The following is a 56417-nucleotide window of genomic DNA, read 5'->3' as shown; positions in this document are numbered from 1 at the left end:
CGATCACCAGGTCTCGCGTGCCGACCAGGACGCCTTCGCCCTGCGCAGCCAGCAGAAGGCCGCCGCCGCCCAGGCAGCAGGTTTTTTCGCCGAAGAGATCGTGCCGGTGCGCATTGTCCACAAGAAGGGCGAAACCCTGGTCGAGCAGGATGAACACCTGCGCCCGGACACCACCCTGGAAGCGCTGGCCAGGCTCAAGCCGGTCAATGGCGCGGACAAGACCGTCACCGCTGGCAATGCGTCGGGGGTGAACGATGGCGCGGCGGCGCTGATCCTGGCCTCGGCCGATGCCGTGAAGAAACACGGCCTGACCCCACGTGCCCGTGTCCTGGGCATGGCCAGTGCCGGCGTGGCGCCGCGGGTGATGGGCATTGGCCCGGTGCCCGCGGTGCGCAAGCTGACCGAGCGCCTGGGTATCGCCGTGGCTGATTTCGATGTGATCGAACTCAACGAAGCCTTTGCCAGCCAGGGTCTGGCGGTTCTGCGCGAGCTGGGCGTGGCGGACGATGCACCGCAGGTGAACCCGAACGGCGGGGCAATTGCCCTGGGGCATCCGTTGGGCATGAGCGGCGCGCGGCTGGTGCTGACCGCGCTGCACCAGCTGGAGAAGAGCGGCGGGCGCAAGGGCCTGGCGACCATGTGTGTCGGCGTGGGGCAGGGGTTGGCGCTGGCCATCGAACGGGTTTGACCTGTGCCGGCCTCTTCGCGGGCAAGCCCGCTCACGCCATCCTGTGGGAGCGGGCTTGCCCGCGAAGAGGCCGAACCTGCAAGACAAAAGGCTAATGGCCAGACCCCAAGCGGAACGAGAGTGTTACCGGGTATGTCTAGAATTCACGGTAACCTTCGAGGAGTAAGCACGCCATGACCGCAATCCATTACACGGGCGAGGAGCGCAAAAGCCGTATCTTTGCCATCGTCGGGGCTTCTTCCGGCAACCTGGTGGAGTGGTTCGACTTTTATGTCTATGCCTTCTGCGCCATCTATTTCGCCCCGGCGTTCTTTCCCTCCGACGACCCTACCGTGCAACTGCTCAACACGGCTGGTGTGTTCGCCGCAGGCTTTCTGATGCGCCCCATCGGCGGCTGGATTTTCGGCCGCCTGGCCGACCGTCACGGTCGCAAGAATTCGTTGATGATCTCGGTATTGATGATGTGCGCAGGCTCGTTGCTGATTGCCTGCCTGCCGACCTATTCGAGCATCGGCACCTGGGCGCCGGCACTGCTGCTGTTTGCGCGGCTGGTCCAGGGCTTGTCGGTCGGCGGTGAGTACGGCACCACTGCGACCTACATGAGCGAGGTGGCCCTGCGTGGCCAGCGTGGATTCTTCGCCTCGTTCCAGTACGTCACCCTGATCGGCGGCCAGTTGCTGGCGGTGCTGGTGGTGGTGATCCTGCAGCAACTGCTCACCGAAGAAGAACTGCGCGCCTGGGGCTGGCGCATTCCGTTCGTGGTCGGTGCCGTCGCCGCGCTGATCTCGTTGATGCTGCGTCGGTCGCTGAAAGAGACCAGCAGTGCCGAGACTCGCCAGGACAAGGAAGCCGGCAGCATCAGTGGCCTGTTCCGCAACCACGCCGCTGCCTTCATCACGGTGCTGGGCTACACCGCTGGCGGTTCGTTGATCTTCTACACCTTCACCACCTACATGCAGAAATACCTGGTCAACACGGCCGGCATGAATGCCAAGAGCGCCAGCTTCGTGATGACTGGCGCGCTGTTCCTGTTCATGATCCTGCAGCCGCTGTTCGGCATGTTGTCCGACCGTATCGGCCGACGTAACTCGATGCTGTTGTTCGGCGCGCTGGGCACCTTGTTCACCGTACCGTTGCTGATGGCGCTCAAGACCGTGACCAGCCCGTTCATGGCCTTCGTGCTGGTGACCCTGGCGCTGTGTATCGTCAGTTTCTATACCTCCATCAGCGGCCTGGTGAAGGCCGAGATGTTCCCACCCCAGGTCCGTGCCTTGGGTGTGGGCCTGGCCTATGCCGTGGCCAACGCGGTCTTCGGCGGTTCGGCCGAATACGTCGCCCTGGGCTTGAAGACCCTGGGGATGGAGAACACTTTCTACTGGTACGTGACCGCCATGATGGCGGTGGCCTTCCTGTTCAGCCTGCGCCTGCCCAAGCAGGCGGCGTACCTGCACCATGACCACTAAGGACGTTGCATGAGCAACCAACTGTTCGACGCCTACTTCACCGCCCCGGCCATGCGCGAGGTGTTCAGCGACCGCGGCCGCCTGCAGGGCATGCTCGACTTCGAGGCGGCCCTGGCGCACGCCGAGGCCGACGCGGGGCTGGTGCCGCACAGTGCGGTGGCGGCCATCGAGGCGGCGTGCAAGGCCGAGCGCTATGACGTGCAAGCGCTGGCGCAGGCCATTGCAGTGGCTGGCAACTCGGCGATCCCGCTGGTCAAGGCATTGGGCAAGGTGGTCGCCAGTGGCGTGCCTGAGGCCGAGCGTTATGTGCACCTGGGCGCTACCAGCCAGGATGCGATGGACACTGGCCTGGTTCTGCAACTGCGTGATGCACTGGCGTTGATCGAGGCCGACCTTGGAAAGCTCGCCGACAGCCTGGCGCGCCAGGCTCTGCTGCATGCCGACACGCCGCTGGTGGGGCGCACCTGGCTGCAGCATGCCACGCCTGTGACCCTCGGCATGAAGTTGGCCGGCCTACTCGGTGCCGTGACCCGTCACCGCCAGCGCTTGCAGGAGCTGCGTCCGCGTTTACTGTGCCTGCAGTTCGGTGGTGCGTCGGGCAGCCTTGCGGCGCTGGGCAGCAAGGCGCTGCCGGTGGCCGAGGCGCTGGCGGCGCAACTTGGCCTCGCCTTGCCTGAGCAGCCCTGGCACACCCAGCGTGACCGCCTGGTGGAGTTCGCCTCGGTGCTGGGCCTGATCGCCGGCAGCCTGGGCAAATTCGGTCGCGATATCAGCCTGCTGATGCAGACCGAGGCAGGCGAGGTGTTCGAGCCTGCTGCGCCGGGGAAGGGCGGCTCGTCGACCATGCCGCACAAGCGCAATCCGGTGGGGGCGGCGGTGCTGATCGGCGCCGCGACCCGCGTGCCGGGGCTGCTCTCGACGTTGTTCGCCGCCATGCCCCAGGAGCACGAGCGTAGCCTGGGTCTGTGGCATGCCGAATGGGAGACCTTGCCAGACATCTGTTGCCTGGTTTCCGGCGCCCTGCGCCAGGCACAACTGATCGCCGAGGGCATGGAGGTGGACGCCGAGCGCATGCGCCGCAACCTCGAGCTCACCCAAGGCCTGGTACTGGCCGAAGCGGTGAGCATCGTATTGGCGCAGCGTCTGGGGCGCGACAAGGCCCATCACCTGCTTGAGCAATGCTGTCAGCGCGCGGTCGCCGAACAGCGCCACCTGCGTGCCGTGCTCGGTGACGAGCCGCAGGTCACCGAACAGCTGTCTGGCGAAGCGCTCGACCAGTTGCTCGACCCTGCCCATTATCTCGGCCAGGCCCGCGTCTGGGTGGCGCGTGCTGTGGCCGAACATCAACGCTTCACTGCCTGAAGGAGACCGCTGTGGCGCATTTGCAACTGGCCGATGGCGTATTGAACTACCAACTCGAAGGCCCCGAGCACGCCCCGGTGCTGGTGCTGTCCAACTCGCTGGGCACCAACCTGCACATGTGGGATACCCAGATGCCGCTGTGGACCGAACACTTTCGAGTACTGCGCTACGACACGCGTGGCCATGGCGATTCGCTGGTGACCGAAGGGCCGTACAGCATCGAACAACTGGGGCGTGATGTGCTGGCGCTGCTGGATGCCCTGCAGATCGAGCGCGCGCATTTCTGCGGGCTGTCGATGGGCGGCCTGATCGGCCAGTGGCTGGGCATCAATGCTGGCGAGCGCTTGCAGCGTCTGGTGGTATGCAACACGGCGGCGAAGATCGGCTCGCCTGAAACCTGGAATCCGCGTATCGAAATGGTCTTGCGCGACGGTGCCGAGGCCATGCGTGGGTTGCGCGATGCGTCCATCGAGCGCTGGTTCACCCCAGCGTGGTCGAGCGTGCACGCGGATCAGGTCCAGCGTATCACCGACATGCTCGCGACCACCTCGCCACAGGGCTACGCCGCCAATTGCGGCGCGGTGCGCGATGCCGATTTCCGCGATCAGCTGGGTGCGATCACTGCGCCGCTGCTGGTGATTTCCGGGGAGGCCGACGCGGTGACGCCGCCCTCGGGTGGCCTGTACATTCAGGAGCATGTGGCAGGCGCCGAGTACCAAGGCTTCCAGGCTGCGCACTTGTCCAACGTCGAGGTCGGCGAGCCGTTCAGCCGTCGCGTGCTCGATTTCCTGATGGCTCTCTGAGGACTACGCCATGGATGAGAAACAACGTTACGACGCTGGCATGCAGGTGCGTCGCGCGGTGCTGGGCGATGCCCATGTGGACCGCAGCCTGGAGAAACTCAACGACTTCAATGGCGAGTTCCAGGAGATGATCACCCGCCACGCCTGGGGCGATATCTGGACCCGCCCGGGGTTGCCACGCCACACCCGCAGCCTGATCACCATTGCCATGCTGATCGGCATGAACCGCAACGAGGAACTCAAGTTGCACCTGCGCGCGGCGGCCAACAATGGCGTGACCCGCGACGAGATCAAGGAAGTGATCATGCAGAGCGCGATCTACTGCGGGATCCCGGCGGCCAATGCGACCTTCCACCTGGCCGAGTCGGTGTGGGATGAGCTTGGGGTCGAGTCGCGTGCCTAGGTCATAGATCGGCGCTGAATGTTTCGCGGGCAAGTCGCAGCGGCGAAACATTCAGCACTGTTCCAGCGTCTACACAGCCGCCTTCTTCCCGCGCACCGCCACAGGTCCGGCATTGGCCTCCACGGCCTGCCTCAGCCCGGCACACAGCCCAAGCATGAACGCCAGTTCTGCAACCACGAACAGTGGCCCGATGATCAAGCCGCTGACATCGTCGACGAAGGCGGGCTTGCGGCCCTCGTAGGCATGCCCGACGAACTGGATGATCCAGCCCAGCACGAAGGCCCCGAGCCCGGCACTCAGCCACAGCCCTGTGCTTTGCAGCGCCAGCCATTCGCCTGCCCACAGGCACAGCCCCAGCAATATGCCCATGACCAGCCCGAAGCGCAGGTCCAGGCGCAGGTAGAACCATACCGACGCCGCCGCCACCAGCAGCGCTGGCGACAGCCAGATGCCGGCAACAGGCCAGCCGGGTCGTGACAGCAGGATGCTTACCGCCAGCACGATCAGTGGAATGCCGACGAAGTGCGTGGCGATGTTGCGCGGGTCGCGATGATAGGCCGCGTATTGACTCAGGTGTTCGACGAGGTTTTTCATTGTTGTTCCTCCATCAGGGGTAGCGACAGCTTGCCCCGTTCATCCGCCGTCGTCTGTCGCCTGGCCGACAGAGTCCGTTCAGAAGAGGTGTCATGGACAACCCCCAAGCCTGGCGTGCGCAGTTGAGCCACGGCCAGTGGTTTCGGCAGTTGCCCGCTCAGGTTCAGGATAGCCTGCTGGCACTGGCGCGTTCGCGTGAGCTGGCGGCCGGACAGTGCCTGTTCCAGCGTGGTGACCCGCCCTGCGGTCTGTATGCGGTGCTGGAGGGCGCCATGCGCGTCGGCGCGGTCAGCCGTGACGGCAAGGAAGCGCTGCTGACGCTGGTCGAGCCGCCTTACTGGTTCGGCGAGATCAGCCTGTTCGACGGCCAGCCGCGTACCCACGATGCCTTTGCCGAAGGTGTCACGCAGCTGTTGTGGATACCTCAGGCAGCGCTGCTCGACTGGTTGGCGCAGCATCCGCAGCACTGGCGCGACCTGGCCTTGCTGATGAGCCACAAGCTGCGCTGGGTGTTCGTTGCGCTTGAGCAGCAGCACCTGCTGGCCGCGGGGCCGCGTGTGGCCCATCGGCTGTTGCAGATCGCCGAAGGCTATGGCGAGCGCGATGTTGCCCAATGGCGGCTGCAGTTGTCGCAGGAGCAACTGGCGCTGATGCTGTCGCTGTCGCGCCAGACCATCAACCAGATCCTCAAGGCGCTGGAGCAGGCGGGGGTGGTGCAACTGGGCTATGGCGAAGTACTGATCCTCGATGCGCCGAGGCTGCGGGAGATGGCTGCGCATCCAGGCTGACCAGGGTATCGATCATCGCCCGTGCTGCCGGTGACAGGCGATAGCCGCTGCGGCTGATCACCCCGCAACGCACGCTCAGCACTTCCAGCCCCGGCGGCAGGTTGCGCCAGTGCAGGCGTACCAGGCGCCCGGCGGCCAGGTCCTCGGCCACGGCTTCCTCGCTGGCGCTGCCGAGGGTATCGCTGGCCAGCACCACGCTGCGCAGCACGGCCAGGTGTTCGGTCTGCAGGTGCGGGATGAAGTCGCTGCGTCCGCTGAGGTTGGCCAGGCGCTTGCGTACACCGGGGGTGAGCAGGGCGCTGGCCAGGGGGTAGGCGAACAGGTCGTTGGTCGACAGGCTGTCCTTGGCCAACAGCGGATGGCCGGGGCGGCAGAAGAACAGGCCGGGGCGCGGGTTGAGCGGCTCAGTATGGAAGTTGGGGTCGGCCTCGAAGGGGCGTATATCGTCGACGAAGAACTCGATCTGTTCGCGGCGCAGGGCCTGGCCCAGGCGTTCGGCGTTGTCCACCTGCAGCTCGGTGCGGATCCCCGGATGCCGGGTGATGAACTGCTGCAGGGCGTCGGGCACCAGCCTTGCGGCCAGGGCCGGGCCGCTGCCGAAATGCAGCTCGCCGGCGTCGAGCTTGGTCATCTGCAGCACGTCGTTCCTCAGTTGTGCGGCCCCTTGAACCAGGCGTCGTGCATGTTGCAGCACCACCTGGCCCTCGGGTGTCGGTTGCAGCGTCTTGTTGCCGCGATCGACCAGGGCGCAGCCGAACTCCTGCTCCAGCCCCTGGATGGCGCGGCTGAACGCGGGCTGGGTAATGCCCATGGCTTCGGCAGCGTGGACGAAGCTGCGGTACTCGGTGAGGGCGATGAAATAGCGCAGTTGGCGAAGGTCCATATCGAGATTCTGCGGAGTAAAGAGGGCTCGTTTTAGACCTTGTTACTTATTCCGTCAACGATGGTTTTGTTAGTTATTTAGCTGTTTTTGTTATTTGAAAAGGGGCGGACAAGCCCGCCCCCAAGCGCGCCGGGACTTTCACAACAGGCTGAACGGATAACTCACGATCAGCCTGTTCTCGTCGAAGGCGTTGGTGCTGAAGTCCCTGCGCATGGTGGAGTTGCGCCATTTCACCGACAGGTCCTTGAACGTACCGGACTGGATCACGTACGCCAGTTCGCTCTCGCGCGCCCATTCCTTGCCGTCGGTGATGCTGCCGACATGCACGTTGTCGCCCTTGATGTAGCGGTTCATCAGGGTCAGCCCGGGTATGCCGACGGTGGCGAAGTTGAAATCGTGGCGCAGTTGCCAGGAGCGTTCCTTGGCATTCTCGAAGCTGGCGTTGTAGCTGTCGTTGGCCAAGGTGCCGCCGCTGGTGCCGTTGACTCGCATCCACTCGTCATCGCCGCTGACCTTCTGCAGGCCGACATAGAACGTATGCCCCTGATAGCGCGCCGAAAGCATGGCCGAGGCGGTGCGGTTGTCCAGCTTGCCGGCCCGCTCGGCACCGTCTTCCTTGCCGATGAAGTAACCCAGGTTCGCCCCCAGGGTCCAGTCGCCCAAGGGCTGGCTGTGCACCAGGTTGAAGTACTGCTGGCGGTAGATATCCTTGAGCTGGGCATCCCACACCCCGACCTGGGTGCGCTTGTCGTTGAAGCTGTACTCGCCGCCGGCAAAGTTGAAGCGGTCGGAGGTGAAGCCCGGGCGGCTGGACAGCGCCATATCCTCCATGCTCGCGTCGTTGCGTGGGCTGTTGCCACGGAACTGGCCGGCGTACAGGGTCAGCCCGGTGATCTCCCTGGAGGTGATCTGGCCGCCGCGGAAGGTCTGCGGCAGCGAGCGACCATCGTCAGAGCGCAGGATCGGCAGCACCGGCATCCATTCGCCGACCTTGACTTCGGTCTGCGAAATCCTGGTCTTGAGTGCAACACCCAGGCGACCGAAGTCGTCGGCGGGACGGCCATCGTCGTGCACCGGCAACAGTTGCGTGCCGGCTGTCCCCTTGCCGCCATCGAGCTTGACCGAATACAGCCCCAGCACATCGACGCCAAAGCCGACGGTGCCCTGGGTGAACCCGGAGCGGGCGTCGAGGATGAAGCTTTGCGTCCATTCCTCGGCCTTGCCCTGGGCCTTGGCCGGGTCGACGAAGTTGCGGTTGATGTAGAAGTTGCGCAGGTTGAGGGTGGCCTTGGCGTCTTCCATGAAGCCGCCGTCGGCAGCGAGGACGGGCAGGGCGCAGGACATGGCCAGCAGGCCCGGCAGCAGCGGGCGGGTGGGTTGCAGAATGCTCATCTGTCGTGGATCTCTTGTTTTTATGGGCGAGTCGGAGCGCTGCAGGGTACGAGCCTGCAGGTCGACGCTTTTTTTTGGGATGAACTGTGCAACGTTGCGCAAGCGATGGTGCGCGGAAGGGCGGTGGAGTGGCAATTCGTTGCAAACGGTTGCGGGCGATAATCGAACGCAATGTTCCGGGTGGTTAATTGGGTGCCGGTGTTGGCCCTATCGTCGGGCAATCATCGGCACCGCCAAACAAAAAGCCCACCGCGAAGGGTGGGCTCGATGCTGCTGCCAGGCCAATCAGCCTTTCGGTGTGGCCACCGACGCCTGCTGGTTGGTCTGCTCGTACCAGCCACCGCCAAGCGCCTTGTACAGGTTGACCTCGCTGGTCAGCTGCGACAGGCGATCACTGATCAGCGCCTGCTGGGCACTGAACAGGTTGCGCTGGGCGTCGAGGAAGGTCAGGTTGCTGTCGATACCGATGCGGTAGCGACGCTCGGCCAGACGGTAGTAATCCTGGTTGGCGGCAACCAGGTCACGCTGGGCCTGCAACTGCTCCTCGAAGGTCTTGCGCGCGGCCAGGCCATCGGAGACTTCCTGGAAGGCGGTCTGGATGGTCTTTTCGTACTTGGCGACGTTGATGTCCTTCTGGATCTTCGAGTAGTCCAGGCTCGCCCGCAGGCTGCCGGCGTTGAAGATCGGCAGGTTGATCTGCGGCTGGAACAGCCAGGTCCCCGAACCACCCTTGAACAGCCCGCCCATGTCCGGGCTCAGGGTACCGGCGTTGGCGGTCAGGCTGATGCTCGGGAAGAACGCGGCGCGGGCCGCGCCGATGTTGGCGTTGGCAGCCTTGAGCAGGTGCTCGGCTTCCTGGATGTCCGGACGCCGCTGCAGCAGGTCGGACGGCAGGCCCGCCGGCACGTCGGCCAGCTGGTCGGCGTCGAGCTTCAGCGGCGCCGGCAGGTCGGCCGGTACACCGGTTCCCAGCAGCACGGTGAGGCTGTTCAGGTCCTGCGCCACCAGGCGCTGGTACTGCGACAGCTTGACCCGCGCGCCTTCGACGGCGGTGCGCGCCTGGCTCAGGTCGAGCGCGGAAGCCACACCGACCTCGTTGCTGCGGCGGGTCAGGTTGTAGCTTTCCTCGTAGGTCTTGAGCGTTTCTTCGGTCAGCTTCAGCAGCGCCTGGTCGGCCTGCCAGGTGTAGTAGGCGTTGGCCACGCTGGCCACCAGGCTGATCTGCGTGGAGCGACGCGCCTGCTCGCTGGAGAGGTAGGTCTCCAGGGCCTGCTCGCTCAGGCTGCGCACGCGGCCGAACAGGTCCAGCTCGTACGCGCTGACACCCAGCGTTGCCGAGTACTGGCTGGTGATGTTCGCCTCACCGGTCTGCGACAGGTTGGCCGGAACCCGCTGGCGGCTGCCGCTGCCGGTGGCCGAGACCGCCGGGAACAGGTCGGCGCGCTGGATGCGGTACTGCGCGCGGTAGGCGTCGATGTTCAACGCGGCGACACGCAGGTCGCGGTTGTTGACCAGCGAGGTCTGGATCAGTTTCTGCAGTGCCGGGTCGTGGAAGAACTGGCGCCAGCCCTGTTCGGCGGCGGCCACGTCGGCCGACTGGGTCGGCGAGTACGCAGGGCCTTGCGGCCACTGCGCGGCCACCGGTGCTTCCGGGGTCTGGTAGTCGGGAATCAGCGAGCAGCCGCCGAGAATGAAAGCGGTTACCGCCAGGGACAACAAAGACTTGGTCATTGCCCAGCCTCATTACGTGGAGTTTCAGGGGTGGCGTCTGCTTTCGGTTCTTTGCTGCCGAACAGCGACGACACTGCGACGAAGAATAGCGGTACCCAGAAAATTGCCAGCACGGTCGCACTGATCATGCCGCCGATCACGCCGGTGCCGATGGCATGCTGGCTGCCGGCGCCCGCGCCGCTGGCGATGGTCAACGGTACCACGCCGAGGATGAAGGCCAGCGAGGTCATGATGATCGGGCGCAGACGCATGCGGCACGCTTCGATCGCCGAGTCGTACAGGCTGCGGCCCTGCTCGTGCAGTTCCTTGGCGAACTCTACGATCAGGATCGCGTTCTTCGCTGCCAGGCCGATGGTGGTCAACAGGCCGACCAGGAAGTACACATCGTTGGACAACCCACGCAGGCTGGTGGCGATCAGTGCACCGATGATCCCCAAAGGCACTACCAGCACGACCGCGATCGGGATCGACCAGCTTTCGTACAGGGCTGCCAGGCAGAGGAACACGAACAGTACCGAGAGGGCGAACAGCGCCGGCATCTGCGAACCGGAGAGTTTTTCCTCGTAGGACATGCCGGTCCAGGAGTAGCCGATGCCTGTCGGCAGCTCGCCGGCGATACGCTCGACTTCGGCCATGGCCTCACCCGTACTGTAGCCCGGTGCTGGCGTACCGAGGATCTCGACCGCCTCGACACCGTTGTAGCGCGACAGTTTCGGCGAGCCGTAGGTCCATTCGCCCTTGGCGAAGGAGGAGAACGGCACCATCTCGCCTGCGCCGTTGCGCACGTACCACTTCTGCAGGTCTTCCGGGCTCATCCGGGCACTCGACTCGCCCTGGATGTACACCTTCTTGACTCGGCCACGGTCGATGAAGTCGTTGACGTAGCTGCCGCCCAGGGCGATGGACAAGGTGTTGTTGATGTCCGAGATGGTCACGCCCAGGGCACTGGCACGTTCGTCATCGATGGACAGCTGGTACTGCGGCTCGTCGTTCAGGCCGTTCGGGCGCACCGCACTGAGAATCTTGCTTTGCGCGGCCTTGGCCAGGAACTGGTTGCGCGCCTCCATCAGTTTTTCGTGGCCCACGCCTGCACGGTCCTGGAGGAACACGTCGAAGCCGGTGGCGTTACCCAGTTCCAGCACCGCCGGTGGGGCGAAGGCGAATACCATCGCATCACGGAAGCCAAAGAAGTGCATCTGGGCGCGTTGGGCGAGGGCGAACACGCTGTTCTCCTTCGAACGCTCACCCCAAGGCTTGAGCATGATGAACGCCATGCCCGAACTCTGGCCGCGACCGGCGAAGTTGAAACCGTTGACGGTGAACACCGAAGACACGGTATCGGCTTCGTCCTTGAGCAGGTATTCGCGCATCTGGTCGACCACCGCCTGGGTGCGCTCGGCACTGGAGCCGGCCGGGGTCTGCACCTGGGCGAACAGCACGCCCTGATCTTCCTCGGGGAGGAAGGCGGTCGGGATGCGGGTGAACAGCCAGATCATGCCGACCACGATCAGCGCGTAGGCCAGCAGGAACGGCACCTTGTTGCGCAGGATGGTGCCGACGCTGCGCTCGTAGCCTTGTACGCTGCGGTCGAAGTTGCGGTTGAACCAGCCGAAGAAGCCGCGCTTGGCCACATGGTGCTCGCCCTTCTTCAAGGGCTTGAGCATGGTCGCGCACAGGGCCGGGGTGAAGATCAGCGCTACCAGTACCGACAGGCCCATGGCCGATACGATGGTGATCGAGAACTGCCGGTAGATCACGCCGGTGGAGCCGCCGAAGAAGGCCATTGGCAGCAGTACCGCCGACAGCACCAGGGCGATACCGACCAGCGCGCCCTGAATCTGCTCCATCGAGCGCTTGGTGGCTTCCTTGGGCGGTAGTCCTTCCTCGGACATGACCCGCTCGACGTTCTCCACCACGACGATGGCGTCGTCCACCAACAGGCCGATGGCCAGGACCATGGCGAACATGGTCAGGGTGTTGATGCTGAAGCCTGCGGCCGCAAGGATGCCGAAGGTGCCCAGCAACACCACCGGAACGGTCATGGTGGTGATGATGGTGGCGCGGAAGTTCTGCAGGAACAGGTACATCACCAGGAACACCAGGACCACGGCCTCGATCAGGGTGTGGATCACTCCGCTGATCGATTCGGTGACGACCGGCGTGGTGTCATACGGGAACACCGCTTTCACGCCCGGCGGGAAGAACGGTTCCAGGTCGCTGATGGTCTTGCGCAGCGCCTTGGCGGTATCCAGGGCGTTGGCACCGGTCGCCAGCTTGACCGCCAGGCCCGATGCCGGCTTGCCGTTGAACTGCGCGCTGACCGCGTAGTTCTCGCCGCCCAGGCCGACCTTGGCGACGTCGCGCAGGCGTACCTGCGAGCCATCGTTGTTGACCTTGAGCAGGATCTTCTCGAATTGCTCGGCGGTCTGCAGGCGGGTCTTGCCGATGATGGTGGCGTTGAGTTGGGTACCCGGCATGGCGGGCAGGCCACCGAGCTGGCCGGAGGAGACCTGCACGTTCTGCGCGGTGACTGCGGTACGCACATCGACCGGGGTCAACTGGTACTTGTTGAGCTTGGCCGGGTCGAGCCAGATACGCATGGCGTACTGGGCACCGAACACCTGGAAGTCACCGACACCTGCGGTACGCGAGATCGGGTCCTGCATGTTGGAGACGATGTAGTTGGCCAGGTCGTCCTTGGTCATGCTGCCATCTTCGGAGACCAGGCCGATCACCAGCAGGAAGTTCTTCACGGCTTTGGTGACGCGAATACCTTGCTGCTGTACTTCCTGTGGAAGCAGCGGGGTGGCCAGGTTGAGCTTGTTCTGCACCTGGACCTGCGCCGTGTCGGCGTTGGTGCCCTGCTCGAAGGTCGCAGTGATGGTCATGCTGCCGTCGGAGTTGCTTTCCGACGATACATAACGCAGGTTGTCGATACCATTGAGCTGCTGCTCGATGACCTGCACCACGGTGTCCTGCACGGTCTGCGCGGAGGCACCCGGGTAGGTGACGGCAATGGCGATGGCCGGCGGCGCAATGCTTGGGTACTGGTTGATCGGCAGCTTCAGGATCGACAAGGCCCCGACCAGCATGATCACCAAGGCGATCACCCAGGCGAAGATCGGGCGATCGATAAAGAACTTCGACATGGTTTACTCCGCTTTGGCGTCTGCTTTCGCTGCGCTGGCCTGTTCAGGGCTGGCCGGCTTCTTGACGTTGGTGGCTTCGCTGACCTTTACCTCGGCACCCGGGCGCACATATTGCAGCCCCTCGGTGATCAGGCGGTCGCCCGCATTGAGGCCTTCCTCGATCAGCCACTCGTTGCCCAGCGTGCGGCTGGCCTTGAGCTGACGCAGTTCCACCTTGTTATCCTTGTTCACCACCAGTGCTGTGGGCGCGCCCTTGAGGTCGCGGGTCACACCTTGTTGCGGGGCGAGGATGGCGTTGGCATTGACCCCTGCCTGCAGGCGGGCATGCACGAACATGCCGGGCAACAGGGTGTGGTCGGGATTGGGGAAGACGGCGCGCAGGGTCACGGAACCGGTGGTCTCGTCGACCGAGACTTCGGAAAACTCCAGGCGACCTTCGCCGGCGAACTTGCTGCCGTCTTCGAGGACCAGCTGGACCTTGGCGGCGTTGTCGCCGGCCTTCTGCAACTTGCCGCTTTCCAGGTCACGGCGCAGCTTGAGCAGCTCGGCGGTGGACTGGGTCACGTCGACGTAGATCGGGTCGAGCTGCTGGATGGTTGCCATGGCATTGGTCTGGCCGTTGCTCACCAGCGCGCCTTCGGTGACCGAGGAGCGACCGATACGACCGCTGATCGGTGCCAGCACCTTGGTGTAGCGCAGGTCGATCTGCGCGCTCTTGAGCGACGCCTCGGCCTGCAATCGTTTGGCATTGGCGTCGTCGTATTCCTGCTTGGAGACGGCTTGCTCGTCGATCAGTTGCTTGTAGCGCTCGGCCAGCGATCGGGTGGCCTGCAGGTTGGCCTGGGCGTTGGCCAGGTTGGCCTCGTAGACGGCAGGGTCGATCTGGTAGAGCTGCTGCCCTTCCTTGACGTCGCTGCCTTCCTTGAACAGGCGCTTGAGAATGATGCCGTTGACCTGTGGCCGGACTTCGGCGATGCGGTAGGCGCTGGTGCGCCCCGGCAGTTCCGAGGTCAGTGTGAAGGCCTGCGGCTGCAGGGTGACGACGCCGACCAGAGGAGCCTGCGCTGCGGGCGCGGCTTCTTCTTTCTTGCAGCCACTGAGCAGGGTTGCCAGGGCGACGGCGGAAACCAGGGCGGTAACGGCTGGCTTGAATTGCATGAGGATCCTCGGGTCGCAGGAGCAGGGGGAGCTCAAGAATAGTGGAAGAGTCTTTTAAGAAAAATCGCTATCCGGTGGATTAGTAGCTTACTAACGAATATACTTACATTCATGGTTGTTTGTAAATACCGCGTGGTGGTACCAGGCTACTACCGCAAAACGTGATTAATGCCCCCGGGAGCCGCCCTGCAGAGGTGAACCCGGATTAAAGCCCGTGCGATCTTGTGCCGGGCTCAGATGAGGTTGAGCTGCCATGGTCCGTCGAACCAAAGAGGAAGCCCAGGAAACCCGCGCCCAGATCATCGAGGCGGCGGAAAAGGCTTTCTACAAGCGCGGAGTTGCGCGAACCACCTTGGCCGATATCGCCGAGATCGCGGGGGTCACCCGTGGTGCGATCTACTGGCATTTTAGTAACAAGGCCGAGTTGGTCCAGGCGCTGCTCGACAGTTTGCACGAGACCCATGACCACCTCGCGCGTGCCAGCGAAAGCGAGGACGAACTCGACCCGCTCGGCTGCATGCGCAAGCTGCTGTTGCAAGTGCTCAATGAGCTGGTACTGGACGCCAGGACCCGGCGTATCAATGAAATCCTGCATCACAAGTGCGAGTTCACCGATGAGATGTGTGAGATCCGCCAGCAGCGACAAGGCGCCATCGTCGAATGCCACGAGGGCATTTCCCGTGCCCTGGCCAATGCAGTACGCCGTGGCCAGTTGCCCGCCGACTTGGATGTCGAGCGTGCGGCCATCGCCATGTTCGCCTATGTCGACGGCCTGATCGGGCGCTGGCTGCTGCTGCCGGACAGCTTCGACCTGCTGCGCGATGCGGAAAAATGGGTCGACACAGGGTTGGATATGCTGCGCTTGAGCCCGGCCCTGCGCAAATGACACTTTGTTAAGGATTGTGAGGAAGTCTTTCCCGGCCGGATTAAGTCGGGGTTAAAAAGGGGCCGCGTTGCGGCCCTGGTCTTTTCAATGCCCGCGTAATTGCCGGTCCGGCAACGCCAGTGCTGCCAGCAGCCCCAGCAGTGCTGCGCCGGCACTGGCCAGCAGCAGGTATCGGAACGTCACCAGCAGGTGTGCCTGGGTCGCCGGGTCCGTCTCGCCGCCCTTCAGGCTGCCCAGCAGCGGGTTGCCCAGCACCTCCAGCCCTCCGACATGCAGCAGCGCCAGCAGCAGGCTGGACATGCAGGCCACACCCATCGCCCCGCCCAGGGAGCGAAACAGGTTGGTGGTGCTGGTGGCTACGCCGATATCCTTCATGTCCACTGCGCTCTGTGTCCCCACCAGCGAAGTCGGGAACTGCAGCCCGCAGGCGATGCCGGTCAGCAGCATGAACAGCCCGCCCAGCCAGGCTGATTGCGGCGGAGTTAGGGCCATGCCGAGGATCGCCAGCGGCATCAGCAGCGCGCCCGCCAGGATCTGTGGTTTGTAGCGCCCGGTGAAGGTGGTCAGGCGGCCTGCGCTGAAGGCGCCCAGCGGCAACCCCATCGCCAACGGTAGCAGGTGCAGCGCGGCGCTGTCGGCGCCGGCACCGGTGATGCTCTGGAAGCGCAGCGGCATGAGCATGGTCAGCGAGATCGACTGGAAGCTGGCGAAGAAGATCACGCACCAGCACAGCACGGCGACCCGGTTGCCGAACAGCTTCAGTGGCAACAGCGGTTCCTGGCAGCGGCGTTCGTGGGCGACGAACAGCGCCAGGCCCAGCACCGCGCAGGCAATCAGGGCTAGCACCGGCGGCGCGGTCCAGGCATGGCCCTGGCCGACCAGGGTGATGCCCAGCAACAAACTGCCCAGGCCCAGGATCAGCAGCAATGCACCGATATAGTCGACCTGCGCTTCCCGGCGTTGGACCGGCATGCCCATCAGCGCGCGGCGGATCACCCACCAGGCGCAAAGCCCCAGCGGCAGGTTGATCCAGAACACCCAGCGCCACGACAGGTACTCGGTCAGCCACCCGCCGAGCACCGGGCCAGCCACGCTGGCCAGCGCGTACATGCTGCTGAAATATCCCTGGTAGCGTCCACGCTCGCGAGGCGGGACGAAGTCGCCGATGATTGCCTGGCTGACCGAGACCATGCCACCCGCGCCGATACCTTGCAGCACCCGCGCCAGCACCAGTTGTTCCATGTTCTGGGCCAGGGCGCAGAAGATCGAGGCCAGGGTGAACAGTGCGGTGCCGGTGAGGATCATGCGCCGACGGCCATAAAGGTCGCCCAGCTTGCCGTAGATCGGCACGGCCACGGTCATGGCCACCATATAGCCGGAGATGACCCAGGCCAGCAGGCCGACATCGTTGAACTGGGCGGAAATCGCTGGCATGGAGACGGCGACAATGGTCTGGTCGAGGGCACCAAGAAGAATCGCCAGCATCAGCGCGCTGAGCACGCTGCGCAAGACGGCGGGAGGCAGGGCGGCGGTCACGGGGTCACACCTTGTGGTCGGAGGTCGTGAAATTGTGCTGTTCGTCGGCGGCCCGTGGCGAGTGAAATGGCTGCAAACGCGATGAGGATTGTAACCTGAGTTAGGTAGCTTCCTATGTACTGTCTGCATCGCCTATGCGCGATCGGCATAAGCGCTTTCACACGAACGCGCATGGCTGCGTGATATCGTGCAAGTTCATAGCAGCCGAAATACACTGGTTTGCACCCATTTGGTGCATTGTGACCCAGGTTTCCGCATCGCTGTAATCCCCCACTTCTCTTCCACTCTCTGCATGTCATGTCTATGACAGGCGGAGGGTCCCGGTTCAGGGGCGGTAGTCAGCCAGTTCGATTTTTCACGTTTATGCGGAGTGATCATGCCCAAGGCTTCCCACCAAGATCTGCGTTTTGCCTTCCGCGAACTGCTCGCGTCGGGTTCGTGCTATCACACAGCTTCAGTCTTCGACCCGATGTCGGCGCGCATCGCCGCAGACCTGGGCTTTGAAGTCGGTATCCTCGGCGGCTCGGTCGCGTCCCTGCAGGTGCTCGCCGCCCCGGACTTCGCCCTGATCACCCTGAGCGAATTCGTCGAGCAGGCCACACGCATTGGCCGCGTCGCCCAGTTGCCGTTCATTGCCGATGCCGACCATGGCTATGGCAATGCGCTGAACGTCATGCGTACGGTGATCGAGCTGGAGCGCGCCGGCGTGGCGGCGCTGACCATCGAAGACACCCTGCTGCCGGCCCAGTTCGGTCGCAAGTCCACCGACCTGATCTCGGTGGAAGAGGGCGTCGGCAAGATCCGTGCAGCGCTGGAGGCACGTGTCGACTCGTCGCTGTCGATCATTGCCCGCACCAACGCCGGCGTACTGACCACCGAGGAAATCATCGTCCGCACCCAGAGCTACCAGAAGGCCGGTGCCGACGGTATATGCATGGTGGGGGTGAAGGATTTCGAGCAACTGGAGCAGATCACCGAGCACCTGAACGTGCCGCTGATGCTGGTCAGCTACGGCAATCCGAACCTGCGTGACGACGAACGCCTGGCGCGCCTGGGCGTGCGCATCGTGGTCGATGGCCATGCAGCGTACTTCGCCGCGATCAAGGCCACCTACGACTGCCTGCGTCTGCAGCGCGGGCAGCAGAACAAGTCCGAGAACCTCAGCGCCACCGAGCTTTCGCACACCTACACCCAGCCTGAGGATTACATCCGCTGGGCCAAGGAGTACATGAGCGTCGAGGAGTGACCGACAGGCGTTGTCGGGCTACCTGAGAGCGCTCAGCGTTGCAGTGTGCGGGACGCAGTGCTCGTGTGCGCAACTGGCCGCGGTACTGGGCTGGCTGCGCAGCAGCTCGACGCGCCAGCAGGCCGAACCGTAGAGCCCGGCCACGGCGACCAGGGCCAGGACGATCGCGCAGCGTCTGGATTTGATGCCCATGTTGCCTACCTCCTGCTGTGACCACAGGTGATGCCTGTAAGCATAGGTCAGGGCGCAGCAATTGCCTGGAGCGAGCATCGAGATCGGTGTGATTTCCGTAGCAGCGGCGCGCTAATCCATCTGCCGATCCCACAGCGGTTCTTCACTGAACCGCTGGGCAAGAAAGTCCAGCATGCTGCGCAAGGTTGCCGGCATGTGTTTGCGTGAGGTGTAGACCGCATTGAGGTTCAGCTCCCGTGGTCGGGCCATGGGCAGTAACTTCACCAGCTCGCCGCGACGCACTGCGCAAGCGGCCTGGTAGGTCGGCAGCATGGCGATTCCGGCACCGGCCAGGGCAGCCTTCTGCAAGGTCAGGGCCTCGTTGGCGCTGATGTTGCCCTGCACGGGCACCGCGACCTGTTCACCGGCCACCTCGAAATGCCACAGGCTGTGGCCGAAGTAGGCGTGGGTCAGGCAGTTGTGCTGGGTCAAGTCCTCGACTCGCTGCGGCGTGCCGTACTCGTGCAAGTAGGCGGGGCTGGCGCAGACCACCGAACGGCAGACGCTCAGGCGCCGGGCAATCAGGTTCGGGTCCAGGTCGTTGCTGGTGCGGATCGCCAGGTCGATGCGCTCGTCAACCAGGTTGACCGTGCGATCGAGCATCTGCAACTCCACCTTCACTCCCGGATAGCGCTTCACGTACTCCGCCACCGCATCCACCAACTGCGCCTGACCGAACGAGGTGCTCACGCTGATGCGCAGCTCGCCGCGCGGTGCGTCTTCAGGCGCACGCACCGCTGTCTGCAGGTCGCAGGCCAGTTCCAGCATCTGTCGGCAGCGTGGCAGGGTGTCCAGGCCCGCGGCCGTCAGGCTCAGCTTGCGCGTGGTGCGCTGCATCAAGCGTGCGCCGACCCACTCTTCAAGCTCGGCGAGGTAGCGCGATACCACAGGCCTGGAAAGCTCCAGGTGATCTGCCGCGGCCGACTGGCTGCCCAGGTCGACGACGGTGACGAACACGCGCATGGCGTTAAGACGATCCATGATTTGCCCGATTTCAGAAACAAACTATGTTCAAGCATCGCATTTTTTGTGACGGATCGGGCAACTAAGCTGTGTTCCATCGTCCCGCTTTCAGGAATCTCTCCATGTCGATTTTCACTCCACTGCGCAGTCTGATGCTGGCCTGTGTTGCCCTGACGGGCCAGGCAATGGCGGCCGATCCGCTGCACCTGGATGTCTACAACCCAGGCCATGACGCACTGTTCCCGGTCAGTTCGGTCATCGTCAGTGGCGAGCGGGAGGCCGTGCTGGTGGATGCGCAGTTCGGCAAGACCCAGGCCGAGCAGGTGGCCGAGCGCCTGCGCGCCAGCGGCAAGCGGCTGACCACCATCTACATCAGCCATGGCGATCCGGACTACTACTTCGGCCTCGACACCCTGATCCAGGCGTTTCCAGACGCCAAGGTGGTTGCCTCCGCTGCCACCGTGGCGCACATCCGCCAGACCATGGACGCCAAGCTGGCCTACTGGGGCCCGCAGATGGGCGCCGACAAGCCCACGAAACTGGTCGTGCCCCAGGTGTTGGCCGGTAACCGCCTGGAGCTGGAAGGGCAGACGCTGGAAGTCGTTGGCCTGGACGGCCCGCAGCCCGACCGCAGCTTCGTCTGGATTCCCTCGATCAAGGCGGTGGTCGGTGGTGTTGTGGTTTCCGAGAACATTCACGTATGGATGGCTGACACCCAGTCGGCCCAGTCCCACACCGACTGGCTGGCAACCCTCGCCCACATCGAAAAACTGGCCCCGCGCACAGTGATCCCGGGTCACTACCTGGGCCAGAGCAGCCGTTCGCTGGACGCCGTGCGCTTTACCGCAGGCTACATCCGCGCCTTTGACAGCGAGACGGCCAAGGCCCGCGATGCGGCGGCGCTGATTGCTGCAATGAGCAAGCGTTATCCGAACCTGGCCGATGAAAGCTCGCTGGAGCTCGGTGCCAAGGTCGCAAAAGGCGAAATGAAGTGGTAACCCCCTACAACCCTGATGGAGTGTTTCCCATGAGCAAGATCGCAATCATCGGTGCCACTGGCCGCGCTGGCAGCCAGTTGCTGGAAGAGGCCCTGCGCCGTGGCCACAGCGTTGTCGCCATCGCCCGCGATCCGTCTTCGCTGCAGGGCCGTGAAGGTGTCACGGTCAAGGCGCTGGATGCCAGGGACAGCGCTGCGCTGCAGGCGGCTGTCACGGGCGTTGATGCTGTGCTGAGCGCTGCACACTTCTCCACCCTCGAGCCGCAGGCAATCATCGAGCCGGTCAAGGGCGCCGGGGTCAAGCGCCTGCTGGTGGTTGGTGGTGCCGGCAGCCTGCTGCTGCCGTCGGGGCAGCGGGTGATCGACAGCCCGGACTTCCCTGAGGCCTACAAGGCCGAGGCCAGCGCCGGCGTGCGTTTTCTCGATACCTTGCGCCAGGAGCCGACCTTGGACTGGACCTTCCTCTCGCCTTCGGCCGAGTTCGTCGAGGGTGAGCGCAGCGGGCGCTATACGCTGGGCAAGGATCACCTGCTGATCGGGGCCGACGGCAAGAGCTGGATCACCTTCGCCGACTATGCCATTGCCTTGATCGACGAGCTTGAACAGCCTGCCCATACGCGCCAGCGCTTCACTGTCGGGTACTGATGTCGCGCATCGGCTGTAGCAGCAACGGGCTTGTTCAAAAGCCAAAGGCCATTCCAGTCCTCTCCGTTCCTACAGGCCGGCGCGTGCCTGCAGCCAGTCCAGCAACTCGCCGAGCCCCGGTGGCAGGCTCTTCGACGGGCAGACCAGGTAGTAACCTTTGCCCGTCATCACCTTCAGCGCGAAGGGCATGCATAACCGCCCACTGCGCAGGTCATCGCCGATCAGCGCCCAGTCGCCGATGGCCACGCCGGTTCCCTGCGAGGCCATGGCCATCGCCATGTCCAGTGTCTCGAAATGCTGGCGTCGGCCCTGCGGCTCGAACGCAGCGCCAGCCGCCTGCAGCCAAAGGCGCCAGTCATGTTCGTCGCGCGAGGGGTGCAGCAGCATGTGCTGCGCCAGGTCCTCCACTCGCTCCAGAGGCACCCCGCCTTGCAGCAACGACGGTGCGCACACCGGCGTCAGTTGCTCGTCGAACAGCTTGAGCACCAGCGAGCCCTGGGCGGGCGGGCTGCCATACACCACTGCAGCATCGAAACCTTCATGACGAAAATCCACGCCGTGCTGCACGGTGGTGGTCAGCTCCACCGGCACATCCAGGCGCAGCGCCTGCCACTCCATCAGCCTCGGCAGCAGCCAACGCATCACGCAGGTGGGTGCCTTGAGCTGCAAGGTCGCGGTGCGCGCGCCGACCTCGCGTACGCCCTGTTCGATCAGGGCGAACACCTGCTGCACCCGCGGCAGCCAGTCCTGGCCTTCACGGGTCAGGCTCAGGCCACGGGCCTGGCGCTGAAACAGGGGATAGCCGAGCTGCTCCTCGAGCCCGGCGATCTGCCGGCTGACAGCGCCCTGGGTGATGTGCAACTGCTGGGCGGCACGGGTGAAGTTGCAGTGCTGGGCGGTGACCAGGAAGGTGTGCAGCGCGGGCAGGGGAGGGAGTCGTTTCATCGCGGCAAGCCATGATCTGGAGACATGGCTAGTATGTGTTTTTTTGCATTGTCGCGGTAGCCGCGGCTTGGTTCCATGGGCACTGATTTCAACAAGAATCAGGGTAACGATGATGGCAACCTGTGGCGAAGTACTGGTCAAACTCCTCGAAGGCTATGGCGTAGATCATGTGTTCGGGATTCCCGGCGTGCATACCGTAGAGCTCTACCGCGGGCTTGCGCGCTCGTCGATCCGTCATGTCACGCCGCGCCACGAGCAGGGCGCCGGCTTCATGGCCGATGGCTACGCGCGCACGCGCGGCAAGCCTGGGGTGTGCTTCATCATCACCGGCCCCGGCATGACCAACATCACCACGGCCATGGGCCAGGCCTATGCCGACTCGATCCCGATGCTGGTGATCTCCAGCGTGCAGTCGCGCAATGCACTGGGCGGTGGGCGCGGCAAACTGCACGAGTTGCCGAACCAGTCTGCGTTGGTGGCCGGCGTTGCCGCGTTCTCCCAGACCTTGATGAGCGCCGATGACCTGCCCCAGGTACTGGCCCGTGCCTTCGCCGTGTTCGACGGTGCCCGGCCACGCCCTGTGCATATCGAGATCCCGCTGGATGTGCTGGTCGAGCCAGCCGACCACCTGCTGCAGGCTCGACCGGTACGCACCAGCCGTGCGGGCGCCGCGCCACAGGTCGTGGCGCAGATGGCTCAGCGCCTGGCCAAGGCCCAGCGCCCGCTGATTCTCGCCGGTGGTGGGGCGCTGGCGGCAGGCGATGCCCTGGCGCAGTTGGCCGAGCAGCTCCAGGCACCGGTGGCCCTGACCATCAATGCCAAGGGCCTGCTGCCGGCTGCCCATCCGTTGCAGATCGGTTCGACCCAATCGCTGCCCGCAACCCGCGCCCTGGTTGCCGAGGCCGACGTGGTCCTGGCCATTGGCACCGAGCTTGCCGAAACCGACTACGACGTGACTTTCAAGGGCGGTTTCGAGATCCCTGGCGGCCTGCTGCGCATCGACATCGATCCGGACCAGACCGTACGCAACTACCTGCCTGAGCTGGCGCTGGTCGCCGATGCCAAGCTGGCTGCCGAAGCCCTGGTTGCGGCGCTGGCCGAGCAGCCTGCGGTGCGTGACCAGCGCTGGGGCGCTGCCCGTGCCGAGCGCCTGCGCAACGACCTGGCCGCTGGCTGGGACCAACCGACCCTGAGCCAGACCCGCCTGCTTGCCGCGGTGCTGGAAACCTTGCCCGATGCCGTGCTGGTGGGCGACTCGACCCAGCCGGTCTACACCGGCAACCTCACCCTCGACCTGGACCGTCCGCGTCGCTGGTTCAACGCTTCGACCGGCTACGGCACGCTCGGTTATGCCTTGCCGGCGGCGATGGGCGCCTGGCTTGGCAGCGCCGAAGTGATGGCTGAACGGGCCCCGTCGGTATGCCTGATCGGTGACGGTGGCCTGCAGTTCACACTGCCGGAGCTGGCCAGTGCAGTGGAGGCACAGGTGCCGCTGATCGTCCTGCTGTGGAACAACCAAGGCTACGAAGAGATCAAGAAGTACATGGTCAATCGCGCCATCGAGCCCGTGGGCGTGGACATCCACACCCCGGACTTCATCACCGTTGCGCAGGGGCTGGGTGCGGCGGCCGAACATGTCGGCGATGTGGCGCAGTTGCAGGCTGCGCTGGCGCTGGCAGCGCAGCGCAAGGGGCCGACCCTGATCCAGGTGGACCAGGCTCAGTGGCAGGCAGCGGTGGCTGGCTGAGGTACTCGCGCGGGGTCAACCCGCGCTTGAGCGCAGGCGCGCCATGTCGCGAATCGGCGGCGCGCCGTACAGCCGACTGTACTCCCGGCTGAACTGCGACGGGCTTTCATAGCCCACCCGATACCCCGCCACCGCAGCCTCCAAACCATCGTTGAGCATCAGCCGCCGGGCTTCCTGCAGGCGCAGTTGCTTCTGGTACTGCAACGGGCTCATGGACGTCACGGCCTTGAACCTGTGGTGCAAGGTCGAGGTGCTCAGGTTCACTTCCCGGGCCAGCTCTTCGATGCGCAGCGGCAGGTGAAAATGCTTGTTGAGCCAGGTGATCGCCTGGCTCACCCGGTGCGTCTGGCTGTTGGCCAGGGCAATCTCGTACAGACGATGCCCCTGCGGCCCGCGCAGCAGGCGGTAGAGGATTTCGCGGCGAAACAGCGGGGCCAGCATCGGGATGTCGCGCGGGGTATCGAGCAAGCGGACCAGGCGCAGCAAGGCATCGAGCAGGTGCGCATCGGTCTTTTCCACATACAGCCCAAGCCCGGACTGCACGTTGGGCACCAGCATCGGGCCGCTTTCGGCAATCAACTGGCTGATCTCCGCCGCGTCCAGGTCGATCCGCAGCCCAAGCACAGGGTTTTCCGGGCTGGCGTCGAGCCTCACCCGACTGATCGGCATGGTCACCGACACCACCATGTAGTGCAGCGGGTCGTAGGCATACTGCTGATCGCCCAGGAACAAGCTCTTGCTGCCCTGGGCCATGACGCAGAGAGCCGGCAGGGCCAGGCCCGGCTTCGAACGGATGTTGTCTTCGTAACGCGACAGGTATAGCTGCTCGATGGCCGTCGGTGGTCCGTGGGGGTCGCCTGCGTGCCTCAGGATCAGGTCAGCGAGTTCCAGGCGCTGGTTTTCCAGGGTCGGGTCGAGAGCGGCAAGGGCAGTGGTCATGATCGAATTCCTTCAGGGACCGGGCCAGCATAGATTTGGGCAACATCCGGCGCTAGCCAAATGCTGCCGACCGATTGCCTGATCCTGCATTGCGACAGGATCAGGCAATCGGCAGACAGAAATGGCCTAACGCAGGGTGCGGGCGAAGACCTAATCTTGGCAGCCTGGCTTTTCCGTCCCGCCTGCTTCAAGGAGATCGTTCATGACCTTGCATCAACCGGTCACACACTTGGCTTTCATCCGTGCCAGCAGCGGTCGTTCGGTGGAACTCGGCATGCGCCTGCGCGACCTGCTCGAGCCTTCGCTGCGCAGCCCCGGCTGCCTGGCATTCACCGTCCAGCGCTCCCAGGTTGACGCCGACCTGTGGCTGCTCAGTGGTAGCTGGCAGGACCAGCAGGCCCTGCGCGGTTACTTCGCCTCACCGACGCTCGAGGTGTTCGGCGATCTGGTGCAGGAGCGGGTGGTGGCGAGCATGGACCTGCAGACCTTTGATTGAGGGTTGGTTGGGGGGCTTTTTCGCGGGCACGCTTGCCCACGAAAAGGCCACTACCGTAACGCCTGCTGCAGTAGAATCCCGCCCCTCGATCAACAGCTGGAGCACAGCAATGGCACGCAGAGAATTCCCGGGCTTCGAAGCCGTTTCGGCGATGGTCCCGGTCGAAGGCGGCGGCTACCACGCGGCAATCGCGGTCAAGGCCCTGCACATGGGTGGGGCACCGCGCTTTCACAAAGTTCTGGAGGGTCAGGTGTTCAAGTCGGCACTGGCCGCTGACGAGGCGGCCTGTGCCGAGCTCGAACGCCTGCAGGGCGTCGGTGAAGAGGGCGAGCTGGCCTGGTGATCAGGCCAGCGGGCGGCGCATCTTGAACAGGTTGCCCAGCTCGAAGTAATCCGCCGGGCCACCGCCACGCAGGATCGGCTCGGCGGCAGCCGTGTCGTAGATACCCTCCTTGAGCAGGTGGTCGGCGATATGCACGGCCACCACCTCACCCAGGATCAGCCAGCTGGGCACCAGCTCCTGATCGGCGCGCTTGAGCTGAATGATCTGGCTCACCTTGCACTCGAAGTTCACCGGGCTTTCGCCCACCCGCGGCACGCTGACCACTTTCGAGGGGCTCGGCGTCAGCCCGCTCAGCTCGAATTCGTCGATATCCGCAGCCACTGCCGCGCAGCTCTGGTTCATCTGCTCGGCCAGCGGGCGCGTGGCCAGGTTCCAGACGAACTCGCCGGTCTGTTCGATGTTGTTCAGGCTGTCTTTGCGCCCGACGCAGCAGAAACCGATGATCGGTGGAATGTAGTTGAAGGCGTTGAAGAAGCTGTAGGGCGCCAGGTTCAGGCGACCTTCGCGATCATGGGAGGAGATCCAGCCGATGGGCCGGGGGCCGACGATGGCGTTGAACGGGTCGTGGGGCAGGCCGTGGCCTTTGGCGGGTTCGTAGTAGTGCATCTGCGCAGGGCCTTGGCCCTTCCTCTGGGACGGACGAGACGCCTAGTGTGCCAAGCCTTGAGCTGGCTGGGAATGATCAAGCCCGGCCAAAGCCGGGCTGGGTGACACGCATCAGTGATCAGCTGATGCGGTGGGCGTTGGTGCGGCTGAAGCCATCTTCGGCGAAACGCTGGCCGCCAGTGCGGTCGAAGCCGTCTTCGGCGAAGCGTTGGCCGCCAGTGCGGTCGAAGCCGTCTTCGGCGAAGCGTTGGCCACCAGTGCGGTCGAAGCCGTCTTCGGCGAAGCGTTGGCCACCAGTGCGGTCGAAACCGTCTTCTGCGTAGCTGGCCGATTGGCTTTGTGCAGCGGCGAAGGTGTGGGCGTTGGTGCGGTCAAAGCCGTCTTCGGCGAAGGCACCTGCGGCGAAGACCGAAAGGGCCAGGGTCAGGATCAGTTGGTTTTTCATGGTCGTTGCTCCAGTAGATTCGAGGGGGTTTGTTCTTGCTATGGATCTCATGCTACGCCGATTAATTTGATTAAAAAGCGCAAAAAATTACGTAAAATAATCAATTTAATCGATGTGTTTGTGCGCAAGGTGTCCAAATAAGTCGCTGTGGGCTCTACCCCGCAGCATGCGGCCTATCAAATATCCGAAAGCGTTCTGTCAGCGCTTGTACGTTGCTCCACCTCAATTAATGGCGAGTTAAGGACTCAACCCTCCGTCGCTCTCGATGCCGAACGGTTTTTTCATTCCTTTCCAACCGATTTTTCAGACGTTGATCTTCAACATCGCCGCATTCCAGAAACCGGAGCGGTACATGATGAATAAACTTCCGCAAATCACCTTGGCCTTCTGGGTCATGAAGATCTGCGCCACCACGCTGGGCGAGACGGCTGGCGACCTGCTGTCGATGACGCTCGACATCGGCTACGCCATGAGTTCGCTGTTGTTGATCAGTGTTTTCTTGCTGACGTTGCTCACCCAACTTTATTCCCGCCGCTATCACCCAGTGCTCTACTGGCTGGTGATACTGTCCACCAGCACCGCTGGCACCACCATGTCCGATTTCATGGATCGCACGCTCGGGTTGGGTTACGCCGCAGGTTCAGCGCTGCTGATCGGCATCCTGCTGTTGACCTTCGCCCTGTGGCGGCTGAGTGGTAATCCACTGGATGTCACACGTATCCGCAGTCGTGCGGGCGAGTTGTTCTACTGGGTTGCGATCCTGTTCTCCAACACCCTGGGCACCGCACTGGGCGACTACCTTGCAGATGATTCAGGCCTGGGCTTCGCGGGTGGCGCCCTGCTGATCGGCAGTGCCATCGTGTTGGTGGCTATAGCGCGTTACTGGACCCGAATCCCTGGTGTGGTGTTGTTCTGGGTAGCCTTCGTGCTGACTCGGCCATTCGGTGCAACCCTGGGCGATTTCCTCACCAAGCCATACGAAAAAGGCGGTCTGGACTTTGGCACGATCGGCTCTTCCGTGGTGTTGGGCGCGATCCTGCTGGCGCTGGTGCTACTGGCCACCTACTACCAGCGTCGTCAGCCGCAGCAAGTGTTGGAAGTATCCTGACCTCAAGAAAAAAGGACTGACGCGAACGGTACAAATGCCCGCAGCAGAGCTTTTTTGCGGCCGCAAAAAAGGGTCGTTCCACCGGAACGACCCTTTTCAATTACAGCGAACGCAGAATCAGTCAGTGGTGATGCGCGAGTGCTGCTTGGTGTCCTTCATGGTCGCGTAGACCAGCAGCGAGCAGGCGATGCAGCCGGTGACGTACCAGTAGAAGCCGGTTTCCATGCCGACGCTCTTGAACCACAGGGCCACGTACTCGGCGGTGCCACCGAAGATCGACACGGTCAGTGCGTAGGGCAGGCCAACGCCCAGGGCGCGGATTTCGGTGGGGAACAGCTCGGCCTTCACCACGGCATTGATCGAGGTATAGCCGCTGACGATGATCAGCGCCGCCATGATCAGGAAGAACGCACCCCACCAGGTCTGGATGGTGTGCAGGGTGCTGAGGATCGGTACGGTGAACAGGGTGCCCAGCACGCCGAAGGCGATCAGGATCGGGCGCCGGCCGATCTTGTCGGACAGCCCGCCGATCACCGGTTGCAGGCACATGAACAGGAACAGGGTGGCCGCCGAGATGGTGGTCGAGTCACTGATGCTCATGCCCACGGTGTTGACCAGGTACTTCTGCATGTAGGTGGTGTAGGTGTAGAAGGCCAGGGTGCCGCCCATGGTCAGGCCGACCACGGTCATCAGCTCCTTGGGATGGCGCATTAGGGTGCGCATCAGGCTTTCCTTGGACTTCTCTTTCTTGGTGAAGGAGGCGGTCTCTTCCATGCCGCGGCGCAGGTACAGCGCAACCACCGCGCACAGCGCGCCGATCACGAAGGGAACACGCCAGCCCCAGGCATACAGTTCTTCGGTGGTCAGCACATTCTGCAGGATGATCAGCACCGCCAGGGCGATGAGCTGGCCGGAGATCAGGGTGACGTACTGGAAGCTGGAGAAGAAGCCACGGCGTTCCTTGCTGGCCATCTCGCTGAGGTAGGTGGCCGAGGTGCCATATTCACCGCCGACCGACAGGCCCTGCATCAGGCGTGCGATCACCAGCAACACTGGCGCGGCGACACCGATGGTTTCATAGCCAGGGGTCAGGGCGATGACCAGCGAGCCTGCACACATCAGCAGTACCGAAGCCATCAGCGCAGCCTTGCGGCCCTTGCGGTCGGCGTACAGCCCCATCAGCCAGCCGCCGATCGGGCGCATCAGGAAGCCCACGGCGAAGATCGCGGCGGTGTTGAGCAGTTGTGCGGTGGTGTCGCCAGCAGGGAAGAAGGCTTTGGCGAAGTACAGCGAGAATGCGGCGTAGACGTACCAGTCGTACCATTCGACCATGTTGCCGATCGAACCGCTGAAGATCGACTTGAGACGACTGGCGGTGGTTTTTTCCGCGGCGGGCGCAGTGGCCGCCCCGGCGGGCAGGGTGGTGGCGTTATCCATCAGGGATACCTTCTCGTTGTTTTTGTGAGGCGCGCGGGACCGCGGCTTGAGAAGGGTTTTGCAGAAGGTGTGCCAAATGAGGGCGCAACGATCCGAATGAGGTGTCGGCTGCCCCATTCACGGGCACGCCAGCGCCACAGAAGCGCGATGGATCAAGGCCTGCACTGTATCCGTAGGAGCGGGCTTGCCCGCGAACAGCCGCGCTGCTCATCCCGGCCGAGTGCAGGCCATATGAGCGGTAACCCGCCTATTGGCAACTTTTGATCGGCAAGATTCCGCTCATTCGCGCTCGATAAAGTCCTCGCGCATCAGGCCATGGCGCTGCATTTTCTCGTTCAGTGTCCGCCGCGGCAGTTGCAGCGTTTCCATGACCCCTTTGATCTCGCCCTTGTGCTGGCGCAGCGCCGCACGCAGGCACTGCAGCTCGAACGCCTCCATCTGCTCGCTCAGCGACTGACCGCCCGGCGCCACCTCGATGCTCGATGAATCCAGCCCCAGCGCATGGCGCTCGGCGGCATTGGCCAGCTCGCGCACATTGCCCGGCCAGTCATGGGCCAGCAGTTGCGCCAGCTGCGCACCTGAAAGCGGCGGGGTGCTGCTGCGCCCCAGGCGCTCGGCGGCGGTACGGGCGAAATGTTCGAACAGCAGCGGAATGTCCTCGCGCCGCTCGCGCAGCGGCGCCAGACGCAGTTCGGCGACGTTCAGACGGTACGCCAGGTCTTCGCGAAAACGCCCGGCGCGGGCCTCGTCGAGCAGATCGGGTTTGGTCGCGGCGATGATGCGCAAGTCGACACTGATGCTCTGGTTGGCACCCAGGCGTTCGAGCTTGTGCTCCTGAATCACCCGCAGCAACTTGGCCTGCTGGGCCAGCGGCATGCTCTCGATCTCGTCGAGAAACACTGTGCCGCCGTTGGCATATTCCAGCTTGCCGATGCGCTTGCCCTGGGCACCTGTGAAGGCGCCGCTCTCATGGCCGAACAGCTCGGCCTCGAACAGGGCTTCGGGGATAGCCGCGCAATTGAGGGCGACGAAGGGTTTGTCGGCGCGCGGGCCGAAGTCGTGCAGGCAGCGCGCCACGCGCTCCTTGCCGCTGCCGGTCTCACCGCGAATCAGCACATTGACTGGCAATCCCGCCAGCTCCAATACCTGTCGGCGCAACTGCTGCAGGCCCTGGGACATCCCCAGCAGGGTCGCCTGCAGCCGCTCCTTGAGGTCGGCCTGCTGGTGCAGCGCGCGGTTTTCCAGCACCAGTTGGCGCTTGTCCAGGGCGCGGCGCAGACTGCCCAACAAGTGCTGCGGGGTGAAGGGTTTTTCCAGGAAGTCGTAGGCGCCGTTGCGCATGGCCTCCACTGCCATCGGCACATCGCCGTGGCCGGTGAGCAGGATCACCGGCAGGTCGGGATCCTGTGCCTGCAGGCGTTCGAGCAGTTGCAGGCCATCCATGCCCGGCATGCGCACATCGCTGATGACCACGCCGGGGAAGTGTTGCGGCAGTTGTGCGAGGCAGTCTTCTGCGCGGGCGAACAACTGCACGCTGAAGCCGGACAGGCTCAGCCACTGCTCCACCGCAGTGCGGATGCTGGCTTCGTCGTCGACGACGATCACTGAATTCAACATGCAGGCTCCAGGTCGCGGGGCAGGGTAAGGCTGAAGCGGGCACCGCCAGGCAGGTTGTCGACCTGCAGCTGGCCGCCGGCTTCATGGACGATGCCATAGGAAATTGCCAGGCCCAGGCCCAGGCCTTCGCCCACCGGCTTGGTGGTGAAGAAGGGATCGAACACGCGGGCCAGGTCGGCATCCTTGATGCCGCCACCGGAGTCGAGCACGCTCAGGTGCCAGCGTTCGTCCTCGGCTTCGATGCGGATCTCCAGACGTTTGTAGCGCTTGTCGGCCATGGCGTCGAGGGCGTTGTGCAGCAGGTTGATCAGCACCTGTTCGAGACGGATCGCATCGCCGCGCACCCACGCAGGACGTGCCAGGTACAGCGCCACCTCGACCTGCTCGCCGCGAATGCGGGTGTCGAGCAGGTGCAGGGCCTGGTCGACCACGGTGGCCAGGTCAAGACGCTCGCGCAGCCCACCTGGGCTATTGCGTGCGAAGGTCTTGAGGTGGCCGGTGAGGGCGGCCATGCGCGTGAGCATCTGCTCCAGCGGCTCCAGCGCCTGGCGCGCCTGTTCGTGGCGGCCATGGTCGAGCAGCAGGCGCAGGGTTTCCAGTTGCATGCGCTGGGTGGTCAGCGGCTGGTTGATCTCATGGGCCAGCGCCGCCGACATCTGCCCCAGCGCCGCCAACTTGGCCGACTGCACCAGGCCTTCCTGGGCGGTGCGCAGCTCGCGGGTGCGCTCCTCGACCAGGCGTGTCAGCTCTTCGCGGCTGCGCTGGCGCAGGCGGGCGATGCGCAGGCGCTGGCTGACGAACAGCACGGCGAACACCAGGCTCAGCCATACGGCTGCGCCAGACAACGCCGCGTTGCGGGCATCCTCGCTGACCTGCGGCTTGCGCAGCAGGTGCAGGGTCCAGCCCTCGGTGCTCAGCGGCAGGCTCTCCCACAGATAGTCGGCGCTACCGTCCGGCCCCTGCACGCGGCTGAAGGTGCTGCGTTCGTCGAAGCGGGTCAGCAACTGGTGCTGCAGAGGGACCAGCGGCTGCTTGTCGTACTGGCGGGTTTCGGCCAGCTCGGCGCGGTCTGCGGCGGTCAGGGGCTGCAGCTCGCGGTAGCGCCAGCCGTTCTGGTTGGCGATGAAGATGATCCCGCGCGCATCGCTGACCAGCAGGATGTCGCTGCCCTGGCGCCATTCGCGTTCAAGCTCGGGGAATTCGAGCTTGACCACCATGGCACCGAGGAAGCGCCCGTGCTCGTCGTTCACTGCGCTGGACAGGAAATAGCCCGGCACGCCGCTGGTCACGCCGACGGCATAGAAGCTGCCCGAGCCCTGGTTGCGGGTCTGCTTGAAATAGGGGCGAAAGCCATAGTTGGAGCCGACGTATGTGGTCGGCAGGCGCCAGTTGCTGGCTGCCACGGCCAGGCCGGTGCGGTCGAGCAGTTCGAGGGTGGAGGAGTTGGCGGCGCCGTTGATGCGTTCGAGCTTGCGGTTCAGTGCATCCTGCAGCGATTCGCCGACCGGGCCGCGCAGGGCGTCGATCAGCTCCGGGTCCAGCGCCAGGACGGCGGGCAGGGCGCGGTAGCGTTCGATCAGCGTATGCAGGCCGTTGGCGTAGAGGGTCAGTTGCTCGCTGGCCCGGCGTGCGTCGGTCTGCATCGCCTGGCGCTTGGCGTGGTGCATCGCCCAACTGGCGCTGAGGGCAGTGCCGACCAGGATCAGCAGAATGATCAGGGCCAGGCGCAGGGCGCGGAAGGGTGAGGGCATGGTGCGGGTCCGGGCGTTCTGTTTAAGGTGCCGGCCCCTTCGCGGGTAAACCCGCTCCCACAAGAGCACATGTGGCCCTGTGGGAGCGGGCTTGCCCGCGAAGGGGCCGCAGCGGTCTACAGCAACTCGAAGCTCTGCTGCTGCACGGCCTGCGAGTCCAGCCCGACCTGAACGTTGAACTGCCCAGGCTCGGCCACATGCTGCAGCTGGCCATTGTAGAACTTCAGGTCATCCTCGCTGATGCGGAAGGTCAAGGTGCGGGACTCGCCCGCCTTGAGCAGCACCTTCTGGAAGTTCTTCAGCTCTTTCACCGGACGGCTCATCGAAGCGCTGACATCCTGGATGTACAGCTGCACAACGGTTTCGCCATCGACCTTGCCGGTGTTCTTCACCGTCACTTCGGCCTGCAGGTTGTCACCCCGCTTGAGCGCGGTCTTCGACAGCGCAAGGTCCGAGAGCTCGAAGCTGCTGTAGCTCAGGCCGTAACCGAACGGATACAGCGGGCCATTGGGCTCCTCGAAGTACTGCGAGGTGTAGTTGCCCGGCTTGCCCGGGGTGAACGGGCGGCCGATGCTCAGGTGGTTGTAGTACATCGGGATCTGCCCGACCGAACGCGGGAAGGTGATGGCCAGCTTGCCGGACGGGTTGTAGTCGCCGAACAGTACATCGGCGATGGCGTTGCCGCCTTCGGTGCCGCTGAACCAGGTTTCGAGGATGGCATCGGCCTGCTCGCGCTCCCAGGCAATCGAGAGTGGCCGGCCGTTCATCAGCACCAGCACCAGGGGTTTGCCGGTGGCCTTCAGCGCCTTGATCAACTCGCGCTGTACTGCCGGAATCTCCAGGGTGGTGCGGCTGGACGACTCGTGGGACATGCCGCGCGATTCACCTACAACCGCCACCACCACGTCCGATTGCTGGGCGGCCTTGACCGCTTCATCGATCAGCACGGCGGCCGGACGCGGATCGTCGATGATTTCCGGCGCCGCGAAGTTGAGGAAGTTCAGGTAGTCGAAGATCGCCTTGTCGCCGGTGACGTTCGAACCCTTGGCATAGATGACCTTGGCCTTGCCTTCGGTGGCGCGACGCAGGCCTTCGCGAACCGTTACCGAGTGTTCGGGGCGGCCGTCGGCGGCCCAGCTTCCCATCATGTCGATCGGGGCATCGGCCAACGGGCCGACCAGGGCGATGGTGCCGGCCTTCTTCAGCGGCAGGGCCTGCTTCTTGTTCTCCAGCAGCACCAGGCTGCGGCGGGCCACGTCGCGGGCGGCCTCACGGTGCAGGCGGTCGTCGCCGTAGTAGTCCTTGAGGTCGGTCTCGGGCTTGCCGATGCGCACGTAGGGGTTCTTGAACAGGCCCATGTCGTACTTGGCACCCAGCACTTCGCGTACCGCCTGGTCGAGCTCGGCCTGGGTCACTTCACCGGACTTGAGCAGGCCCGGCAGCTCCTGGCCGTAGAGGGTGTCGTTCATGCTCATGTCGATGCCGGCCTTGATCGCCAGCTTCGCCGCTTCGCGGCCGTCGCGGGCCACGCCGTGGCGGATCAGCTCCTGGATGGCGCCGTGATCGCTGATGGTCACACCCTTGAAGCCCCACTCCTTGCGCAGCAGGTCGTTCATCAGCCAGGTGTTGGAGGTGGCCGGCACGCCGTTGATCGAGTTCAGCGCCACCATCACTCCGCCCGCACCGGCGTCGAGGCTGGCGCGGTAGGGCGGCAGGTAGTCGTTGTACATTTTCGGCAGGCTCATATCGACCGTGTTGTAGTCGCGCCCGCCTTCCACTGCGCCGTACAGGGCAAAGTGCTTGACGATGGCCATGATGCTGTCGGGCTCGGCCGGGCTCTTGCCCTGGAACGAGCGGACCATCACCTGACCGATCTTCGAGGTGAGGTAGGTGTCCTCGCCGAAGCCCTCGCTGGTGCGGCCCCAGCGTGGGTCGCGGGCGATGTCGACCATCGGCGCGAAGGTCATGTCCAGGGCATCGGCCGAGGCTTCGATGGCCGAGGTGCGGCCGACCTTGGCGATGGCGTCCATGTCCCAGGTCGCGGCCAGGCCCAGGCTTATCGGGAAGATCGTACGTTCACCGTGGATGGTGTCGTACGCAAAGAACATCGGAATCTTCAGACGGCTGCGCATGGCGGCGTCCTGCATCGGCCGGTTCTCCGGCGCGGTGCGCGAGTTGAAGGTCCCGCCGATGCGACCGGCGGCGATCTCCTCGCGGATCTTTTCGCGCGGCATTTCCGGGCTGATACTGATCAGGCGCAACTGACCGATTTTCTCGTCGACGGTCATCTGGCTGATCAGATGGTCGATGAAGGCCCGCTTGTCTTCCAGGGGCGGTGCGGAGGTGGCGGCCACGGCCGCCTGACTGGCAAGGCCCATGGCCAGGCCCAGCAAGGACAGTTTCATCATCAATTCCGTTGTCGAGTGGTTCGCTCGCGGCCGATTTTTCGGACGGCTGTTGTTGTCTGGCCCGCTGGCGGTGTAACAGGTCGCTCCCCCATCCTCCCGCGGTCGCCGCGGATTATGCCTTATAAGTGGGGCTCGATGAGATACACTCTCGCCGACCGCGTGCCGGGCTAACAACTATAAGAACGATCGAGAGACCGAAGGCATGACCCTTCTCAATGAATACGAACAACGCCAGGTTGCCGAAGCCATTGCCCGTGCCGAACAGCGCACCGACGCGGAGCTGGTGACGGTGCTGGCGCGCCACGCCGATGACTATGCCTACCTGCCGTTGTTGTGGGCTGTGCTGCTGGCGCTGGCGCTGCCCGGATTGGTGCAGGTGCTGCTGGGGTGGCCTGGGCTGCGTGGGCTGCTGGTGGCCCAGGTGCTGACCTTCATCGCCTTCAGCCTGTTGCTGCGCAACCCGCGCCTGGCCGGCTGGCTGGTCCCTCGGATGCTGCGCCACCGCCGTGCCGCCAATCTGGCCCGGCGGCAATTTCGTGAGCAGAACCTGCAACGCACCGAGGGCGCCACCGGGGTGTTGATCTTCGTCAGCGAGGCGGAGCGCTATGTGACCATCCTGGCCGACGAGGGCATCGCCCGGCACCTGGACGAGCGGGTCCGTGCAGAACTGGTGGCGCGGTTTACCGCTCACGTCTGCGCGGGACGCACCTTGCAGGGGTTCGTCGAATGCATCGATGCGTGTGGCGAGTTGCTCAGCCAGCACCTGCCGCCGACGCGGCGGCGCAACCAGTTGCCCAACCAGTTACTGATCCTGGATTGAACAGTGTGTGGCGGTGCAGGCCGACGATGGGGCCCGCACAGCCACTCAAGCCTGCAAACCTGTAGAATGCCCGCCATTGCGCATCTTGAGGCACCCCCTTCCCATGTCTTCCTCCACCCCCGCGGCGGACGCCCGCGCCCAGTTCCTGACCTTGCTGGGCGATGCCCTGCAGAGCGAAACCCTGACCAAGCTGGTCCTGGCGCGCCATGTCGGTGCCGACCAGAGCCTGCAGCGGATCATCGCCAAGCCTGTACAGATCAAGGGCCAGCCCTGCCTGTCGCTGGTCTACCGTCACCAAACCCGCGACATCACCCGCAACCTGCCGCGGGATCAGGCCCAGGCCCTGGTCGCCGAATTGCTGCCGGAGAGCTTTCGCAATGCCCACCTGTTCACCGCCGAAGGCGAGGTGCAACTGGGGTTCAGCAAGAAGGGCAAGCCGCTGTTGCAGCGTCACAGCACCCAGGTGCCGCGTGAGGCTGCGGCGAGCGGGCATGATCGCGAGAAGAAACGCTACCTGGAACTGTCGCGGCCATTTCTGCGCGATCTGGGCGTGACCGACGCCCAAGGTGCGCTGATTCCTTCGATGTCGCGCAAGTGGAAGCAGATCAACAAGTTCATCGAGGTCTTCGAGCATGCCCTGGGCAGCGCGCCGCTGGCGGCGGACCAGTTGCTGCGCGTCGCCGACTTCGGTTCGGGCAAGGGCTACCTGACCTTCGCCATGCACGACTACCTGCGCAATTCCCTCGGGCGCGAGGCGCAAGTGACCGGCGTGGAATTGCGCCCCGACATGGTCGAACTGTGCAACGCTGCCGCGGCGCGGCTGGAGCATCCTGGCCTGGAGTTCCAGTGCGGCGATGTGCGCAGCGTGGTGCCCGAAGCCATCGAGGTGATGATCGCGCTGCACGCCTGCGACATCGCCACCGACTACGCCATCCATACCGGTATCCGCTGCGGCGCGTCGATCATCATGTGCTCACCGTGCTGCCACAAGCAGATCCGCCCGCAACTGCACAGCCCAGGGCTGTTGCAGCCGATGCTGCAATACGGCCTGCACCTGGGTCAGCAGGCCGAGATGCTCACCGACAGCCTGCGCGCGTTGTACCTGGAAGCCTGTGGCTACGAGACCAAGGTGTTCGAGTTCATTTCTTTGGAGCACACCAACAAGAACAAGATGATCCTGGCGGTCAAGCGCAGGCAGGCGGGGGATAACAGCGCGCTGCTGGAGAAGATCGCCCAGCTCAAGGCTTTCTATGGAGTGCAGGAGCATTGCCTGGAGAGCCTGTTGCGCGCGGATGGGCTCATTACCGGCTGAGTACTGCCAGGCCCTGTGGGGGCGGGCTTGCCCGCGAAAAGCACACCGCCAATGTTCGCGGTGGTTCGGCGCCCCGACAAGCTCGCCTCCACCGCGACTGGCAACAATCAAAAGAACCGCGTCACGCTGATCTTGGCGTTGCGCCCCTGCACCAAGGCATTCTCCCCCGACAGTTCAGGCCGGATGGCCTTGTTGAACAGGTTGTCCACGGTGAAGTTGACCTCAGTGCCTTTCAGATAGGCCTGCTGCGGCTTCCAGTTGGCGAACAGGCCGTGGATCTGGTAACGGCTGTTGGCAAACTGATCGTAGTAGCGGTCACCCAGCACGCTAGCCGGGCCGTTGTAGTACTTGTCGCTGGGCAGGCGATCGGTCTGGCGCACGAACTGCGCGGTCCAGCCGATCCGCGCATCCCAGGCGGGGATCTTCACGCCCAGTGTGGTGATCCATTTCGGCGCAGGAATATCCTTGGCCCACACGTCCGGGCCCCAGGGGTTGGTGTAGGCGCCCTGGTGACGGCCGGTGATCCAGGAGAACGACGCCGAGCCGAACAGGTAGGTCGAATCGTAGAAGCTCTCGACCTCGAAGCCCTTGATCACCACATCACCAATGTTGCGGTAGTTGGACATCAGCCCGCCGCCACAGGTGTTGGCGATGGTGCCGCCGGTGACCAGCTGTTGCGGGCAACCGATGCCGGTCGCCTTGAAGATCTCGTCTTCGATGTGATTGCGAAACAGTGTGGTGCGCACCTGGGCGCTGTCGTTGGCCAGCACGAGGTTGTCGAAGTCGAACACGCTGCCCACGCGCAGGGCGGTGATGCGTTCCGGGTCCAGGTTGCGGCTGGTGGCGGTGCGGCTGCCGCTGCCCTGGACTTCGTACTGCTCGTCCAGCACAGGCGCCCGCCAGGTCTTGCTGTAGTCGGCGAACAGGGCGGTGTTGGGGGTGACCTTCCAGAACACCGACAGACGCGGCGACCAGCCGCTGTAGGTCTTGTCGCTGTAGTCGTGGCCAGCGGCCGGGTTGTTGTACAGCGGGGCATCGTTGGGCTTGCCCTCGTTGGTCACCTGGTCGTAGCGCAGCGACGGGGTGATGGTCACGTCACCCAGGGTGATGGCGTCCTGCAGGTAGTAACCCTGGCTCTGCACCTTGCCGCTGGGCATGAAGTAAGGCTGGTAGTGGCCGTAGTTGTAGCGCGGCGTGTCGTAGATGCCGCCGGGCATCCACATCTGCGTGTCGCGGTCGTGGCGGCGCACTTGCACACCGGCAGTCAGTGCGTGCTCCAGCGCGCCGGTCTCGAACAGGCTGGTGTTGGTCATGGCGAGCATGCGATCGCGGTACTCGGTGTCCATCTTGCGCCCGCCGGTAGCCGGCTGGAAGAACGCCGTGGCCAGGCGTTCGTCGGTCTGCTTGGTGTCGGAGTCGGAGTACTTCACCTCCAGGTCGACCCAACGGTTGTCGATCGGCTGATAGGTGTAGGTGGTCGACCAGGTGGTGTCGGTGGTGGTGCGGTTGGCCAGGAAGCGCTTGAGCGCAGCCTCGTAGCCGTACTTCTTGATGTCGGCCGCGGTAGGTGGCGTGGGGTAGGCGGTGGACGAGAACGGTGCCCAGCGTTCGCTTTGCGAGCGCGACCAGGAGAAGCCCAGGCTGTGTTCTTCGTTGAAGTGCACATTGCCCTTGAACAGCCCGCCGTCCAGGTCCAGGGCGCTGTTAGGCAGGCGCGTCGGGTTGATCGGGTAGCGGCCTTCCGGGTCGGGGATGTTGCTGGCCAGCTTCATGTCGCCGCCATCGCGCTTGGTCAGGTAGGCCAGGCCGTCGAAGCGGCCATCCTCGGTGCGGCCGAACAGCGCCGAGCTGTACACCTGCTGGTGGTCGTTGCTGGCGTAGCCGTACTTGATCATGGCGCCGCTGTTGCGGCCTTCCTGGAGCAGGTCGCCGGCGTCCTTGGTGGTCATGTTGACGCTGCCGCCGAAACCGCCGTTGCCGGTCTTGACCGAGTGCGGGCCTTTTTCCACCTCGATGTGCTTGATCAGTTCCGGCTCGATGAACACCGTGCCTTGCTGGTAGCGTTCGAAGCCGCTCTTGGTGGCGCCGTCGACGGTCATCGGCACGTCTTCGGCGTCGCCCAGGCCCCAGATGTTGATGGTCTGCCCGCCCGGCTTGGCTGAGCCGCCCATGTTCACGCCTGGCAGGGTGGCGAGCACGCTTGGAATGTTGCTGGGCTGGTAGCGGTCGATCTGTTCCTGGTTGAGGGTCGAGCGTCCGACGTTCTGCGGTCCGATCTGCTGGCCGTCGCCGACGATGCTCATGGCGCCGAGCTGGATGCTGTTGTCGGCCTGTGGCTGCTCCTCGTTGAGCCGCACCACATAGGTGTTGCCCATGCGCACCATGCTGAAGCGGCTGCCGGCAAGCAGGCGGGCGATCGCATCCTGCGCCTCGAAGGCGCCCTGCAGGGCCGGGGCCTGGGCGTCGTGCAGGAGGGCTTCGTCGAACAGCAGCTGGACCTTGGCCTGTTGCGCCAGTTGGCTCAGCGAGCGCGCCAGCGGTTGGGCGGGCAGGTCGAACTGCTGCGGCGCGGCTTCGGCGGCCAGGCTGATGGCCAGGCACAGGGCGAGCAGGGTGGGACGAGTGGGCAAGGCTTTCAACGGACGCAACGCAGGCAACATGGATTGCCCCAAACGGCAAATGGCCGGAAAAAAGCCCGCCGTTCACGCGGCAGGCGGGGAGGAAGACGCGGCGTTGGGAAAAACCCTCACCTGCGAATGATAAAAATTCTCAAATTTATTTCGAACGATGCTCGATGCGCAGGCGACCATCGCCGAGCAAGGTGGTTTTTACCGGGAGCAACGCGGGCAGGGCGGTGAGCAGAGCATCAGGATCATGCACATCGAGGTTGCCTGAAACCTTGTAGCGGCCCAGGCTCGGGTCGGCGAGCAAAACCGGTTGCTGGCGGTACAGGCTCAGTTCGTCGATCAGGCTCGCCAGTTCACGGTTGCGAAAGCTCACGTGGCCATCGCGCCAGTCGGCCACCGGCTGTTCTCCGAGCTCCTGGCGCACCAGTGTGCCGCGCGCCGGATCGTAGGTGACGCGCTGTCCGGCGCCGAGCAACAGCGCAGGCTGATGTTCGCCCGAAGTCTCGAAGGCAACCTGGCCGTGGGCCACGCTCAGAGCCAGCTCGCGGTCGCCACGGCGCAGGTCGAAGCCGGTGCCGACCACGCGCACGCGGGCACTGCCGGCATCGACGAACAGCGGGCGCTCCTTGTCGGGTGCCACTTCGATGTACAGCTGGCCGTGTTCGAGGCGGATCAAGCGTTGTTCGGCGGTGAAATCCAGGCGCAGGCGGGTCTGGGCGTTGACGAACAACTGGCTGCCATCAGGCAGGCGCAAGGTGCGCATGCTGTTGCTGGCCGCCAGGCTCTGGTGCATCGGTGCGGCGGTGCTGCCCAGGTTGCTGGCCAGCACCGCGCACAGCAGCGCCGCAGCCACCGCCAGGGCCGGACGCCAGCGCGGCGCCCGACGAACCGGCAGGGCGATGGGCTGGCTGGCCTGCTTGAGCGCCGCCAGGTCGTCCCACAGCTGTTCGAACTGGCGATAGGCGCGCGCATGCTCCGGGTGCTGGATCCACAGGGCGAAGGCCTTGCGTTCCTCACGCGACGGCGTATTGCGGTTGCGCGTGAACCAACTGGCCGCCTGAGCGTCGATCGGCCGCTGGTCGATGTCGTCGATATGGTTCATTACGGCTGCTCCCTGCCATTGTCACTGTCCAGCCGTTGCTTGCATTGCAGCAGGGCGGCGGCGATGTGCTTCTCGACCATGCTTACGGAAATGTCCATGCGTTCGGCGATCTGCGCCTGGGTCAGGCCTTCGAAGCGGTGCAGCATAAGGGCTTCTCGCCGCCGCGGCGAGAGTTCGGCGAGCACTTCGCGCAATTGTTCGAGGCGTTGCGCCTGTTGGGCGTGGTCGAGCGGGTCGTTGTCGGCTGCAGCCTCGTCGCTGGCCTCTGTTTCGAGCGCGGCGTGGCGCACCTTCTGCCGCCGCCAGTGGTCACTGAGCAGATTGCGCGCCATCTGGAACAGGAAGGCGCGGGGTTGCTCGACCTTGGCGCGGTCGCGGTAGCCCAGCCATTGGGTGAACACATCCTGGGTCATGTCGGCGGCATCGCTGGCATTGTCCATGCGCTTGCGCAGGAAATGCAGGATCTCGGCATAGAAACCGCGGCAGGTGTCCTGGGTGGCTGGGTCGGGCTTGAGGCGCTGCATGCACGCTTTCCGGGCTGGCCTGGGAAGGAAAGGGTGCGGATCTTATCGAGAATTATTTACATTTGCCAGATTGTCTCGCATGAATTCTCAGTGACGCCGGGCCTGGGCCAGTGGCACGGGCAGCGCCAGCTCCGCGGCACCCAGGGGGTGGCTGGAAGCATCGAAAAAATGCAGTGAGGTGTCTGGAATGTCGGCGAAGCGGTCGGTGAAGTGCTGTTTCTGGTTGAGAATCGAGGCTTCGTTGAGAGGGCGGATGGCGATGCTCAAATGTTTGGGACGAGCCTGGTGAATGGCGTGCAGCAGGTGGTGGTCGCTGCTGTCCAGATGTTGCCCGAACAGGCACAGGCCCTCGTGTTCCCGGGCCAGTTGGCCGAGGCTCCAGGACAGGTAGTCGGAGTGACGAATCGCCTGCAGCTTCTGTTCGCTGCGGCCTTCGTTGATGAACAACGGCACCTCGCCAGGAATGTTCACGGCGAAGCCGTCGAGCAACTCGCTGCCCTTGGCGCTGCGTTGGCGCGTGCTGCCGTCTGGCAGCTTGAGCAGATGCATACCCCCGTGCAGATGCAGCACCCGCGTGCCTTCGCCGCGGGGGCGGCGCACGTCGAAGAAACCTTCATCATCGAACAGCGGTGCGAAACCTTGCGGGGCATGTTCGATGGCCCATGGCAGGATCAGGTCGTAGTTGCTGGTGTAGACGTTGCGGTATTGGCGCAGTGCGGCGTTGATCGAGGCCAAGGTCGCGCTCGACATCAGTGCGTGCGGTGGGTGCACGGTCCGGGTCGCGTGGATCAGCGCTTCCTTGATCGAATAGTAGCGGTTCAGCGGTGCGGTGGCGTTGATCGCCAGGGCCGCGTTGGCGCGCACCGTGGTATTCAGGGTGCTCAGCACCGGCTCGAACAGTTCGGTGCCCAGCGACTTGAATAGCGCCTGGTCGCTGATTGCCAGGCCGGTCTTGCGACCGGCGCGCTGCGCCTGTTCGAACAGCGAGAAGTAGCCGAACGGCTTCCACAGGACCCGGCTGGCGCCATTCCCGACCAGCAGGGCGGTACAGGGGTGGCGGTCGTTGAGGTCGGGCCACTGGGCCAGCTGGGAATCGAGAGAGGGCATCGCGTATCCGGGGGCAGGGGGGAACGCGGGGGACTTTAGCATGTCATCGAAGCTGTGAGAGGCTTGCATCTCCAAGGACCCAGCCGCGCAGCATCCTCAGCAGGCGCGGCTCAAGAGGATCGATGAATGCGTATACCTGTACTTCCTGCCGTGGGCCTGGCTCTGTTTCTGTCTGCCGTGACCGCTGGCGCCAGCGATGGTCCCTCCCTGGCCAAGGCCCAGCATGTGCCCCACCCGGCGGTGATCGCCCACCGCGGCGCCTCCTTCGATGCTCCCGAATCGACCACTGCGGCCTACCTGCTGGCCCGTGAATTGGGCGCCGACTATCTGGAGCTCGACCTGCAGCGTACGAGAGACAACCATCTGGTGGTGGTGCATGACGACGTGCTGGCGCGCACCAGCGATGTCGCCGAGCGCTTCCCCGAGCGGGCGAAAAGCCCGGTCAGCGACTTCACCCTGGCTGAGCTGAAGTCGCTCGACGCTGGTAGCTGGTTCAACAGGGCCTACCCGGACCGAGCCCGCGATTCGTTCGGCAAGCTGCAGATCCTGACCCTCGACGAAGTGATCGATATCGCCGAAGGCAATCCCGAGCGTCATCCGGGGCTGTACATCGAGACCAAGGTGCCCAAGCAGTTTCCTGGCATCGAGCAGCAGCTCAAGGAAAAACTCCAGGCCCGTGGCTGGCTCGACAAGCCGGGGCGGGTGATCCTGCAGACCTTTGATCGCAACAGCCTGGCGCTGCTGCACCAACAGATGCCGCAAGTGCCGAAGATCCTGCTGCTGTGGATTGGCAAGGGCAGCATCGAGCCCAAGTCGGGCAAGGATTTTGCCGACTCCGGCGAGCACGACAAGGCGGCGTTCTACGCCCGCCAGGAACCCAAGGATCGTGAAGAATTCCTGCGCTGGCTCGATGCGGCGAAGGCCGGTGGTGCCATCGGCACAGGCCCGTCTGCGGTGCGCAGCAACCTGGGCGAGCAGAGCTATGCCGACCTGATCCAGCCGTGGATGAACCAGGCCAGCCACGAGCGCGGGCTGCTGGTGCATGTGTATACCCTCGATGACCGGGTGGATTTCGACAAGGCGATGAAGGCGGGAGTGGATGGCATCTTCACCAACCGGGCCGGGGAACTGCTGCGTTTCTACGGGCGTACGCAGGTGCCGGTCGAAGCTCAGTTGCTGAAGAAGCTGGGGTACTGATCACGCTTTTGGCTCTGCGCTGCGCTCCCGGTTACGCCACACCCGATAGGCGCGGATTCCTGCGCGGACCGAGCCGAATAGCAGCGTGTCTTCCATCTCCCGCGCCATCCCCGAGCGCACCAGCATGCGCAGGAAGGTGCCACGGGCGCGGGCGATGGCGAAGTGCACGCCTTGTGCTTGCAAGGTGTCGCGCACTTCGCGCAGGGCGGCGATGCCGCTGACGTCGATGCTGGTCACGGCCTCGGCATCGAACAGCACAGCCTTGGGTTCAGGCTCGCGCTGCAGGGCTTCGAGCAAGCGCATCTTGAAGTAATCGGCGTTGAAGAACAGGATCGCGTCATCGAAGCGGTACACCACCAGGCCCGGTACGGTGCGTGCGTCCTGGTGCTGGCGTACGTCGACCTGGCCTTCGATGCCCGGTACCCAGCCGAGCACGGCGTCGGTGGGTTGGTAGATGGTGTAGAGCAGGCGCAGGATGGCCAGGGTCACGGCGAAGACGATGCCCGGCAGCACGCCCAGGCCGAGCACGCCGATGGTAGTCAGCAGGCACAGCCAGAACTCGAAGCGGCTCAGACGACGGATCTTGCCCAGCGACTTCACGTCGATCAGGCCCCAGCCGGCCATCAATAAAACGGCACCGAGAGCGGCCTGGGGGATCCAGGCCATGGGTGCGGTGAAGAACAGCAGGATCAGCGCGATCACCAGCGCGGCGATGATGCCCACCAACTGGCTCTTGCCACCGACCATGTCGTTGACCGCGGTGCGCGAGTCCGCTCCGCTGATGGCGAAGCCTTGGGAGATGCCGGCGGCCAGATTGCTCACGCCCAGGGCGACGAACTCGTGGTTGGCATTGATCGCGTAGCCATGCCGCGCGGCGAAACTGCGCGCGGTGAGCATGGCGCTGCAGAAGCTGACCGTGGCGATACCCAGCGCGTCGCGCAGCAGGCTCTTGGTTTCGGCCAGGTTGCTCTGTGGCCAGGCCAGCTCCGGGATGCCCGCAGGCACCGGACCGAGGATCGCCACACCGAAGCGATCGAGACCGAACAGTCCTGCGAGCACGGTGAACACTGCCACCGTGACCAGGGCGGCGGGCAGCCTCGGGTAGCGCCTTGGCAGCCAGATCAGCAGGGCCAGGCCGCCGAGCCCGATGGCCAGAGTCAGCCAGTGGATCTCACCCAGGCGCTCGAGGAAATTGATCAGGCTGAGGATGAAACCGTCACCTTCGATGCTGAAGCCAACCACTTTGGAGAGTTGCCCGGCGATCAGGCTCAGGCCGATGCCGTTGAGGTAGCCGATCAGGATCGGCCGCGAGAAGAAGCTGGCGATGAACCCGGCGCGGGCCAGACCCGCCGCGATCAGCATTACTCCGACCAGCACCGTGACAATGACCGACAGCTCGGCGATGCGCTGTGGGTCGCCCATCGCCAAGGGCGCCACGGCCCCGGCGATCATCGCGCAGGTAGCGGCATCGGGGCCGACCATCAATTGCCGCGAACTGCCGATCAGGGCGTAGACCATCATCGGTAGCACGCAGGCATACAGACCGTACTGCGGTGGCAGGCCGACGATCTGCGCGTAGGCAATGGCGATCGGGATCTGGATCGCTGCCACCGAAAGGCCCGCCTGCAGGTCGGCGTGGAACCACTCGCGACGGTAGTGCAGAAGGTTGGCCAGGCCGGGCAACCAGCGGGAAAGAAACATGGGCAGTCCCTTGGAAATGTCTCTGGGTAGAGTAGGCGATATGCACCCGAAGCCGTCTCGCTTGCAAGCGAAATCCGGCTGCGCATTCAAGCGGGTCGGCAAGGGGGCGGCCATGGGTCAGATCAATGGAAGATGCAGAAACGAAAAAAGAGCCGACGGCTCTTTTTACGGGCGCTGAAACCAGGGGGTTCAGGCGAGGAATCTGGAGCGGGTAGAGGGAATCGAACCCTCAACTAAAGCTTGGGAAGCTTTCGTTTTGCCACTAAACTATACCCGCTTCGCAGCGCGACTTTTTACCAGAACCCAAGCCTCATGAGAAGCCCAGGGTTGTAAAAAAGCCTGTCGACGACCTGAGCCGGCGGCTGACGGTCACAGGTCGCCGGGCCGCTCAGATGGCCAGCGCATGCTGGTCCTGCACGTAGGTGTAGCGTTGGCGAGGCTCGCGTGCCGGCTTGAGGAAACCAAGTATCGCGCTGCGGGTGTCCTCGCAGGCGGTCTTGTGTTCCATGTCCAGGAAGTGGCCGGCATCGCGAATCACGCTGAACTGGCTCTTGCCCACATGGCGACTGAACTGCCGGGCATCCTCGACGGTGGTGTACTCGTCACGCTCGCCGTTGATGAACAGCACCGGGATGTCGATATTGCGCGCTGCCTTCAATGCCCGCTCAAGATCATGATCCAGCACCTGGTTGATGTGGAAGTGCATCTGTGCGTACTCGTGGCTGTCCAGGCTGCTCACGTGACGGTAGTTGAAGCGCTTGAACAGCGACGGCAGGTGCTTGCCAATGGTGTCGTTGACCAGGTTGCCGACCTGATAGCGGTCGCAGGCGGACAAGTACTGGCAGCCGCGCTCGAGGTAGTCGCGCATCGGATCGTTGATCACCGGCGAGAACGAACTGACGATCGCCTTCTTCACCAGGCGTGGCTGGTGCGCCAGTGCCAGCAGCGTGCACGCGCCGCCCCAGGAGAAGGACATCACGTGATCGGCACGGAAGTGCTCGACCAGCTCCAGCAGAATATGCGCCTCGGTCTCTTTCGTCAGCAGACGTTCCTGGCGGTTGTGTGGCTTGGACTTGCCGGCATAGGGCTGGTCGTAGAGCACCACGTTGAATTGCGGATACAGATTGCGCACCGTCTGGGCAAAAGACGCCGTGGTGGCCAGCGAGCCGTTGATCAGGACGATCGTCTTCTCTGCCGTTTCCGCGCGATAGAACTCCGTGTAAACCCGGTACTGACCTTGGATATCAAGTACAGCGATTTCTGGCCTCATGTCATCGACTCCTGGCGCAAAAAGGGCACTCGCGTCATCTAGTGGCCTGCCCAGTCGTATCGATCGCTCGAAATGGCTGCGCAGAACCCTAGGGTGCACGTCCTATATGACAGGTAGGCATTCGCCTTGAAGTGAAACCGGGGGGCCCAGTGCCGATCCCGGTTGCGCGGGTCGACGGGTATTGTTGTTGGCGGGCGATCTGCCGTGCCCCAAGGCATCGAGACCTTGGGTGGCCGGCAAAAGGCGTCTTGGAGTCCATGAGTGACCGATGAGTCACATGAAGACTGACGAATTGGATTCAAGCAGCAGCGTGCAGATCGTGCAAGTGCCGCTCGGGGGATCTTTTGCGCAAAACCGCTGGGCGGTCGTTCTGGCGTAGCCCATGGGCCTGGGCCGGGGTTGCATCGCGGGTGTTTGCCCGCGATGCATTTTCAGGCAGTTGCGGTGGGCGAATCAGAGTGCGCCGAACACTTTCTTGGCCAGGCTCGTCGCGGCCTGTGCCGGGTTCTGGCGGATACTCTGTTCTTGCTTGGCAATCATCTCGAACAGCCCGTCCAGGGCTTTTTCGGTCACGTAGTTCTCGATATTGGCGTCATCCTTGATCAGGCCCAGCCCCTTGGCCTGGCCGGCGAAGCTGTTGTACTGCTGGGCCAGGCCGACCTTGTCGGTGGCCTGCTTGACGATGGGCAGGAACTTGGCGCGGATCTGCTCGCGGCTGCTCTTGTTCAGGTACTGGGTGGCCGAATCCTGGCCACCGCTGAGGATGCCCTTGGCGTCGGTCACGGTCATCTTTTTCACCGCATCCACGAGAATCGCCTGGGCTTGTGGCACGGCAGCTTCGGCGGCCTTGTTCATGCTGGTTTCCAGGGCGTCGACCTGATCGCCCTTGCCAAACATCTTCATCGCCTTGGCGGCCTTGCCCAGGTTGCCGGGCAGTTCGATGCGCACGTCCGGGTTGTTGTTGAAGCCGCCGGGGGTGCTCAGCTGTTTGACGGCGATCTGCGCGCCCTGAGTCAGAGCGTCCTTGAGGCCGGCGGAAGCGTCGCTCTGGGACAGGTCGCCAAGCGACAGGGCCAGGGCGCTGGCCGACAGCAGCAGGCCGGCGCACAGGGTGGTGAAGCGCAAGGAGGAGCGAATCATGAAGACTTCCTTATGGGCAGAAATGAAGCGGGATCAACGTACTTGATCGACCTTGATCCGCACAGGTTGCGGGTCGCTGCCGTCGAGTCGGACGCCGTGGTGTTCGGTGTTGATGAACAGCAGCTTGCCATCGAGTTCGATGCGGGCGCTGACGGCGTAGCGATGGCCCGGCTGGACCTTGGCCGGATCGTAGCTGAGCTGGAACGGCAGTGGCACGTTGCCCTTGACCGGCCCGGACTGGCTGGCGAGGGTGACGGCCGGGGCGTCCATCAGCGAGACGTCCTGCAGGCTCACGCTGAGCGTGGCGGCAGGCGGCAGGGCAATGCGCTGCAGGTAGAAGACTTCGCCTTCCAGACTGGCCTGGTGCGGCGTGGTATGGCTGGAGCAGGCTGTGAGCAGGGTGGCGCAGCACAGCGTGAGAAGTTTTTTCATGGAATCTCCGCAGTCCTTGGCGTGGGCTTGTGGCCGACCATTGGGACTTTAGCGCAATGGCGGGTGGGGAAGGAAATCTGTCCGGTGCTCGGCACGCTGCTCGGAACATTTGCCGCGCCGGCCTTTTGGCGGGCAAGCCCGCTCCCACAAAGTTTTGCAGGGGGGCTTGCCTGCGAAAAGGCCAACTCTGGATCAGACGATAGCCTGTTCTGCGGTGTCGTCCCTATGCAGCGCCACCTGTCGGATCGACAAGCGCAGCTCCGCCGACAGCACCCGCTTGGCGACGCCTTCGGCCAGCTCGGCGAGTTTGTCGTGGTAGCCAAGCTTGCCATTGCCATCCGGCAGCAGCACGCCTTCGTGCACCAGGGTCTGGATGAAGTGGCGGAACAGGGTCTTGTCGAAGAACTCCGGGGCGTTGAGCCCGTGCAGGATCGACAGGCGCTGGGCCATCATCACGCACAGGTCTTCCAGTTCTTCGGCGTTCAGGCTGTGCTGGCCACTGTTGAGCAGCAGCGAGGTGGCCATGTAGAAACGCTGTAGCGTCTGGGTGATGGCGCGGGCCAGCAGAGTGAGCAGCACGAACTGGCGCGAGCTCGGCGCCGGACGCAGGTACACGCCGTTCTCGAAGCGCAGCAGGCCTTGCTCGACCAGCGCGCCCAGCCATTGGTCGATGGCCTCGTCGAGTTGCTCCGGTGTCCAGCGCAAGAACAGTTCGGCCTGCAGGTAGGGGTACAGCGCCTGAACATATTGCCCCACCAGTTCGCGACTCATCCGCGAGCTGCTGAGGAAGAAACTTGCCAGCAGCGCCGGCAGGGCGAAGATGTGCAGGACGTTGTTGCGGTAATAGGTCATCAGCACCGCATTGGCTTCGTCCAGGTAGAGGATGCGCCCGAGGGCGTCCTTCTGCTCGGCCAGCAACTCCATGCCCCTGACATGTTCGATCAGCGCCTTGCCGTCACCTTCGGGCAAGGTCACGTGGCTCGAATAGGGCACTTGGCGCAACAGGGCCAGGTAGAGGTCGAGCACGCGAACCAGGGCGCGTTCGTCGAGGGCCAGGCGGCTGGTCGAGAGCAGCGCCAGGGCCACCAGGTTGACCGGGTTGATGGCTGCCGCCCCGTTCAGGTGCTGGGCGACCGTCTGGCCCAGGCGGGTGGTGGTGTCGTTGAGCCAGGCCGGGCGGAACTGCGGGGCAAGGTCTTGCTCGCGCCAGCCTGGTTGCTGCTGGTCCAAAAACGCGCCCAGGCGGATCGGTTCGCCGAAGTTGACGTAGACCTGGCCGAAGCGCTGCTTGAGGGCGCCGATGACCTTGAAGATGTCGAAGATCGACTCTTTCTTCTTGCTCGCACCGCGCAGCTCACCCAGGTAGGTACGGCCTTCGAGCACGCGTTCATAGCCGATGTAGACCGGCACGAAGACGATCGGCGTGCGCGAGGAACGCAGGAAGCTGCGCAGGGTGATCGCCAGCATGCCCGGGCGTGGCTGCAGCATGCGCCCGGTGCGCGAGCGTCCGCCCTCGACGAAGTACTCCACCGGGAACCCCTTGGTGAACAAGGTGTGCAGGTACTCATTGAACACCGCGGTGTACAGCGGGTTGCCCTTGAACGTGCGGCGCATGAAGAACGCACCGCCGCGGCGCAACAGACCGCCGATCACCGGCATGTTGAGGTTGATGCCGGCAGCGATGTGCGGCGGCGTCAGGCCATTGCGGAACAACAGGTACGACAGCAGCAAGTAGTCGATGTGGCTGCGATGGCACGGCACGTAGATCACCTCGTGGCCCGGTGCGATGCCTTGCACCTGCTCGATGTGGTTGACCTTGATGCCGTCGTAGATCTTGTTCCAGAACCAGCTCAGCACCACTTCAAGGAAGCGGATCGCAGTGTAGGTGTAGTCCGAGGCGATCTCGTTGCCATAGTGCAGCGCCTTGGCCTCCGCCTTGGCGTAGGGGATCTTCTCGCGCTCGGCCTCATCGCTGATCGCCTGGCGCACCAGCGGATCATGAACCAGGCCTTTGACCAGGTTGCGCCGGTGCGAGATGTCCGGCCCGATCACCGCGGTCTTCAGGTTGCGAAAATGCACGCGAAGCAGGCGCTGTGCCATGCGCACGGTGCGTTCCTGGCCCTTGTTTTGCTGCACCAGTTCACGCAAGTGGATTGGCGCGGAGAACTGCACGCGGGTCTTGCGACCAAGGATCAAGACACTGAGCAGGCGGCGCAGACGACCGGTGACCGCCCAGCTGTCGGCGAACAACAGTTTCCACGGGCTGGATTCGCTGGCCGGGGTCTGCCCCCAGAACACGCTGACCGGAATGATCTGCGCGTCCTCTTCGGCATGCTCGCCGATCGCCTCGATCAGGCGCTCCAGGGTGGGGGGCGCGCCGCGTTTGTCCTGGCGGCCTAGCCAGTCCGGGTCTGGCGTGAGGTAGAAGAACGCCGCAGGTTCGTGCAGCGGTCCGACGGCAACGGGCAGTATGGGGCGTGGCAGCCCTGCCTTGGTGCACTCGCGGTCGACCACCGCCAGATCAGTGAGCGACGGCGAGGGCAGGGCATAGAACACCGGGCGGCTGCGGTCGAGCTTGAGCGTCAGCGAGGACTGGTTGATGGTTTCGGAGCGCACCCACAGGTAGAGCACGCGACGCAGGGCGCCGAAGATCAGGCGGCGCAGGGGGGAACGGGTCATGGGGTGTTTGCCCTGGAAAATGTATCAGGTGATATACCAGCAAGTTAGGCTGCTGTATCTGCATAAGTTCAGCAAAAATCGTCCATCCACAGACCCGTCATCAATTTTTTTTGTTCTCTGTCATATACTCGGTCCGCACCTTGCAGGAAATTTCCTCAAGCAGTGTCGGCACAGGGAGGAGACCCTGTGCCTGCAAGGCGATCTTCAAAATAAAAATCCGGAGTGTTTCAGATGTCGTCTCGTGAGACTGGGAATGTGAAGTGGTTCAACGATGCCAAGGGTTTTGGCTTCATTCAGCGCGACGGGGGAGCGGATGTGTTCGTCCACTATCGTGCGATCCGCGGTGAGGGGCATCGTACCCTGGTCGAGGGACAGCAGGTGGAGTACTCCCTGGTGCAGGGCCAGAAAGGCCTGCAGGCAGAGGACGTGGTCGGTCTCTGACACGTAGTCGGCACGCTTCAAGCTGCAGGTTGTCCGTGGAACTTGCAGCCTGATGCGAGCTTTTTCAGCTGGTGCGCCAGGTGATTTCCTCCTCACCGTCGGCGCTGATGCGGATCCAGCGATCGGCATCCTCTTCACCATCTTCCTCGACCCAACTGCCCGGCGCGCAGCGCACTTCGACCTCGAGCGCAGCGAAGGCGGCACGGGCGCAAGCAACGTCATCGGCCCACGGTGTCTGATCGCTTTCCAGGTACAGGCTGTTCCATTTCCCTACAGCCTTGGGTAACCAAGTGACCGGAATGTTACCGGCTGTGCACTTGAAGGTCTGGCCTTTCTGTTTCCATTCGCTGCATGGGCCCAGGGCCTGGGTCAGCCAGTCGGCGATCTGCTTGTGATCGACGTCGGCGTCCTTGAGGTAGATCTCGATATCGGGTTGGCGCATTTCAGGGCTCCGGGTGTGCTCAGTCTTGGCGCACGAAATAGTCATAACGCATCGAAACCGTGACGTCGAACGGCTCAGGCTGCTCGATCACGCGGGCACGTTTCTCGGCGCTGGCGCGCCAGCCGTGCGGGGTCATGGCCAGCAGGTCCGCGCGGGCTTTGGCCTCGCTCAGTGTCAGGGTGAACTCGAGCACCTCGCCGTGGGCGTGCTGCATGCCGTCCGGGACCAAGGCCAGGTGCTTGTCGTCGGCGTAGTGGCGCACTTCATCGTAGAGCATCTGGCGCAGCTCCATCAGGTGGCCGCTGGTCGGTCCGACCCGCATCAGGCCGCCACCCGGGGCGAGCAGGCGCTTGGCTTCGGCCCAATCCAGCGGGCTGAAGACACTGGCGATGAAGTTGCAGCTGGCGTCCGCCATCGGCACGCGAGCCATGCTGGCGACCATCCAGGTCAACTGCGGTGCGCGGCGGCAGGCCCGCTTGACCGCCTCGCGGGAGATGTCCAGGGCATAGCCGTCTGCCGTAGGCAGCGCCTGGGCGATCTGCGCGGTGTAGTAACCCTCGCCGCAGCCGATATCGAGCCAGGCGCTGGGCTGGCGTGCTGCGGCCAGTTGCGCCAGGCGCGCGGCCACCGGGGCGTAGTGACCGGCGTCGAGGAAGTCGCGACGAGCCTCGACCATGGCCTGGTTGTCGCCCGGGTCGCGGCTGTTCTTGTGCTGCACCGGCAGCAGGTTCAGGTAGCCCTGGCGGGCGCGGTCGAAGCGGTGGCCGGCAGGGCAGGCCACACCGTTGTCGAGCTGCGTCAGGGGCGCCTGGCAGAGGGGGCAGGCAAGCATCAGGCGAGCAACCGCACCAGGGTCTGGTAATAGATTTCGGTCAGCAGGTCCAGGTCGCTGGCCAGGATACGCTCGTCCACCTGGTGGATGGTGGCGTTGACCGGGCCCAGTTCGACCACCTGGGTGCCCAGGGTGGCAATGAAACGGCCATCGGAGGTGCCGCCGCTGGTGGACGGCTGGGTGTCGCGACCGGTGACGGCCTTGATGCTCGATGACACCGCATCGAGCAGTTCACCCGGTTCGGTGAGGAACGGCAGGCCCGACAGCGCCCAGTCGATCGACCAGTCCAGCTGGTGCTTGTCGAGGATTGCCGCCACCCGCTGTTGCAGGCCTTCGACAGTCGACTCGGTGGAGAAGCGGAAGTTGAACAGCGCGACCAGGTCGCCCGGGACCACGTTGGTGGCGCCGGTGCCGGAGTTGAGGTTGGAGATCTGGAAGCTGGTCGGCGGGAAGAAGGCATTGCCCTCGTCCCAGTGCTCGGCAGCCAGTTCCGCCAGGGCCGGCGCGGCCAGGTGGATCGGGTTGCGGGCCAGGTGCGGGTAGGCCACGTGGCCCTGCTTGCCGCGCACGGTCAGCTTGGCGCCGAGCGAGCCGCGACGGCCGTTCTTGACCACGTCCCCGAGCAGCGTGGTGCTCGACGGCTCGCCGACGATGCACCAGTCCAGGCGCTCGTTGCGGGCCTTGAGCAACTCCACCACGGCCTTGGTGCCGTGATGCGCCGGACCTTCCTCGTCGCTGGTGATGAGGAAGGCAATCTTGCCGCGGTGGTCGGGGTGTTCGTTCACGAAGCGCTCGCTGGCGATGACCATCGAGGCCAGGCTGCCCTTCATGTCGGCAGCGCCGCGGCCGCAGAGCATGCCGTCGGCGTCGATCAGCGCGTCGAAAGGCTCATGCTGCCATTGCTGCACGGGGCCGGTGGGCACCACGTCGGTATGACCGGCGAAGCACAGCACCGGACCGTCCTGGTTGCCATGGGTGGCCCAGAAGTTGTCGACGTCCTCGAAGCGCATCGGCTCGAGCTGGAAGCCGACGGCACCCAGGCGGTTCATCATCAGGGTCTGGCAGTCGGCATCGACCGGCGTCACCGAGGGGCGACGGATCAGGTCGCAGGCCAGTTGAAGGGTAGGCGAGAGCTCGGCTGGGGCCGTCATGGGGGACTCCGGGGCAAGGCAAGGCGGGAAATCTGAGGGGCGTTATCTTATATCAAATGATTTCAGGCTTCACGGCCCATTCGCCGGCAAGTCGCAGCGGCGAATGGGCTGCGAAGCAGCCCGGCTACATCAGGCCTGCTGCGGTTCGGCGGCCTTTTCTCCAGGCTTGGGCAGCGACGACAGCAACGCCATCACCAACGCCGCCAGGTACGGCAGCGACTGCACCAGCAGCATCGCTACCCAGAAGCGCATGTCGGAGCTGGGCAGCCCCTGCACCAAGTAGATCCCGGCTGCCGCGCTCCACAGCAGCAACATGATGAACAGCTCTTCGCGCGCCTCGGAGATCGCCACCAGCACGCCATGGCTGTCGGCGTTCTTCGGGGTGCGGAAGAACGGCATGCTGCTGGTGAAAAAGCCGTACAGCACCGCCTTGGCGATGGTGTGCGACAACGCCAGGCCCGCCAGGGCGGCGGCGAAGGCGTCCTTCATGTTGACTCCCACCGCACGGCGATAGAGGAACACGATCTTGCCGACCTTGAAGAAGAACAGCGCCAGCGGCGGGATGGCAAAGATCATCAGCGGTGGATCGACGCGATGCGGCACGATGATCATCGCCGCCGACCACAACAGTGCGCCGACGGTGAAGAAAATGTTCATGCCATCGGCGATCCATGGCAGCCAGCCGGCCAGGAAGTGGTAGCGCTGGCCACGAGTCAGCTCGCTGTTCTTGCCGCGCAGCAGGGCGCCGGCGTGGTGCTTGATGATCTGGATCGCACCATAGGCCCAGCGGAAGCGCTGTTTCTTGAAGTCGATGAAGGTGTCTGGCATCAGGCCCTTGCCGTAGCTGTTGTGGGCATAGGCGGCCGACAGGCCCTTCTCGAATACCCGCAGGCCCAGCTCGGCATCCTCGCAGATGCACCATTCGGCCCAACCCAGCTCTTCGAGCACGCTGCGTCGAGTCATGGTCATGGTGCCGTGCTGAATGATTGCGTCACGGTCGTTACGGGTGACCATGCCAATGTGGAAGAAGCCCTTGTATTCGCTGTAGCACAGCTTCTTGAAGGCGCTCTCGTGCTGGTCGCGGTAGTCCTGCGGCGACTGCACCACGGCGATCTTCGGATCGGCGAAGTGCGGCACCATGTGCTTGAGCCAATTAGGGTCGACGCAGTAGTCCGAGTCGATCACCGCGATCACTTCGGCATCCTTGGCGGTGTGCGGGATCAGGTAGTTCAGTGCACCCCCCTTGAAGCCTGCCAGCGGGGCCACATGGAAGAACCTGAAGCGCTCGCCGAGCTTCTCGCAGTGGGCCTTGAGCGGCTCCCACACGGCCGGGTCCTTGGTGTTGTTGTCGATCACCAGCACTTCGTAGTCGGGATAGTCCAGGGCGGCGAGGGCATCGAGGGTCTGTTTCACCATCTCCGGTGGCTCGTTGTAGCACGGCACGTGCACCGAGACCTTGGGTCGGTAGGCGCTGTCGCCTTGCACCGGGAGGAATTCGCGTCTTCGCTTGTGAATCCATACAGCCTCGGCCAGCTCGTGGGCCTCGGTGAGCAAGACGATGAACACACCGATGGCGCCGAGGGCCAGAAGCAAGCCTACGGTCAGGCTGAACCAGGTGCTGTACTGCTGGCTGTAGTCGTAGGCGATCCACACCAGCACCGATCCGCAGAGGAAGGTGATGAAGGTCAGGAAGGTGCGTCCGCGTTGGCGCAGCGCCGAGCCGTCGATCAGCAGCACGGTCAGTGCGATCATCGCCAGCACCACCGAAGCCACGGCCAGGGCTCGCCATTGTGGAATGGCCACCACTGGCCCTTCGAAGTTGAATTTCTGCTGGCGTTCGGCGTTGAACACGCCCCAGTACGCGCCCACTGAGCCTTCGTCGCTGGCTTTCCAGGGCTGGTCGTAGGCTTCGATCACGAAGTAGTTGAAGCCGCGGCGGTTCAAGGTGTTGACCAGGGTGCGCAGGTAGATCGCCTGGTCGGCCTGGGTCGCATCGGCGCCGCCGCGCATGCGGCCATTGCTCGGCCAGCCCACTTCCGACAGCAGCAAGGGTTTGCGCGGGAACTGGCGCTTGAGGTCGCGGGCCCGGTCGAGCACGAACTGGATCGAATCGCCCACCGGCACGAACTCCCAGTAAGGCAGGATGTGCGCGGCGATCAGGTCGACGTGCTTGGCCAGTTCCGGGTGCTCTTTCCAGATGTGCCATTGCTCACTGGTGGTCACAGGTACTTTGACTGCGGCCCGCACCCGATCCAGGTATTTGATCAGTGCCTCTGGCGTGATTTCTTCCCGGAACAGGGCTTCGTTGCCTACCACCACACGGACCACGCTGCGCGAGCTGTTGGCCAAACCGATGGCTTTTTCGATCTCGCGCTCGTTGCGCTCCAGATCCGTACTGATCCAGATGCCCAGGGTCACGCGCAGGCCCAGCTCCTCGGCCAGGTGCGGAATTTCCGCCTGGGTGCCTTCGACGGTGTAGATGCGGATGTTGTCGGTGAGCTTGCTGAGTTGCTCCAGGTCCTGGCGCATCTCGTCTTCGCTGGGGTACTGGCCTTTTTGCGGGCTTTCACCGAGGCGGAAGGGCGAATAGGAGAAACCGGAGATCTGCTCTGGCCAGGCTGGGGCCGATACCGGGCGGTTGATCAGCGCCCAGAAGCCGGTGAACAGCGCGGCAATGGCCAGCACCACCACCAGGTTGAGACCGAATTTGCGTGATGACATAGGTGATTCAGTTTCCGAGGAAGGGAGCGGGAAGCGAGCGCCGTGCATCCCGCTCTGTTGTCGTCCAGATCTGCTTGTTTGATAAGACATTAAAGCAGGATTGGTAGGCTGTTTCCTAATGAACGCGCGCTGCGCGAAGAGGAGCATCATGTCGACAAG

General features: G+C 64.0%; 48 protein-coding genes and 1 tRNA gene (1 of these 49 only partly in view). 18 read left to right on the top strand and 31 right to left on the bottom strand.

Translation table 11 applies throughout. The features are described from left to right. The 5 genes from pcaF to pcaC form a co-directional block, all read left to right on the top strand. A protein-coding gene (gene pcaF / locus ACK3BK_RS20055; protein WP_411384499.1) for a 3-oxoadipyl-CoA thiolase crosses the window boundary here: on the top strand, positions 1–688 show its 3' portion. The gene continues 518 nt to the left of window position 1, outside the view; 688 of the gene's 1206 nt are visible here — the last part of the coding sequence; its start codon lies off the left edge, out of view; its stop codon occupies positions 686–688. Between the two features lie 173 nt (positions 689–861). After that, positions 862–2151 carry an MFS family transporter gene (locus ACK3BK_RS20050; protein WP_411383152.1) on the top strand — a complete coding sequence of 430 codons (1290 nt, stop codon included), beginning with the start codon at positions 862–864 and terminating at the stop codon, positions 2149–2151. 9 nt (positions 2152–2160) lie between these two features. Continuing rightward, on the top strand, positions 2161–3513 hold the full coding sequence (locus tag ACK3BK_RS20045) for a 3-carboxy-cis,cis-muconate cycloisomerase (protein WP_411383151.1): 1353 nt from the start codon (positions 2161–2163) through the stop codon (positions 3511–3513). Positions 3514–3524: 11 nt separating this feature from the next. Then, positions 3525–4316 (top strand): 3-oxoadipate enol-lactonase, encoded by a 792-nt coding sequence (pcaD, locus tag ACK3BK_RS20040; RefSeq protein WP_411383150.1) that lies wholly within the window; start codon positions 3525–3527, stop codon positions 4314–4316. A gap of 10 nt (positions 4317–4326) precedes the next feature. After that, the gene (gene pcaC / locus ACK3BK_RS20035) at positions 4327–4719 is read left to right on the top strand and encodes a 4-carboxymuconolactone decarboxylase (protein ID WP_411383149.1); all 393 of its coding nucleotides are present in this window, start codon (positions 4327–4329) and stop codon (positions 4717–4719) included. 69 nt (positions 4720–4788) lie between these two features. On the opposite strand, the gene ACK3BK_RS20030 is transcribed toward pcaC, so the two are convergent. Beyond that, a complete protein-coding gene (locus tag ACK3BK_RS20030) occupies positions 4789–5313 on the bottom strand; it encodes a DUF962 domain-containing protein (protein WP_411383148.1) in 525 nt (174 codons plus the stop codon). A gap of 92 nt (positions 5314–5405) precedes the next feature. Between ACK3BK_RS20030 and ACK3BK_RS20025 the strand changes: the two genes are divergently transcribed. Next, on the top strand, positions 5406–6101 hold the full coding sequence (locus tag ACK3BK_RS20025; RefSeq protein WP_186667284.1) for a Crp/Fnr family transcriptional regulator: 696 nt from the start codon (positions 5406–5408) through the stop codon (positions 6099–6101). Here the strand turns inward: ACK3BK_RS20025 and ACK3BK_RS20020 are convergent. The 5 genes from ACK3BK_RS20020 to ACK3BK_RS20000 form a co-directional block, all read right to left on the bottom strand. Continuing rightward, on the bottom strand, positions 6001–6984 hold the full coding sequence (locus tag ACK3BK_RS20020) for a LysR family transcriptional regulator (RefSeq protein ID WP_411383147.1): 984 nt from the start codon (positions 6982–6984) through the stop codon (positions 6001–6003). The genes ACK3BK_RS20025 and ACK3BK_RS20020 overlap by 101 nt on opposite strands. A 138-nt stretch (positions 6985–7122) precedes the next feature. Further along, positions 7123–8376: an OprD family porin gene (locus tag ACK3BK_RS20015; RefSeq protein ID WP_186709311.1), complete on the bottom strand. Its 1254-nt coding sequence runs from the start codon at positions 8374–8376 to the stop codon at positions 7123–7125. 285 nt (positions 8377–8661) lie between these two features. Beyond that, complete coding sequence (locus ACK3BK_RS20010; RefSeq protein ID WP_186667281.1) at positions 8662–10107, bottom strand: AdeC/AdeK/OprM family multidrug efflux complex outer membrane factor; 1446 nt, start codon at positions 10105–10107, stop codon at positions 8662–8664. Then, positions 10104–13256, bottom strand: a complete 3153-nt coding sequence (ttgB, locus tag ACK3BK_RS20005; protein ID WP_411383146.1) for a multidrug efflux RND transporter permease subunit TtgB — start codon at positions 13254–13256, stop codon at positions 10104–10106. Before ttgB ends, ACK3BK_RS20010 begins: the two co-directional genes overlap by 4 nt. A 3-nt stretch (positions 13257–13259) precedes the next feature. Beyond that, positions 13260–14414 carry an efflux RND transporter periplasmic adaptor subunit gene (locus tag ACK3BK_RS20000; protein WP_411383145.1) on the bottom strand — a complete coding sequence of 385 codons (1155 nt, stop codon included), beginning with the start codon at positions 14412–14414 and terminating at the stop codon, positions 13260–13262. A gap of 253 nt (positions 14415–14667) precedes the next feature. Here ACK3BK_RS20000 and ACK3BK_RS19995 point away from each other — a divergent pair, with 253 nt between their 5' ends. Then, the gene (locus tag ACK3BK_RS19995; protein ID WP_186667278.1) at positions 14668–15300 is read left to right on the top strand and encodes a TetR family transcriptional regulator; all 633 of its coding nucleotides are present in this window, start codon (positions 14668–14670) and stop codon (positions 15298–15300) included. A gap of 84 nt (positions 15301–15384) precedes the next feature. Here the strand turns inward: ACK3BK_RS19995 and ACK3BK_RS19990 are convergent, their stop codons facing one another. Continuing rightward, a complete protein-coding gene (locus tag ACK3BK_RS19990) occupies positions 15385–16836 on the bottom strand; it encodes an MDR family MFS transporter (protein ID WP_186709308.1) in 1452 nt (483 codons plus the stop codon). A 376-nt stretch (positions 16837–17212) separates the two neighbouring features. On the opposite strand from ACK3BK_RS19990, the gene ACK3BK_RS19985 reads away from it, so the two are divergent. Next, on the top strand, positions 17213–18082 hold the full coding sequence (locus tag ACK3BK_RS19985) for an oxaloacetate decarboxylase (RefSeq protein ID WP_054894495.1): 870 nt from the start codon (positions 17213–17215) through the stop codon (positions 18080–18082). A gap of 18 nt (positions 18083–18100) precedes the next feature. On the opposite strand, the gene ACK3BK_RS19980 is transcribed toward ACK3BK_RS19985, so the two are convergent. Both ACK3BK_RS19980 and ACK3BK_RS19975 read right to left on the bottom strand, forming a co-directional pair. Next, the gene (locus ACK3BK_RS19980) at positions 18101–18274 is read right to left on the bottom strand and encodes a hypothetical protein (RefSeq protein WP_186667276.1); all 174 of its coding nucleotides are present in this window, start codon (positions 18272–18274) and stop codon (positions 18101–18103) included. Between the two features lie 111 nt (positions 18275–18385). Then, positions 18386–19294 carry a LysR family transcriptional regulator gene (locus ACK3BK_RS19975; RefSeq protein ID WP_411383144.1) on the bottom strand — a complete coding sequence of 303 codons (909 nt, stop codon included), beginning with the start codon at positions 19292–19294 and terminating at the stop codon, positions 18386–18388. 104 nt (positions 19295–19398) lie between these two features. Here ACK3BK_RS19975 and ACK3BK_RS19970 point away from each other — a divergent pair, with 104 nt between their 5' ends. Further along, entirely contained in the window at positions 19399–20274 is an 876-nt protein-coding gene (locus ACK3BK_RS19970; RefSeq protein WP_411383143.1) for an MBL fold metallo-hydrolase, read from the top strand. 29 nt (positions 20275–20303) lie between these two features. Continuing rightward, the gene (locus tag ACK3BK_RS19965; RefSeq protein WP_288374733.1) at positions 20304–20918 is read left to right on the top strand and encodes an NAD(P)-dependent oxidoreductase; all 615 of its coding nucleotides are present in this window, start codon (positions 20304–20306) and stop codon (positions 20916–20918) included. A gap of 69 nt (positions 20919–20987) precedes the next feature. Here ACK3BK_RS19965 and ACK3BK_RS19960 read toward each other — a convergent pair whose 3' ends face one another. Continuing rightward, entirely contained in the window at positions 20988–21863 is an 876-nt protein-coding gene (locus ACK3BK_RS19960; RefSeq protein ID WP_411383142.1) for a LysR substrate-binding domain-containing protein, read from the bottom strand. Between the two features lie 112 nt (positions 21864–21975). Here ACK3BK_RS19960 and ACK3BK_RS19955 point away from each other — a divergent pair, with 112 nt between their 5' ends. Continuing rightward, the gene (locus ACK3BK_RS19955; RefSeq protein WP_411384498.1) at positions 21976–23610 is read left to right on the top strand and encodes a 5-guanidino-2-oxopentanoate decarboxylase; all 1635 of its coding nucleotides are present in this window, start codon (positions 21976–21978) and stop codon (positions 23608–23610) included. A 15-nt stretch (positions 23611–23625) separates the two neighbouring features. Here ACK3BK_RS19955 and ACK3BK_RS19950 read toward each other — a convergent pair whose 3' ends face one another. Then, positions 23626–24549 (bottom strand): AraC family transcriptional regulator, encoded by a 924-nt coding sequence (locus ACK3BK_RS19950; RefSeq protein WP_186667271.1) that lies wholly within the window; start codon positions 24547–24549, stop codon positions 23626–23628. Between the two features lie 202 nt (positions 24550–24751). On the opposite strand from ACK3BK_RS19950, the gene ACK3BK_RS19945 reads away from it, so the two are divergent. Together ACK3BK_RS19945 and ACK3BK_RS19940 are read left to right on the top strand one after the other, a co-directional pair. Next, positions 24752–25045 (top strand): putative quinol monooxygenase, encoded by a 294-nt coding sequence (locus tag ACK3BK_RS19945; protein ID WP_186667270.1) that lies wholly within the window; start codon positions 24752–24754, stop codon positions 25043–25045. Positions 25046–25154: 109 nt separating this feature from the next. Next, on the top strand, positions 25155–25388 hold the full coding sequence (locus tag ACK3BK_RS19940) for a hypothetical protein (protein WP_065862393.1): 234 nt from the start codon (positions 25155–25157) through the stop codon (positions 25386–25388). On the opposite strand, the gene ACK3BK_RS19935 is transcribed toward ACK3BK_RS19940, so the two are convergent. Then, positions 25389–25994, bottom strand: a complete 606-nt coding sequence (locus ACK3BK_RS19935) for a flavin reductase family protein (protein WP_411383141.1) — start codon at positions 25992–25994, stop codon at positions 25389–25391. A gap of 118 nt (positions 25995–26112) precedes the next feature. Continuing rightward, positions 26113–26439, bottom strand: a complete 327-nt coding sequence (locus ACK3BK_RS19930) for a hypothetical protein (RefSeq protein WP_200603796.1) — start codon at positions 26437–26439, stop codon at positions 26113–26115. Between the two features lie 355 nt (positions 26440–26794). Between ACK3BK_RS19930 and ACK3BK_RS19925 the strand changes: the two genes are divergently transcribed. Beyond that, positions 26795–27547 (top strand): hypothetical protein, encoded by a 753-nt coding sequence (locus ACK3BK_RS19925; protein WP_411384497.1) that lies wholly within the window; start codon positions 26795–26797, stop codon positions 27545–27547. A 117-nt stretch (positions 27548–27664) separates the two neighbouring features. On the opposite strand, the gene ACK3BK_RS19920 is transcribed toward ACK3BK_RS19925, so the two are convergent. The 4 genes from ACK3BK_RS19920 to bglX form a co-directional block, all read right to left on the bottom strand. Beyond that, on the bottom strand, positions 27665–28984 hold the full coding sequence (locus tag ACK3BK_RS19920) for an MFS transporter (RefSeq protein ID WP_411383140.1): 1320 nt from the start codon (positions 28982–28984) through the stop codon (positions 27665–27667). Between the two features lie 279 nt (positions 28985–29263). After that, positions 29264–30601, bottom strand: coding sequence for a sigma-54-dependent transcriptional regulator (locus tag ACK3BK_RS19915; RefSeq protein ID WP_186667266.1), 1338 nt, complete (start codon positions 30599–30601; stop codon positions 29264–29266). After that, on the bottom strand, positions 30595–32352 hold the full coding sequence (locus tag ACK3BK_RS19910; protein ID WP_411383139.1) for an ATP-binding protein: 1758 nt from the start codon (positions 32350–32352) through the stop codon (positions 30595–30597). Before ACK3BK_RS19910 ends, ACK3BK_RS19915 begins: the two co-directional genes overlap by 7 nt. 116 nt (positions 32353–32468) lie before the next feature. Beyond that, positions 32469–34760 carry a beta-glucosidase BglX gene (bglX, locus tag ACK3BK_RS19905; RefSeq protein ID WP_186667264.1) on the bottom strand — a complete coding sequence of 764 codons (2292 nt, stop codon included), beginning with the start codon at positions 34758–34760 and terminating at the stop codon, positions 32469–32471. A 202-nt stretch (positions 34761–34962) separates the two neighbouring features. Between bglX and ACK3BK_RS19900 the strand changes: the two genes are divergently transcribed. Together ACK3BK_RS19900 and ACK3BK_RS19895 are read left to right on the top strand one after the other, a co-directional pair. Further along, complete coding sequence (locus tag ACK3BK_RS19900) at positions 34963–35580, top strand: TPM domain-containing protein (protein WP_186667263.1); 618 nt, start codon at positions 34963–34965, stop codon at positions 35578–35580. Positions 35581–35683: 103 nt separating this feature from the next. Beyond that, positions 35684–36892: a class I SAM-dependent methyltransferase gene (locus tag ACK3BK_RS19895; protein ID WP_411383138.1), complete on the top strand. Its 1209-nt coding sequence runs from the start codon at positions 35684–35686 to the stop codon at positions 36890–36892. Between the two features lie 107 nt (positions 36893–36999). On the opposite strand, the gene ACK3BK_RS19890 is transcribed toward ACK3BK_RS19895, so the two are convergent. From ACK3BK_RS19890 to ACK3BK_RS19875, 4 genes are all read right to left on the bottom strand, one after another. Then, a complete protein-coding gene (locus ACK3BK_RS19890; RefSeq protein WP_411383137.1) occupies positions 37000–39552 on the bottom strand; it encodes a TonB-dependent hemoglobin/transferrin/lactoferrin family receptor in 2553 nt (850 codons plus the stop codon). A gap of 115 nt (positions 39553–39667) precedes the next feature. Beyond that, positions 39668–40621, bottom strand: coding sequence for a FecR family protein (locus tag ACK3BK_RS19885; protein WP_186667260.1), 954 nt, complete (start codon positions 40619–40621; stop codon positions 39668–39670). Next, positions 40621–41145, bottom strand: coding sequence for an RNA polymerase sigma factor (locus ACK3BK_RS19880; RefSeq protein WP_186667259.1), 525 nt, complete (start codon positions 41143–41145; stop codon positions 40621–40623). The genes ACK3BK_RS19885 and ACK3BK_RS19880 overlap by 1 nt, the downstream gene beginning before the upstream one ends. 87 nt (positions 41146–41232) lie before the next feature. Further along, positions 41233–42252 (bottom strand): DUF4917 family protein, encoded by a 1020-nt coding sequence (locus ACK3BK_RS19875; protein ID WP_411383136.1) that lies wholly within the window; start codon positions 42250–42252, stop codon positions 41233–41235. A gap of 126 nt (positions 42253–42378) precedes the next feature. On the opposite strand from ACK3BK_RS19875, the gene ACK3BK_RS19870 reads away from it, so the two are divergent. Then, positions 42379–43449 (top strand): glycerophosphodiester phosphodiesterase, encoded by a 1071-nt coding sequence (locus tag ACK3BK_RS19870; RefSeq protein WP_411383135.1) that lies wholly within the window; start codon positions 42379–42381, stop codon positions 43447–43449. Here ACK3BK_RS19870 and ACK3BK_RS19865 read toward each other — a convergent pair whose 3' ends face one another. The 6 genes from ACK3BK_RS19865 to plsB all read right to left on the bottom strand — a co-directional run bounded on the left by ACK3BK_RS19865 (position 43450) and on the right by plsB (position 50671). Beyond that, entirely contained in the window at positions 43450–45150 is a 1701-nt protein-coding gene (locus ACK3BK_RS19865; RefSeq protein ID WP_186667256.1) for a SulP family inorganic anion transporter, read from the bottom strand. Positions 45151–45353: 203 nt separating this feature from the next. Then, positions 45354–45427 (bottom strand) — tRNA-Gly (locus ACK3BK_RS19860). 111 nt (positions 45428–45538) lie between these two features. After that, the gene (locus ACK3BK_RS19855) at positions 45539–46420 is read right to left on the bottom strand and encodes an alpha/beta fold hydrolase (RefSeq protein WP_186709284.1); all 882 of its coding nucleotides are present in this window, start codon (positions 46418–46420) and stop codon (positions 45539–45541) included. Positions 46421–46873: 453 nt separating this feature from the next. Continuing rightward, positions 46874–47560, bottom strand: a complete 687-nt coding sequence (locus ACK3BK_RS19850; protein ID WP_186667254.1) for a DUF4197 domain-containing protein — start codon at positions 47558–47560, stop codon at positions 46874–46876. A gap of 33 nt (positions 47561–47593) precedes the next feature. Continuing rightward, complete coding sequence (locus ACK3BK_RS19845; protein WP_186718836.1) at positions 47594–47992, bottom strand: YbaY family lipoprotein; 399 nt, start codon at positions 47990–47992, stop codon at positions 47594–47596. Positions 47993–48184: 192 nt separating this feature from the next. Beyond that, positions 48185–50671, bottom strand: a complete 2487-nt coding sequence (gene plsB / locus ACK3BK_RS19840) for a glycerol-3-phosphate 1-O-acyltransferase PlsB (protein WP_288374764.1) — start codon at positions 50669–50671, stop codon at positions 48185–48187. A gap of 231 nt (positions 50672–50902) precedes the next feature. On the opposite strand from plsB, the gene ACK3BK_RS19835 reads away from it, so the two are divergent. Then, entirely contained in the window at positions 50903–51112 is a 210-nt protein-coding gene (locus ACK3BK_RS19835) for a cold-shock protein (RefSeq protein ID WP_065862298.1), read from the top strand. A gap of 64 nt (positions 51113–51176) precedes the next feature. Here the strand turns inward: ACK3BK_RS19835 and ACK3BK_RS19830 are convergent, their stop codons facing one another. From ACK3BK_RS19830 to ACK3BK_RS19815, 4 genes are all read right to left on the bottom strand, one after another. After that, entirely contained in the window at positions 51177–51554 is a 378-nt protein-coding gene (locus ACK3BK_RS19830; protein WP_186667251.1) for a hypothetical protein, read from the bottom strand. Positions 51555–51573: 19 nt separating this feature from the next. Then, entirely contained in the window at positions 51574–52386 is an 813-nt protein-coding gene (locus tag ACK3BK_RS19825) for a putative RNA methyltransferase (protein WP_186709270.1), read from the bottom strand. After that, positions 52386–53537: a succinyl-diaminopimelate desuccinylase gene (dapE, locus tag ACK3BK_RS19820; RefSeq protein ID WP_411383134.1), complete on the bottom strand. Its 1152-nt coding sequence runs from the start codon at positions 53535–53537 to the stop codon at positions 52386–52388. Before dapE ends, ACK3BK_RS19825 begins: the two co-directional genes overlap by 1 nt. A gap of 129 nt (positions 53538–53666) precedes the next feature. Beyond that, positions 53667–56258 (bottom strand): glycosyltransferase, encoded by a 2592-nt coding sequence (locus ACK3BK_RS19815; RefSeq protein WP_186667248.1) that lies wholly within the window; start codon positions 56256–56258, stop codon positions 53667–53669. Positions 56259–56417: the final 159 nt, after the last annotated feature.

The sequence above is a fragment of the Pseudomonas sp. L7 genome, assembly GCF_046605565.1.
GTDB lineage: Bacteria > Pseudomonadota > Gammaproteobacteria > Pseudomonadales > Pseudomonadaceae > Aquipseudomonas > Aquipseudomonas wayambapalatensis.
The sequence above is the reverse complement of the archived record's forward strand: the minus strand, read 5'-3'. Positions and strand labels throughout refer to the sequence as shown.

Excerpts from the sequence above, each read along its gene's own strand:
- ACK3BK_RS20050 (WP_411383152.1), top strand. The coding sequence starts at position 862 with ATGACCGCAATCCATTACACGGGCGAGGAGCGCAAAAGCCGTATCTTT.
- ACK3BK_RS20045 (WP_411383151.1), top strand. The coding sequence starts at position 2,161 with ATGAGCAACCAACTGTTCGACGCCTACTTCACCGCCCCGGCCATGCGC.
- pcaC (WP_411383149.1), top strand. The coding sequence starts at position 4,327 with ATGGATGAGAAACAACGTTACGACGCTGGCATGCAGGTGCGTCGCGCG.
- ACK3BK_RS20030 (WP_411383148.1), bottom strand. The coding sequence starts at position 5,313 with ATGAAAAACCTCGTCGAACACCTGAGTCAATACGCGGCCTATCATCGC.
- ACK3BK_RS20025 (WP_186667284.1), top strand. The coding sequence starts at position 5,406 with ATGGACAACCCCCAAGCCTGGCGTGCGCAGTTGAGCCACGGCCAGTGG.
- ACK3BK_RS20020 (WP_411383147.1), bottom strand. The coding sequence starts at position 6,984 with ATGGACCTTCGCCAACTGCGCTATTTCATCGCCCTCACCGAGTACCGC.
- ACK3BK_RS20015 (WP_186709311.1), bottom strand. The coding sequence starts at position 8,376 with ATGAGCATTCTGCAACCCACCCGCCCGCTGCTGCCGGGCCTGCTGGCC.
- ACK3BK_RS20010 (WP_186667281.1), bottom strand. The coding sequence starts at position 10,107 with ATGACCAAGTCTTTGTTGTCCCTGGCGGTAACCGCTTTCATTCTCGGC.
- ttgB (WP_411383146.1), bottom strand. The coding sequence starts at position 13,256 with ATGTCGAAGTTCTTTATCGATCGCCCGATCTTCGCCTGGGTGATCGCC.
- ACK3BK_RS20000 (WP_411383145.1), bottom strand. The coding sequence starts at position 14,414 with ATGCAATTCAAGCCAGCCGTTACCGCCCTGGTTTCCGCCGTCGCCCTG.
- ACK3BK_RS19995 (WP_186667278.1), top strand. The coding sequence starts at position 14,668 with ATGGTCCGTCGAACCAAAGAGGAAGCCCAGGAAACCCGCGCCCAGATC.
- ACK3BK_RS19985 (WP_054894495.1), top strand. The coding sequence starts at position 17,213 with ATGCCCAAGGCTTCCCACCAAGATCTGCGTTTTGCCTTCCGCGAACTG.
- ACK3BK_RS19980 (WP_186667276.1), bottom strand. The coding sequence starts at position 18,274 with ATGGGCATCAAATCCAGACGCTGCGCGATCGTCCTGGCCCTGGTCGCC.
- ACK3BK_RS19975 (WP_411383144.1), bottom strand. The coding sequence starts at position 19,294 with ATGGATCGTCTTAACGCCATGCGCGTGTTCGTCACCGTCGTCGACCTG.
- ACK3BK_RS19970 (WP_411383143.1), top strand. The coding sequence starts at position 19,399 with ATGTCGATTTTCACTCCACTGCGCAGTCTGATGCTGGCCTGTGTTGCC.
- ACK3BK_RS19965 (WP_288374733.1), top strand. The coding sequence starts at position 20,304 with ATGAGCAAGATCGCAATCATCGGTGCCACTGGCCGCGCTGGCAGCCAG.
- ACK3BK_RS19960 (WP_411383142.1), bottom strand. The coding sequence starts at position 21,863 with ATGAAACGACTCCCTCCCCTGCCCGCGCTGCACACCTTCCTGGTCACC.
- ACK3BK_RS19955 (WP_411384498.1), top strand. The coding sequence starts at position 21,976 with ATGGCAACCTGTGGCGAAGTACTGGTCAAACTCCTCGAAGGCTATGGC.
- ACK3BK_RS19950 (WP_186667271.1), bottom strand. The coding sequence starts at position 24,549 with ATGACCACTGCCCTTGCCGCTCTCGACCCGACCCTGGAAAACCAGCGC.
- ACK3BK_RS19945 (WP_186667270.1), top strand. The coding sequence starts at position 24,752 with ATGACCTTGCATCAACCGGTCACACACTTGGCTTTCATCCGTGCCAGC.
- ACK3BK_RS19940 (WP_065862393.1), top strand. The coding sequence starts at position 25,155 with ATGGCACGCAGAGAATTCCCGGGCTTCGAAGCCGTTTCGGCGATGGTC.
- ACK3BK_RS19935 (WP_411383141.1), bottom strand. The coding sequence starts at position 25,994 with ATGCACTACTACGAACCCGCCAAAGGCCACGGCCTGCCCCACGACCCG.
- ACK3BK_RS19930 (WP_200603796.1), bottom strand. The coding sequence starts at position 26,439 with ATGAAAAACCAACTGATCCTGACCCTGGCCCTTTCGGTCTTCGCCGCA.
- ACK3BK_RS19925 (WP_411384497.1), top strand. The coding sequence starts at position 26,795 with ATGAATAAACTTCCGCAAATCACCTTGGCCTTCTGGGTCATGAAGATC.
- ACK3BK_RS19920 (WP_411383140.1), bottom strand. The coding sequence starts at position 28,984 with ATGGATAACGCCACCACCCTGCCCGCCGGGGCGGCCACTGCGCCCGCC.
- ACK3BK_RS19915 (WP_186667266.1), bottom strand. The coding sequence starts at position 30,601 with ATGTTGAATTCAGTGATCGTCGTCGACGACGAAGCCAGCATCCGCACT.
- ACK3BK_RS19910 (WP_411383139.1), bottom strand. The coding sequence starts at position 32,352 with ATGCCCTCACCCTTCCGCGCCCTGCGCCTGGCCCTGATCATTCTGCTG.
- bglX (WP_186667264.1), bottom strand. The coding sequence starts at position 34,760 with ATGATGAAACTGTCCTTGCTGGGCCTGGCCATGGGCCTTGCCAGTCAG.
- ACK3BK_RS19900 (WP_186667263.1), top strand. The coding sequence starts at position 34,963 with ATGACCCTTCTCAATGAATACGAACAACGCCAGGTTGCCGAAGCCATT.
- ACK3BK_RS19895 (WP_411383138.1), top strand. The coding sequence starts at position 35,684 with ATGTCTTCCTCCACCCCCGCGGCGGACGCCCGCGCCCAGTTCCTGACC.
- ACK3BK_RS19890 (WP_411383137.1), bottom strand. The coding sequence starts at position 39,552 with ATGTTGCCTGCGTTGCGTCCGTTGAAAGCCTTGCCCACTCGTCCCACC.
- ACK3BK_RS19885 (WP_186667260.1), bottom strand. The coding sequence starts at position 40,621 with ATGAACCATATCGACGACATCGACCAGCGGCCGATCGACGCTCAGGCG.
- ACK3BK_RS19880 (WP_186667259.1), bottom strand. The coding sequence starts at position 41,145 with ATGCAGCGCCTCAAGCCCGACCCAGCCACCCAGGACACCTGCCGCGGT.
- ACK3BK_RS19875 (WP_411383136.1), bottom strand. The coding sequence starts at position 42,252 with ATGCCCTCTCTCGATTCCCAGCTGGCCCAGTGGCCCGACCTCAACGAC.
- ACK3BK_RS19870 (WP_411383135.1), top strand. The coding sequence starts at position 42,379 with ATGCGTATACCTGTACTTCCTGCCGTGGGCCTGGCTCTGTTTCTGTCT.
- ACK3BK_RS19865 (WP_186667256.1), bottom strand. The coding sequence starts at position 45,150 with ATGTTTCTTTCCCGCTGGTTGCCCGGCCTGGCCAACCTTCTGCACTAC.
- ACK3BK_RS19855 (WP_186709284.1), bottom strand. The coding sequence starts at position 46,420 with ATGAGGCCAGAAATCGCTGTACTTGATATCCAAGGTCAGTACCGGGTT.
- ACK3BK_RS19850 (WP_186667254.1), bottom strand. The coding sequence starts at position 47,560 with ATGATTCGCTCCTCCTTGCGCTTCACCACCCTGTGCGCCGGCCTGCTG.
- ACK3BK_RS19845 (WP_186718836.1), bottom strand. The coding sequence starts at position 47,992 with ATGAAAAAACTTCTCACGCTGTGCTGCGCCACCCTGCTCACAGCCTGC.
- plsB (WP_288374764.1), bottom strand. The coding sequence starts at position 50,671 with ATGACCCGTTCCCCCCTGCGCCGCCTGATCTTCGGCGCCCTGCGTCGC.
- ACK3BK_RS19835 (WP_065862298.1), top strand. The coding sequence starts at position 50,903 with ATGTCGTCTCGTGAGACTGGGAATGTGAAGTGGTTCAACGATGCCAAG.
- ACK3BK_RS19830 (WP_186667251.1), bottom strand. The coding sequence starts at position 51,554 with ATGCGCCAACCCGATATCGAGATCTACCTCAAGGACGCCGACGTCGAT.
- ACK3BK_RS19825 (WP_186709270.1), bottom strand. The coding sequence starts at position 52,386 with ATGCTTGCCTGCCCCCTCTGCCAGGCGCCCCTGACGCAGCTCGACAAC.
- dapE (WP_411383134.1), bottom strand. The coding sequence starts at position 53,537 with ATGACGGCCCCAGCCGAGCTCTCGCCTACCCTTCAACTGGCCTGCGAC.
- ACK3BK_RS19815 (WP_186667248.1), bottom strand. The coding sequence starts at position 56,258 with ATGTCATCACGCAAATTCGGTCTCAACCTGGTGGTGGTGCTGGCCATT.